Here is a 57,671-nt window from a genome sequence, read left to right as displayed (position 1 = left end):
ATCGTGGAGAACACGCTCGTGGCCTGCATCGCGTTGACCGTCAGCGCCTGCCCGAACGTCACCGCGTACCGGGTGCGGGCGTCCCAGCGGTCCACCGGGTGCACCGTGCCGCGCGACTCGCCCGGCAGGTCCAGGCCCGTGCTCTCCCCCAGCCCGAACTTCTTCAGGTAGTCGTACTGCACCTGCGGGGGGATCTTCTCCGCCACCTGCACGGTGCCCGAGTTCGACGAGTGCGCCAGGATCCCGGCCAGGGTCAGCTGCTGGACCGGGTGGTCGTGCGAGTCCCGGAACGTCTGCCCGTTCGGCGTGGTGAACCTGTCGGGCACCGTGAACTGGCTGTCCGGCTGCCAGGCGCCCGTCTCCAGCGCAGCCGCCATCGTGATCACCTTGCCCGTCGAGCCGGGCTCGAACGTGTCCTGCACCGCACGTGACCCCTTGGCCACGTTGGCGCTGGTGCGGTCGTTCGGGTCGACGTCGCCCGAGTCCGCGATGGCCATCAGCTCGCCCGTGCGCAGGTCCTCCACCACGACGATGCCGTAGGACGCCCCGGTCCGGGCCACGGCCTCGTCGATCGAGTCCTCGGCCTTCCACTGGATGTCGTGGTCGATGGTGAGCACCACGTCCCCGCCCGGCTGCGCCGGCGTCGAGTCCTCGGCCCCGCCGGGGATACGGACCCCGTCGCGCGAGCGCTCGTAGCGGTCCACTCCGGCCTTGCCCGCCAGCACGTCGTCGTAGGCGCGCTCGATGCCGCCCTGACCCACCTGGTCGGCGTCCACGAACCCCACCAGCGGGCCGGCGACCGTCCCCGACGGGTAGGTGCGCTTGGACGTCAGCTCCATCGGCACGTACGCCTGCAGCCGCAGCTCGCGGATCTTGCGCTGCGTCTCGGGCTCCACGTTGCGCGCCAGGACGACGTACCGCCGGTCCCCGTTGAGCTGCGCGGCCAGCTCGGCCTTGGTGGTGCCCAGGATCGGTGCCAGCAGCTGGGCCACGCCCAGCGCCCCGTCCTCCACCGGCTCGCCCTCGGCGTCCACCCGGCTGCCGCCGCGGAACGTCTGGATCGCCTGCTGGTCGGCGGCGACCGTGTAACGGTCCACCGAGGTGGCGAGCACCACCCCGTCGCGGTCGGTGATCTGCCCGCGGTGCGCGGGCACCACCACCGTGGCCATCCGGTTCTCGAGCGCCGTGGCCGCCAGCGCCGGTCCCTCGAAGACCTGCACCTGCACCAGCCGGGCCACGAACACGACGACGACGAGAGTCGCGATCACGAGCAGCCAGCGCTGCCGCCGCTCCGGCGACGCCGGGGGGCCGGGCGGCTGCGGCGGACCCTGGCGGCGGCGCACGACGCCCCCGCCGATCCCGCCTGAGCGGGAGACGGCCTGGCGGACGGCGCTCGTGCGCGAGCCCCCCGTGCCCGAAGCCTTCCGGCGCGAGGCCACCTTGGGGGAGGCCGTCCTGCGGGAAGCCGCCTTGCCCGAGCCCGCCCTGCCCGAGCCCGCCCTGCCCGAGCCCGCCCTGCTGGCCGTCTTGCGGGACGCTCCGTCAACCGTCGCAGACCTGCCCGCCGCCTTGCTCACCGCTGCCTTGCCGGACGTCTTCCTGCCGCTGCTCGCCCGGCCCGGCGCCGTCGTGCCGGACGCCGCCCGACCAGATGCCGTCCGACCAGATGCCGCACTGCCGGACGTCGCGGGACGGGCGGACGAGCGCCCGCCCGAGGCACGGGCCGCCCGTGCCTCGGTGGTGGGACGCCGCGAGCCCGGCTCGCGCGCCTGCTGGCGCGCGCCGGGCCCAGGGTCGGTCCGCCGCGTCGTGTCTGCCGTCGCTCCGGCGGCCGGCCGGCGTCGGCCGCCGGAGCGGGGCGCGGGCTGGCCGCCCGAGGCGGCGGAGGTGCTCACCCGACGATTCTGCGGTGCCGCCTCCCGCGCAGGACGCGAGGCGGCCGCGCGTGTCGCGGGAGCCTCGCGCCGGGTCACTCCCCCGCTCCCTGCCCCGCCGTGCCGGGTGCCGGCACCGTCGCGCCGGAGACGTCGAGCATGTCCGGGTTGTCGGCGGGGACCATGCCCATCTGGCGGGCCCTCTGGTCGAGCGTGTTCTGGGCCGCGCTGAGCTCCGCCTGCTTGGTCTGCACGTCCTGGCTCGCCTGGTTCACCTCGCGCTGCAGACGGGCCAGGTCGTAGGAGCCGCGCGCCATCGTGGTGTTGAGGACCAGGGCCGCGAGCAGCGCCGTGACGAGCACGGTCGCGCACACGATCAGGAACGGCACGCCCGAGCGCGCCTGGAGCGGCGCCCGGACGGCGTCGAACCGGCGGCCGCCGTCGGCACGGCCTCCGGGCAGGGCGGTCAGCGGTGCGCGGCGCGGCGCGGGGACGTTGCGCCGGGCGGGGGCGACCGCCGGGGCTCGCAGTGCGCTCATCGACGCTCCTCCTTGCTTCGGGTCGTACGGGTGGCGCGGGACGACGTCGTGGCGTGCGTCCGCAGGTGTTCAGGGGTGGGCCGCAGGCGGGCCGCGGCGCGCAGGCGGACCGAGGCAGCCCGGGGGTTGCGCTCGAGCTCGGCCTCGTCGGCCTCCTCGGCGCCCCGGGTGAGGGGCTCGAGGTAGGGGCGGTGCGTCTCGGGCTCGACGGGCAGGCCCGCCGGTGCCGACGACGCCGTCCCGCGCGCGATGGCTCGCTTGACGATGCGGTCCTCCAGCGAGTGGTAGGACTCGACGACGATCCGCCCACCCACGGCCAGCGCCTCGATCGCCGCGGGGACGGCCCGCTCGAGGACCTCCAGCTCGCCGTTGACCTCGATCCGCAGCGCCTGGAAGGTGCGCTTGGACGGGTTGCCGCCCGTCTTGCGCGTGGCGGCCGGGATCGCCGAGCGCACGAGGTCGGCGAGCTCGCCCGTGCGCTCCCAGGGCTTCTCCTCGCGACGCCGGACGAGGGCGCGAGCCACCCGCTGGGCGAACCGCTCCTCGCCGTACTCGCGCAGGATGCGGGTCAGCTCGCGCTCGTCGTAGGTGTTGAGGACGTCTGCCGCCGTCAGGCCGCGCGTCTGGTCCATGCGCATGTCGAGAGGCGCGTCCTGCGCGTACGCGAAGCCGCGGTCCGCCTCGTCGAGCTGCAAGGAGCTGACGCCCAGGTCCATCAGGACGCCCTGCACGGCGTCGAGACCCAGGCCGGCCACGACGTCCCCGATCTCGTCGTACACGGCGTGCACGGGGGTGAAGCGGTCGCCGAACCGTGCGAGCCGCTCCGAGGCCAGCCGCAGCGCCTGAGGGTCCCGGTCGATCCCGACGACGCGGGCGGTGGGCACCTGCTCGAGGACGGCCTCCGTGTGCCCGCCCATGCCGAGGGTGCAGTCGACCAGCACGCTGCCCGGCTCGGCGAGCGCGGGGGCGAGCAGGTCGACGCAGCGCTGGAGGAGCACGGGCAGGTGCCGGTCGGCCGCGGCGCGCGCGGGCACGGTGGGCTCGCGCGTGCCGTCCTCGTCGGGGCGGGCGTCCTCCGTCATGTGCTCCTCCTTCCTCTCTGGTCCTGCGGTCCTGGTGCTGCTGTCCGGTGCTGCGGCTGGTCGTGCCGGCTGGTCGTCGGTCTGCCGCCCGGACGCCGTGGTCCGGGTTCGGCGAGGCCCCGTCCGGCCAGGTCTCCCTCCGCGTTCTGGCGTCGGGGAAGTACGCCAGACCTTCGCGGGAGGAGGCCTCGCGGGGCGGGGCCTCGGTGCGGGTGGTCGCTGTGCGGTTGTCGTGCGGGTCAGAACTGCAGGTCGGGGAAGATCTGCTCGGCCGTCTCGGAGTACGCGGACTCCTGCTCGGCCAGGTAGGCCTCCCAGGCCGCCCTGTCCCAGACCTCGACGCGGGTGCCGGCACCGATCACGGCGACGTCCCGGTCGAGACCGGCGTACTCGCGCAGCGGGGCCGGGATGGAGACCCTGCCCTGCTTGTCCGGCACCTCGTCGCTCGCCCCCGACAGGAACACGCGCAGGTAGTCGCGCGCCTGACGGGAGGTCACGGGAGCCTGCCGGACCTGCTCGTACATGCGGGAGAACTCGTCCATCGGCAGAAGGAAGAGGCAACGCTCCTGCCCTCGCGTCATGACGAGCCCGGGTGCGAGGCGGGACCGGAACTTCGCGGGGAGGATCAGCCGGCCCTTCTCGTCGAGCTTCGGGGTGTACGTGCCCAGCAGGAGGCCCGTGCCGACGAACGGCTCGATACCTGCCACGGCCCGCACCTCCCCTCCGCGCTCCCGCACGCTCCACGCTACTCCACAACCCTCCACCCAGCGCGGTGAAACGGTGCCGTGTCCTCCACCTGTCGGGTGAATCACCGACACCGCCGCAGGTCAGCGCGCCCCCGCCCGGGTGGAGGGAGGTGGAGGGCAGACCTCCTGGGACCCGCCCCGCCCGCCGCGCCGCGCGCCGCGGTCCACTACGCTCGAACCACCCCGCCACACGAGCCAGGACACTCGTCCTCGACCGGAGGTCGCCGTGCACCCCGATCCCTCCACCGCCACGCTGACCGACCCCGGTGACGGCGCGGCCCACGACCCGCAGCACGGCCTGCCCGCCCTGCGCGCGGGCCTGGACGAGCTGGTGGAGGTCACCGGCCGGGTGCGTGCCGCGCTCGCGTCCGTGGTGACGGGGCGCCCGGCCCTCGCCGACCTCACCGTCGCCGTGCTCCTGGCCGGCGGGCACCTGCTGGTGGAGGACGTGCCCGGTGTGGGCAAGACGACGCTGGCCAAGGCGCTCGCGCGGTCCATCGACTGCCGGGTGGGCCGGATCCAGTTCACGCCGGACCTGCTGCCGAGCGACCTGACGGGCGTCAACGTCTTCAGGTCGGCCACCGACGAGTTCGAGTTCCGGCCGGGGCCCGTGTTCAACAACATCGTGATCGGCGACGAGATCAACCGCGCCTCCCCCAAGACGCAGTCGGCGCTCCTGGAGTGCATGGAGGAGGGGCAGACCACCGTCGACGGGACCACCCACCTGCTGCCGCGGCCCTTCCTGGTGGTCGCCACGCAGAACCCGGTCGAGATGGAGGGGACGTACCCGCTGCCCGAGGCGCAGCGCGACCGGTTCATGGCCCGGCTGACCGTCGGCTACCCGGACGCCGAGGCGGAGATGCTGATGCTCGACCGCCAGGAGGCGGTCTCCCCCCTGGCCCACCTCCAGCCGGTCACCACGGGTGCCACCGTGCTGCGCCTGGCCGACCTCGTCCGCCACGTGCACGCCTCGCGCGCGGTGAAGCAGTACGTGCTGGACCTGGTCGGCGCCACGCGCGGGCACCCTGCCCTGCGGCTGGGCGCCTCCCCGCGCGCCTCGCTGCAGCTGTTGAAGGCCGCCAAGGCGCTGGCCGCGTCGTCGGGCCGCGACCACGTGCTGCCCGACGACGTCCAGGCGCTGGCGGTGCCCGTCGTCGCCCACCGCCTGGTGCTGACCACCGAGTCCCGCCTGGGCGGGACGACGGGCGAGGACGTGGTGGACGAGATCCTCCGGCGGACGCCGGTGCCGGCGTCCACGACCGGCGGGTACTGACGGTGCGGGACGCGCTGCGCCGCGTCGCGCGGGTGCGTCCCACGCGGCGCGGGCTCGTCCTGGTCGTCGCGGGCGGCGTCATCCTGGCGCTCGGGATCTTGCTCGGCCTGCACGACGTGGTCGCGCTGGGCTCGGCGGCGCTGGGCGTCGTCGTCGTCTCGTGGCTCACGCTCGGCCTGCAGCGGCTCGAGCAGGGGCGCGGCGCCCTCTCCGTGGCCCGGCGCGTCCGCCCGAGCCCCGTGGTCCGCGGACAGCAGGCGCACACAGAGCTGGTCGTCTCGGCCGCCCGGCCGACCGCAGCCGCCTACGAGCGGCTGGCCCGCCTGCGCCTGTCGGAGCAGGCGGCGCACGAGCTCGCGGGCCGCGAGGGCGTGCGCGCACGCGTCCAGGCGCACCCCGACCGCATCCAGGTGCGCTACGCCGTCCACCCGTCGCGGCGCGGGCGCTGGCCGCTCGGACCGCTGCTGACCACCCGCTCGGACACTTTCGGCCTCGTGCGCACCACCCAGCCCCTGGGCGCCCCCACCACCGTCACCGTCTGGCCGCGCACCGACGAGCTGCCGGTGCGCGCGGGCCTGCTCGGCGACGTCGAGATGGCCTCCACGGGCGCCCGGATCACCTCGCCGGACGACTCCGTGCTGCGCGAGTACGTCATGGGCGACGACCTGCGCCGCGTCCACTGGCCCTCGGCCGCCCGCACCGGTCATCTCATGGTGCGCACCGACGAGGCCGCCGGGGTGCGCCCCGTCACCGTGCTGCTCGACCGGGCGCTGCTCCCCGCCCCGGGCGAGGCCCGCTCCGTGGCGACGACCACCGACGCCGACACCACCGGGGAGTGGGCGGTGGAGCACGCCGCCTCCCTGGCCTGCTCCTTCCTCGACGCCGGGCACCCCGTCCGGATCGTGCCCACCGACGACGAGCCGTTCGCCGACGGCGGCAGGTTCGTCACCGGCCCGCGCACCGGCCGCGGCGCCCTGCTCGACTCCACCGTGGAGCTGCACGGAGCCCGCACGGCGCCCGACGCCGAGCGCACCCTGGCCGCCACCGCCCGCGCGCTGCGCGTCTCACGCACGGCCGGGGAGATCGTCGTCGCGATCGTGCCCCCGCTCGGCGCCGGCACCACCCGCGAGCTGGCCGTGCTCGCCGGCGAGGCCGGCGCGTGCTGGGCCCTCGTCGTCTCCGCGGACGCCGCCAGCGCCGAGGAGACGGTCGCCGCGCTGCGCGCCGCCGGCTGGCGGACCGCGACCGCGAGCCCCGGCGTCCCCCACGCCCGCGCCTGGTCCCTCCTCGCGGAGCGCACGCCGTGATCCCCGCCACGACCTCCCCCACGCTCCGCGCGGCCGTCTCCACCGGCCTCGTGACCCTGGCCGTGCTCGCCTCCGCGCTCGGCCTGACCCGGGTCGTCCTGCCCGGCCCCTGGACCGGGGCCGCGGTCGCCGGCATCCTGCTCGTCGGCGCTGCGAGCGCCACCACCAGGGCGGTGATCGGACGCCGCCGTGCACGCCGCACCGCGGCCGGCAGCACGTCCGGACGACGCCACGGGGCTGCCGACGACGGCGGGCTCGGGTCCGTCGTCCCCACCCTGGTCGCCATCGCCGTCGCCGCATGGTTCCTCCTCGCCCGGTTCGGCGGACCGGGGAGCGGGGCGCAGTGGCTCGTGGCGCCGGGCTCCGTGTCCCGCCTGACCGCACGGCTCGGCGAGGCGGGCAGCACGGTGCGCGACGAGATCGCGCCCGTCGTCGGCACCCACTCCATGGGCCTGGTGTGCGTGGGCGGCGCCCTCGTCGTGCTGGTCGTGGCGGACGCCCTCGCCGCGGGCCTGCGCCACCCGCTGCTCGCCGCGGTGCCCGTGCTCGTGCTGTGGGCCCCACCGCTGGTCCTCGCGGGCGAGGTCCCCTGGGCCACCTTCGCCGTGACCGTCGTCGCGCTCCTCCTCGGCCTGACCCTCGAGCCGCCCGGGACCCGCCGCCGGCCGGGCGGGCGCCTCGACGCCCACGTGCGGCGCGCCGAACGGCACCGTGCCGCGGCGACCACCGCCACCGCGGCCGCGGTCACCGCTGGCGCGCTCGTCGTCGGCACCGCGGCCACCGGCCTGCCCGCCGTCCAGGGCTCGTGGACCGACGTCTTCACCACGTCGAGCCGCACCGTGCGCCTGGCCGACGACCTCGACATGTACCGCAGCCTCACGGCACGGTCCGGAGAGGTCGTGCTGCGGTACACCACCTCCACCCAGCAGGACGTCGGCCCGCTGCGGGTGCTCACGCTCTCCGGTTTCGACGGCCGCTCCTGGGGCCGCGGCCCCGCACGCGAGGGCGACGGCTTCGCAGCCGACCAGGTGCTCTTCCCCGACGACGCCCCGCTCACCGGCGAGACCACCCGTCTCGACGTCACCGTGGGCAGCATGCGGGAGCCGTACCTGCCCCTGTCGCTCGACCCCCGCACCGTCGAGACGCAGGACGGGTGGCGCTACGACCCCGCCCGTGACGAGATCGTGGGCGGCCCCGTCACCCAGGAGGGCGACACCTACTCCCTCGCCGTCCACGAGCGTGCGCTCTCCGCCGAGGCGCTCCGCGGCTCCCCCACCCCCACGGGCACGCTCGACGCCGTCTTCCTCGAGGTGCCCGACACCGCTTACGCCGCCGAGATCCGTGAGACCGCCGCCCAGATCACCGCCGGGGCCACCGACCCCTACGACCAGGCCGTGGCCCTGCAGAGCTACCTGCGCGACACCACCGAGTTCACCTACGACGTCAACGTGCCCCGGGGCAGCACCGGCGACGCCGTCTACGACTTCCTCCAGCACCGCACGGGCTACTGCGTCCAGTTCGCGACGGCGATGGTGGTCATGTCCCGCACCCTCGGGATCCCCGCCCGCCTCGGCGTCGGCTACCTGCCCGGACGCTCCGGCGCCGACGGGCAGTGGCAGGTCACCGGTCAGGACTCCCACGCCTGGCCCGAGCTGTACTTCCCCGGCTCCGGATGGGTCCGGTTCGAGCCCACCCCCGCCGTGCAGACCGGCGCCGCGCCGCCGTACACGACCGCCCCGGCGACGACGCCCGGCGCGCAGCCGACCCCCGACGCCGAGGAGCGGGAGGCTCAGCAGCCCACGGCCGCCGCGTCACCGACCGCACCGGCCCCGTCGCCGACCGCGGCCCCGCCCACCGCGCAGGCGCCCGCCGGGTCCGCCGGGTCCTGGGTCCCCGCGGCTGCGCTCAGCGCGCTGCTCCTCGCCGCCGCGGGCCTCCTGCTGTGGCGTCGACGGCGCCGGGCCCACGCCGCACCGCCCGACGCCGAGCACGCCTGGCAGCGTGTCGTGGCCGCGCTGGCCGCCCGAGGCGTCGTCCTGCCCGCCGCGGTCACCCCTCGCCGAGCGCCCGGCGAGATCGGCTCGGCCCTCTCGAGCCGGTACGGCCGAACGCTGGATCCCGACGCCACGACCGCGCTCGTACGGCTCGCGGAGGCCGTCGAGGCCCAGCGGTACGCCGCCGACGCCCCGTTCCCGGAGCCAGAAGAGCTGGCGAGCCTCGTCACAGCGGCCACGGCAGGGATCCACGCGGTCGCGAGCTCCCGCGGCGTCACCGGCAGGGACAGCGACGACGGTGCGGACGGTGACAGCACTGGTGGCACCGGCAGCACTGGGGACGCTGGTGGCACCGGCCGGTCCCGGCCCGCACCGGCTGGCGTCTGAGGCGACGGACCGCGAGAGAAACGTCGCGAGAGAAAGAGAGAGGCGAGGCGCCGCACGGAGCAGTGCCCGAGCGGTGCCTCGCCGTGACGAAGCCGTGAGCCGTGGCCCAGCGGTAGAAGAGGTGACCGAGGCCGGGGGTCAGCGACCCTGGTCGCGGCGGCGCTCCCAGCGCTCCTCGAGGCGGGCCAGGAACCCGTCGTTGCGGTTCTGGCCACCACGCGGAGCGCGCTTGTCACCACCGGCCGGAGGCCGCGGGCCGACGGTGCCGTCCTCACGGACCACTCCCTCGGGGCCCTGGCGGCGGGGCGCGAACGCGAAGGCCCACGCTACGGCGGCGAACATCACGACGAAGCCGACGACGCCCACGACGGCGTTGGTGGTCACGGCTCCCAGCACCAGCACCAGGAGGCCCACGACCAGACCGATGCCCGCGACGACGTAGCGCGCGACGGGACGGCGGCCGGTCGACTGGAGCGTGTTCGCCAGCCGGGGATCGTCGCTCGTCAGCGCGCGCTCCATCTGCTCCAGCACGCGCTGCTCGTACTCGGACAGAGGCATCGGGACCCCCGGATCGTCGGGTGGAGTTCTTCCGTGCACCAGGATATGCCCCTCGCGGGGTGCTCGGTAGTCGTGACGTCTGTGACGCTTCACGGAGCACCCACGGACGGGTCAACCGGCAGGTGCGTGCCGGGGTGCCTCGAGACGTCCTTCCTGGTCCCGCGCGTCACCGAAGACACCGCCGAACCCGAGGCCGATCGCGGACCTGCCGAACCTCTGCCGCACGGCGTCGAGGGCCAGCTCGGCCTCGCGCTGAGCCGCGGGACGCTCTGCGCTCGCCTCCTCCAGGGTGGGCTGCTCGGCCGTGCCCGCGCGCGCCTGCAGGTTCTCGACCCGGACGCCGACGAGCCGGACGGGCAGACCCTGGAGGTCCACGGCTGCGAGCAGCTCGCGGGCCACGCGGTAGATCTCCCGCGCGACGTCGGTGGAGCCGTCGAGGGTGCGGGAGCGCGTCAGGGTGCGGAAGTCGTTGGTGCGCACCTTGAGGGCCACGGTGCGCCCCACCAGCCCTTGCCCGCGCAGCCGCGCAGCCACCTTGTCGGCCAGCTCGAGCAGGCGGCGCTCGACGACCACCAGGTCACGCTGGTCGACGTCGAAGGTGGTCTCGTTGCCGATGCTCCGCTCCTCGCGGCCGGCGACGACGGGGCGGTGGTCACGGCCCCAGGCGAGGTCGTGCAGGTGCGCACCGGCCACCTGGCCCACCGCAGCCTGCAGCGTGGGCACGTCGGTGTCCGCGAGCTGCGCGACCGTGGTGATGCCCCAGCGGGCGAGCGCCTGCTCCGTCTTCTCCCCCACGCCCCACAGGGCGCCCACGGGCAGCGTGCGCAGGAACGGCACGCTGGCAGCGTCCGGCACGAGCAGCATGCCGTCAGGCTTGGCGTGGGTGGAGGCCAGCTTCGCGAGGAACTTGTTGCGGGCGATGCCGACCGAGCAGGTGACACCGTGAGCCTGCTGGACCCGCTCGCGCAGGCGCGCACCGATGACGGTGGGCGGACCGAGGCGGCGGCGGGCGCCGGAGACGTCGAGGAACGCCTCGTCGATGCTGACCTGCTCCACGATCGCGGTGATCTCGCCGATCATCCCCATGATCGACCGCGAGACCTCCTGGTACAGCCGGTGGTCAGGCGGCACGACGACGGCCTGCGGGCACAGCCGCAGGGCCGCCGTCATGGACATCGCCGAGCGGACGCCGAACGCGCGCGCCTCGTACGTCGCCGCGAGGACCACGCCCCGCTCGCGACCGCCGACGATGACGGGCAGCCCCTTCAGCTCCGGCCGGCGGGCCAGCTCGCACGAGGCGAAGAACGCGTCCATGTCCACGTGCATCACCGAGGTGCCCGACTCGTCCGACCCCCAGTCGCGCCGCGCGTCGGCCGACCGTGGCGCCCGGCTCACGACGCCGCCGAGGTGAGCCTCAGCGGGCGCGAGAACCCGGCGTCGGGATCGACGAGGATCGCCACCTCGTCGCGGAAGTCCTCCGCGCACGCGACGAGCTCGTCGGCGCGCGCGGCCTCCACCTCTTCGCCGTGACCGGCGTCGACCGCCGCCCTCAGCCGCGCCCCCGAGGCGAAGTACACCGACCAGGTCGCCAGGTCCGGCTCCACGCGGGACAGCATCTCCCAGACGGTGCGGGCGCCCGAGCGCGGTCCGGGCCTGCCCCGCAGGGCGACCACGGCGGCAGCGGCGCGCAGCGCTGCCAGGTGCCCGTGGACGAAGCGGTCTGCCGGGTCGCCGGCCCCGGCAGCCTGTGCCAGCTCGGCGTCCGCCAGGGCGAGCAGCCGCGCGACCTCTGCGGGCACGACGCGTGGGCCGGCGGACACCTCGCGCTCGGCGGCCCGCACCGCGGGCGTCCCGGGCGTGGGGACTGCCGTGCCGTGCGTCGCCCGCCGGCGTGCCGTGTGCTTGAGGGTCATCGCGCACCTCCCGTCGTGGTGGGGCCCGCGCGGGCCCGCACCCAGTCTCGAACACGTGTTCGAGACTGTCAATCGCCTGTCACGCCCCGGCCGGCCCTACCGCACGGGCACGGGACACTGGTTCCCATGGCCCGCCGCAGCGCACGCCCTCCGAGGCGACTCCCATCCTCCGCCGAGGCACCGACACTGCCCGCGGGCCCCGTGCCCGTCGACACGGGCACCGCCGAGGTCGTCCCCGACCCCGACCACTCGGGGCGGGTGACGCTGCACGTCAACGGCGTGCCGAGCTCGTACCTGGACCTGGGCGACCCCGGGTTCCTGGCGTTCGAGTACATGCAGCAGATGGACGCCGTCGTGGCGGCCACCACCGCGGGGCCGATCCACGCCCTGCACCTGGGGGCGGCCGGCTGCGCCCTGGCCCGCCGCTGGGACGCCGAGCGGCCCGGCTCTCGCCAGCTCGCCGTCGACGTGGACGCCCGCCTCACCCAGCTGGTGCGCGAGTGGTTCGCCCTCCCTCGCGCTCCTCGGCTGCGGCTGCGGGCCGACGACGCCGCCCGGGCGGTGGCGTCGTCCGCCCCCGGCCTGTACGACGTCGTGGTGCGCGACGTGTTCGCCGGCGACTCGACCCCGGAGCACCTCGTCACGCGCGCCGTGGCCGATGACGTGCTGCGCACGCTGCGGCCCGGCGGCCTGTACCTGGTCAACTGCGCCGACCGCCCGCCCCTGGGAAGGGCCCGGGCCGAGCTGGCGACGCTCGCGGCGGCCTTCGGGCCCGGCGCGGCGGGCGAGGGACGCCTCGGGCTGGTCGCGGAGCCCGCCATCCTCAAGGGGCGCCGCTACGGGAACCTGGTCCTGGCGGCCGTGCGCGCCCGTCCCGACGACGAGGACGGCGCTCCCGACCTGCGCTCGCCCGCGCTCGGACGGACCCTGCGGAGCCTGCCCGTCCCGGCGCAGGTGCTCACGGGCGCCGAGCTCGAACGGTTCGTGGGGGCCGCCCGGCCGTTGTAGGCGCACCGGACGGCTCGCCCGGGGACGGGCCCGCCGAGGACGACGCCGCAGACGACGAGGGCCGCGACCCGGGGCGTGCCCGGTGTCGCGGCCCTCGCGGTGCCGGTGCGCCCCGTCAGAGCGGGACGACCTGCTCGGCCTGCGGGCCCTTGGGGCCCTGCGTGATCTCGAACTCGACCCGCTGAGCCTCCTCGAGGCTGCGGTAGCCGTTCGTCTGGATGGCGGAGTAGTGGACGAAGACGTCCGCACCGCCCCCGTCCTGGGCGATGAAGCCGTAGCCCTTCTCCGCGTTGAACCACTTCACAGATCCCTGCGCCATGCTGATCCTTCGACCTTCTCTCCAGCCTACGGGCGACCGGCTGGTACTCCCGTACGCTGGAGTGTGGCACGTCACACCGGCGCGGTCACTGCCCAGCAGGGCCCTCCGGGCGCATCTGTCGCATACCCGCAACCGGGGCGGAGAACCGCCGTCGTCAGCGGCCGCCGGGCCTCGTCATCCCTCGTCGTCGTGCTGGGCGAGGAACCTCTCGAACTCCGCGGCGAGCTCGTCCGCCGTCGGGATGGGGGCGGCCTCGGCCAGCAGGCTGGGCCGGCCCGTCGTGCGGGCGAACCGGTCGTACTGCTCCTCGAGCGCCTGCACCACCGCGCGGACCTCCCCCGACTCGCGCACCTGCTTCTCCACCTCGAGCGTCGCGTCCGCCGCCGCGGGGGCCAGGCGGCCGGTCAGCAGGTCGAGCCCCGTGGCACGCTCTACCTGCTGGAGCGCCACCACGGCGGCGGGCGCGTAGCGCGACTGCGCGAGATAGTGCGGCACGTGCACCACGAACCCGAGCGCGTCGTGCCCCGCCTCGCCCAGGCGGTACTCCAGCAGGGCGGCCATCGAGCCGGGCACCTTCACGGTGCCGAAGAACGACGTGTAGTCCTCCGTGAGGCCGTCGCGCGTGCCGTGCGCCGTCAGCGTCAGCGGGCGGGTGTGCGGCACCCCCATCGGCACGCCGTGGAAGCCCACCGTCAACGAGACGCCGAAGCGCTCGACCAGGCCCCTGACGGCGGCGATCACGCGCTCCCACTGCAGGTCCGGCTCGGCCCCGTGCAGCAGCAGGAAGGGGGCGCCCTCGCCGTCGCGGACCAGGTCGAGCGCCAGGAAGGGCTCCTCGTACGCGGTCCAGCGGTCGGTGTCGAACGTCATCAGGGCGCGCTTGGAGCGGTAGTCCAGCAGCTGGTCGACGTCGAACGTGGCGAGCCTGGTGGACTCCAGCTCGTCGACCAGGTGCGTGGCGGCGATCTCGCCGGTCGCCCCGGCGTCCACGAAGCCGCGCAGCGCGTGCAGCATCACGGGGCCTGAGCGGCGCCCGTCCTCGGGCGCGTCCTCGTCCTGCGACCGCCCCACGGCGCCGAGCGTCGCAGCCACGGCCTCCTCGTCGACCGTCACGATGCTCTGCGGGTCCAGCACGTCCACTCCCTCCTGACACCGGCCTCCGCCGCCGTCGTCGAGCGACAACCTCACCAGGGCGAAGATCCTTCCCGGCAGACCTTCGCGCGGCGTTCGCCGACGGCGGAGCGCTACCGGGGCGGGAGCCGGACCACGGAGACGAAGAAGTCGTCGATCTTGCGCACCACCTCGATGAAGCGGTCGAAGTCGACCGGCTTGGTGACGTACGCGTTGGCGTGCAGGGCGTAGGAGGCGACGACGTCGTCGTCGGCGTCCGACGTGGTGAGCACCACGACAGGGATCCTTGCCAGCGCCGGGTCGCCCTTCACCGCTGCCAGCACCTCCCGGCCGCCCATCCGGGGCAGGTTCAGGTCGAGCAGCACCAGGTCGGGCGTGGGCGCCCCGGCGTGGTCACCTTCCTTGCGGAGGAACTCCAGGGCGGCGACGCCGTCCGGCACCACGAAGAGCCGGTCGGCCACGCCGTGGTCGGCGAACGCCTCACGCGTCATGAGCACGTCGCCCGGGTCGTCCTCGACCAGCAGCACCTGCACGACCTCGCGGCCGTCGACCCACCCCGTCACGGCATCCTCCCCGGACCCGGCACCCCGCGGGCGTCGCCGCAGGTCAGGCCTCCCCGCCACAGTAGCCCACACCCCGCTCAGCAGCCTGGCGGCGGGCCCTCCTACGAGCCCTTCTGCGGACCCTCCTGCGGGCCCTGCTGCGGGCCCTGCTGCGGGCCCTGGGCCGCATCCTGCGGCGGCGCCACGCTGACCGCCCGCGGCAGCGTCCACGCCACGGTGGTGCCGCCGTCGGGGGCGGGCTCGATCCACACCCTGCCGGAGTGGTACTCGACGATCCGCTGGACCAGCGCCAGGCCGATCCCGGTGCCCGCGTAGACCTCCTTGGCGTGGAGGCGCTGGAAGATGACGAAGACCCGCTCGGCGTACCGGGGGTCGATCCCGATGCCGTTGTCGGTGCAGGACAGCTGCCACGCCGTGCCCGTGTCCTCCACGCCCACGTGCACCCTCGGCGGCACGTCCGGCCGGCGGAACTTCACCGCGTTGCTCAGCACGTTGGTCAGCACCAGGCGCAGCAGCGTCGGGTCGCCCAGCACCACCGGCAGCGGGTCGTGGGTGATCTCCGCCCCGGTGGCGCGCAGGCTCTCCCCCAGCTCCGCCAGCGCGTCGGCGAAGACCTGCTCGAGGTCGACCTCGACCGCCTGCACGTCGACCCGGCCCACGCGCGAGAACATCAGCAGGTCCTGGATGAGCCGCTGCATGCGTCTGGCGCCGTCGACCGCGAAGTCGATGTACTGGTCGGCGCGCGCGTCGAGCCGGCCCGAGTACCGCTTGGCGAGCAGCTGGGTGAAGCTGGCGACCTTGCGCAACGGCTCCTGCAGGTCGTGGGAGGCGACGTAGGCGAACTGCTCGAGGTCGCGGTTGGACCGCGCCAGCTCGGCCGCCTGCTGCCGCAGGAGCTCGTGCGCGCGCTCGGTCTCGGCGTGAGAGGCGCGCAGCTGCTCGACCTGGCAGGCCAGCTCGGCCCGCATGTGCTCGACGTCGGCCGCGAGCGCCGCGACCTCCCCGGAGCCGACCGGGGGGATCTCGTGGTCGAGCTGCCCGTCCGCGGCGGCCCGGGAGGCGGCGGCGAGCGCGCCCAGGGGGCGGATGATCTCACGCTCGAGCGACTTCCAGACGAGCAGGCTCAGTCCCACCGAGCCGACCGTGAGCAGGATCAGCGCGGCCAGGATCAGGCGTTCCCAGGCGCGCGCCTGGGCGTAGAGCTGCTCCTGGTCGGGGGCGCCGCTGCCCGCCACGAGCGTGTCGAGGACGACGTCGGTGCGGGCGAGGGCGACGAGAGCGACGGCGAGGATGACCACCAGAACGACAGTGGCCACGACGAGGAGCCTGGCCACCCGTCCGCGCAGGGACGCGCCAGGCCGGGCGGTGCGGGGCTGGGCGGTGCGGGCCCCGACGGGCCTGCTCACCTCGCCCACTCGACGGAGTCGGCGAGGGTGGACGACCGGGTGCCGAGGATGTCGGGGCGGCCGGTCCAGCCGACCATGAGGAGCGCGGCGTCGTCGGACAGGGGGCCGCCGTGCAGCTCGCGCACACGCCGCAGCACGCGCGAGACGATGTCCGGGAACTCCCCCTCGAGCTCCTCGCGCAGGACCCGCAGCAGGCCGGGCACGCCGAGCCGCGGCACGCCGCGCGACGGCGGAGTGCCGGCTGCCTCGGGCGCCACCTCGGCCTCGACGAGGCCGTCGGTGTAGAGGACGACGGAGAAGGGACCGGAGAGCTCGACGCGCTGGGCGTGCCACTCCCCGCCCACGGGGATGCCGAGGGCCCGTCCGCGGGCCGTCGGCTCGAGGACGGTGCAGGCGACGTCGCCCACATGGCCGGTCAGCAGGAGCGGAGCCGGGTGCCCGGCGAGGTACACCTCGGCCCAGCTGCGGTCGGCGGCGACCACCACCTGGCACAGGGTCACGAAGATCTCGGGGCCGGCGCGCTCGGTGAGCAGGACGCGCTCGAGCAGCGGCAGGACGTCGTCGGGAGACGTGTCCGTCACGACCAGCGTGCGCCATGCGGTGCGCAGGGTGGCGCCGAGCGCCGCCTCGTCGGGGCCGTGGCCCGCGACGTCGCCGACCACGGACAGGATGGTGCCGTCGGCCCGCTGCACGGTGTCGAAGAAGTCGCCGCCGAGGAGCCCGTCGCGCCCGGGCAGGTAGCCGACCATGACCGAGACGTGCTCGTCGGCCACGACCGGCTTGGGCAGCAGCGCGCGCTCCAGCCGGGAGGTCTCCTCGGCGCGGATCTCGCTGCGGAACAGAGCGCGCTGCTGTGCGGCGGCCTCGCGCCGCTGCAGGGCGTAGCGCAGCGAGCGGGCCAGGAGGCTGGGGTCGGTCTCGCCCTTGACGAGGTAGTCGTCGGCACCGGCGGCCACGGCACGCACGCCCTGGTCGGTGCCCGTGTGCCCCGTCAGCACGACAAGTGCCGGGGGGTCGGGGCTGGTCGCGCCCTGCGACCGCAGACGCTCCACGGCGGTGAGCCCGACGGCGTCGGGCAGCCCGAGGTCCACCAGCAGGCAGTCGACGTCGCCCCGCCCGAGCTCGGCGACGGCCTCCTCGACCGACCGGGACCGGCGCAGCTCCACGACGACCGCGGCGTCCTCGAGCAGCTCCGTGACGAGCAGGGCGTCACCGTCGTCGTCCTCCACCAGGAGGACGACGGGCCCGCTCCCGCTCGCCGGACCCGCCACCGTCACCGCGCGACCCCGTCTCCCATGCACGGATGGTAAACCGACCTCCTGCGATGTGGCGGGCACCACACGCGGGCGGCTCAGGGCGCGGGACGCTCCCGCCGCCCCCTCCGCACTCCCCTGCCCTCCCCCGTCTCCGACCGCGCACGGCTGGCGCAGCGGGTCCGGTCCGCCGGCACAGACCGGTGCACCCGGCGCCTGCGGGAGTCGGCCATAATGGACGGCCGACCCCGGAAGGGGTACGCACGAGCGTGGGAGGTCCGGTGGCGGGCAGGCAGGACGAGCTGGCGCACGAGCAGGCCGTCGTGGACGTGCTCTACACGCGTCTGGACGAGCTGCGCGCCCGCGCGCGCGGGCGCCTGCGCGAGGTGCGGCGCGAGGGCCCCTCCGGCTCGCCGCAGAACCGCTCCGAGCGCGACGCCTTCGCCACCCTGTACGAGGACCGCGCCGCCCAGCTCGACGCCGTCGAGGACCGGCTCGCCTTCGGCCGGCTGGACCTCGACGACGGCACGGCGCGGTACGTCGGCCGCATCGGCCTGACCGACGACGAGCAGCGCTCCCTGCTGACCGACTGGCGGGCCCCGGCCGCCGAGGCGTTCTACCGGGCGACGGCCCTGCAGCCGGCCGGCGTGCGCCGCCGTCGCCACCTGGTGACCGCCGCACGGCGGGTCACGGGCCTCGAGGACGAGCTGCTGGACCTCGACCACGTGGACGCCGACACCCAGAACCTCTCGGGCGAGGGCGCGCTGCTCGCGGCGCTCGCCTCGCGCCGCACCGGCCGCATGACGGACATCGTCGCGACGATCCAGGCCGAGCAGGACCGCATCATCCGGTCCGACCTGGCTGGTGCGCTGGTGGTCCAGGGCGGCCCCGGCACCGGCAAGACGGCCGTGGCGCTGCACCGGGCGGCATACCTGCTCTACGCGCACCGCCGGCTCCTCGAACGCTCGGGCGTGCTCCTCGTGGGTCCCTCCCGCTCCTTCCTGCGGTACATCGACCAGGTGCTGCCCTCGCTCGGCGAGACGGGCGTGGTGTCCACGACCGTGGGTGAGCTCCTGCCCGGGATCAGCGCCACCGCCGTCGACGACGGCCCCGTCGCCGAGATCAAGGGCCGGCTGCTGTGGGGCGAGGCCATCCGGCGGGCGGTGCGAGCCCGCGAGCGCGTGCCCGAGCGGGACGTGCGTTTTCGCCTCGACGGCCACCAGCTCGTCATCCGCCGCCGCGACGTCCGCGACGCCATCGCCCGCGCCCGCCGCGGCCACAAGCCGCACAACGAGGCGCGGGCCGGGTTCGTCCGTGACATGCTCGCGCGCCTGGCCGACCAGTACCGCACGCTCGACGGCGGCGACCTCACCCCCGAGGACCGCGCGATCGTCCTCGAGGACCTGCGGTCCACCCGTGAGGTGCGTGTCGCGCTCAACCTCGCCTGGTTCCCCATCACGCCCGAGCGGCTGGTGGCCGACCTGTTCGCCAAGCCGCACCGGCTGGCCGAGGCCGCTCCGAGCCTGAGCGCCGCCGAGCGCGACCTGCTGCGCCGCGAGCCCGGGGCACCCTGGACCGAGTCGGACGTGCCGCTGCTGGACGAGGCCGCCGAGCTGCTGGGCGACGACGACGCCCTCGCTCGCGCCGAGGCGAGCGCCCGGGCCGCTGAGCGGGCCGAGGCCCTCGAGTACGCCCGCAGCGTCCTCGCCTCGGGTGCCGCGGCGTCGTCGATGATCCAGGTCGACGCCGAGACCTTGGCCGAGCGGTTCGCCACCACCGGACCGCGCATGACCACCGCCGAGCGCGCGGCGGCCGACCGCACCTGGACGTACGGCCACGTCGTGGTCGACGAGGCGCAGGAGCTGTCCCCCATGGCGTGGCGGATGCTCGTGCGACGCGTGCCGACCCGGTCGATGACCGTGGTCGGCGACGTCGCCCAGACGTCCTCGCAGGCCGGTGCCCGCTCGTGGTCCAGCGCCCTGACCCCCGTGCTGCGCGACGGCTGGCGCCTGGAAGAGCTGACCGTCAGCTACCGCACGCCCGCCGAGGTCGCGGACACCGCGCAGCGGATGGCGAAGGCCGCCGGGCTGCCTGTCTCGCCCCTGACCGCCGCTCGTGAGGTGCCCGGTGCGCTCGAGCTGCACCCGGTGGACGCGCAGGGCGCCGCGGCGCGCCTGCACGAGGCCGTCGTGGACCAGGTGGCGCGCCTGGCCGCAGAGTTCGTGGGGCACGACGGCGCCGGCCGGGTCGCCGTGGTCGTGGCGGAGGCAGGCCGCGGCCCCGTCCGCGACGCCGTCGAGGCGGCGCTCCCCCGCGCCCTGGGCGCCGACGAGGCGGCACGGGTCCTGGCGCAGAAGCCCGAGGACCGGCAGGTCACGGTGCTCTCGCCGCGCGAGACCAAGGGCCTGGAGTTCGACGCTGTCGTGCTGGTCGAGCCCGCCGACGTCGCGGCCGGGGCCGGCGGTCCCGCCGACCTGTACGTCGCCATGACACGCCCGACCCAGCGGCTCGTGGTGCTCCACGAGAGGGCGCTGCCCGACGGCTTCGAGGGCTGACGCTCGTCCCCGCACGGACCAGCGACCCGGAGCGGTCCCCCGGGTACGTGTGCGGGGCGCGCCGCTCCCGACGCCCCCAGGGTCCAGCAGGGAGCTCGGGGCGCGGCCGTGAGACCGGTTTGTCTGCCGGGCACGGCAGGGCGCACCATGTGGTCGTGCTGCGCGCCCTCCTCCTCGAGAACGTCCACCCCGTCGCCGCCGAGATCCTGCGTACCGCGGGCTTCGAGGTCGAGACCCGCTCCGGAGCGCTCGACGAGGCGGAGCTGATCGCCGCCCTCGACGGCGTCCAGTACCTGGGCATCCGGTCCAAGACGACGGTGACCCGTACCGTGCTCGAGTCCGTGCCGGGCCTGCAGGCCGTGGGCACGTTCTCCATCGGCACCAACCAGATCGACCTCGCGGCCGCCGCCTCGCACGGGGTCGCCGTGTTCAACGCCCCCTACTCGAACACCCGCTCGGTGGTCGAGCTCGCCCTGGCCGAGATCATCGCGCTGACCCGCCGGCTCACCGTGCGCGACAAGGCCCTGCACGACGGCGTCTGGGACAAGACCGCCGACGGCGCGCACGAGGTCCGGGGCCGTACGCTCGGCATCATCGGCTACGGGAACATCGGCTCCCAGCTGTCCGTCCTGGCCGAGAACCTCGGCATGCGCGTGGTGTTCTACGACGTCTCGGAGAAGCTCGCCCTCGGCAACGCCCGCCGGGTGGGCACGCTCGACGAGCTCCTCGAGCAGGCGGACGCCGTCACGATCCACGTGGACGGCCGCCCCGGCAACGCCGGCCTGTTCGGTGCCGACCTCTTCGCCCGGATGAAGCCCGGCGCGATCTTCCTCAACCTCTCGCGCGGCTTCGTCGTGGACGTGGAGGCTCTGCGTGCCGGCATCGAGTCCGGCCGCATCGCCGGTGCCGCCGTGGACGTGTTCCCCGAGGAGCCCAAGAAGCGCGGCGACACGTTCGAGTCACCGCTGCGCGGCCTGCCCAACGTCATCCTGACCCCTCACGTGGGTGGCTCCACCGAGGAAGCCCAGGAGGCCATCGGCCAGTTCGTGGCCGGCAAGCTGCGTGACTACGCCCGCACCGGTTCGACCATGCTCAGCGTGAACCTGCCCAACCTCCAGCTCGAGCCGACGGGCGTGGGGCGCATCATGCTGCTGCACCGCAACGTGCCGGGCGTCCTGGCCCAGATCAACCAGGTCTTCGCCGAGCACGGCGCCAACATCGAGGGGCAGATGCTGGCCACGCGCGGCGACATCGGGTATGTGGTCACGGACATCTCTGACGTGACGCAGCGAGGCGCGTCGGCCAAGCTGCAGGCGATGGACGCCACGGTGCGCCTGCGTATCCGTGACGCGTTCGAGCGGCCGGAGTTCCCTCCCGGCCCCGCCGCGGGCCGCTAGCCCGGCGCCCGCTCCGCCGGACGGCCGACGAAGGTGGGTCGTGCTCGGTGCCGGCCCGGCCGGGCTCATTCCGCGGGGCCGGAGCCGTCCGTCGGGTCCTGGCCGCGGTCCTGCTTGGCCTGAGCGCGCTCGGCGTGCTCCGCGCGCAGCGACGTGATGGCTGACTCGAAGTCCTCGAGCGAGTCGAAGGCCTGGTACACGCTGGCGAACCGCAGGTAGGCCACCTCGTCGAGCTCACGCAGCGGGCCGAGGATCGCGAGCCCGATCTCGTAGGCGTCGATCTCGGCGCTGCCCTGCTGCCGGAGCGTCTCCTCGACCTTCTGGGCCAGCAGGGCGAGGTCGTCCTCGCTCACCGGCCGGCCCTGGCACGCCTTGCGCACGCCGGAGACGATCTTGTCGCGGCTGAAGGGCTCCGTCACCCCGGAGCGCTTGACGACAGAGAGGCTCGCGGTCTCGAGCGTCGTGAACCGACGCCCGCAGCTCGGGCACTGACGCCGCCGTCGGATCGACGAGCCGTCGTCGGCGGTGCGGGAGTCGACGACGCGCGAGTCGGGGTGGCGGCAGAACGGGCAGTGCATGGCCGCGAGACTACCCGAGCCCGCCCTCCGGACCAGGGACCCGCCCGAGCGCGGCCACGCTCACTCCACCGGCAGCAGGATCGCCTGGCCCACCCGGAGCTCCGCCGAGCGCAGCTCGTTGATCTCTCGCAGCTCGGCGACGACGTCGCGCACGTCCTGGCCTGCGGCGGCGAGCTGCGTGGCGAAGCCCCACAGCGTCTCCCCCGGTGCCACCGTGTGGACACGCACCTCCAGCGGGCGCTGGGGGTCGCTCGCCGCCGCCTGCGCGCCCATGCCGACGAACGGTGCGACCAGCAGGGTCGCGAGCAGGACGAGCACGACCCGTCCCCTGCGCGTCGGCCGCAGCCCGCCGAGACCCAGGAAACCGGGGTGCTCGTCGCGCGCCGACGCTCGAGCGATCGAGGCCCGCGCCGCCGCGGCGCCCGGCTGGACGAGCGTCAGGTGGCGGTCGGGACGGACGACGGGGGTGACGGTCGTCGCGGCCATGGTGTCCTCCGGCGGTTCTCGGGTACGTGAGGTACGTGGTGCCACCCGCTCGGCGCGGGCTTCGTTCGAACAGGCGTTCGTTCGAACGTGTGTAGCATGCCACGAGCCACCGACAGAAGTCGAGCACCTCTCGAACACGTGTTTGATCACAGGCCCGACCTGGCCTAGGGTGGGCCCTACGACCAGCGCGAACGGTCCCCGGAGCGCCGTGACGGTCGCGGCACGCCACGCCAGGACGACGACGGGAGAGGTCATGACGGGTCGCACGACGAGCCCCGGCGACGACGCCACAGGGCTGGCCACGGTGAGCACGCTCCCCGGCAGCGGTGCCGCGGACCGGCTGACGGCGCGTCAGCACCGGGTGCTGGAGACGATCCGCGCCTCGGTCGAGTCGCGCGGCTACCCACCCACGATGCGGGAGATCGGCGAGGCCGTCGGGCTCGCGAGCCCCTCGTCGGTCAAGCACCAGCTCATGACCCTGGAGCGCAAGGGGTACCTGCGACGCGACCCCAACCGCCCGCGGGCCATGGAGGTCGTGGACCCCGCCGGCGAGGAGCAGGAGGCCTCAGGCGAGGGCAGCGCCCGCCCCCAGACCGAGGAGGCGCCCGCGACGTCGCGGTTCGGCGTGCCGGACACCGACGTGCTCGGCCCGGACGGGGAGCGCGTCTCGGCGCCGTCGTACGTCCCCCTGGTGGGACGCATCGCGGCCGGCGGGCCGATCCTCGCAGAGCAGCTCGTCGAGGACGTCTTCCCCCTCCCCCGCCAGCTCGTGGGCGAGGGCGACCTCTTCCTGCTCAAGGTCCAGGGCGACTCGATGGTGGATGCCGCCATCTGCGACGGCGACTGGGTCGTGGTGCGCCGTCAGCCGGTGGCGGAGAACGGCGAGGTCGTCGCCGCGATGATCGACGGCGAGGCCACGGTGAAGACGTTCAAGCGCGAGCACGGCCACCTGTGGCTGCTGCCGCAGAACCCCGCGTACGCCCCCATCCCCGGGGACGAGGCCCAGGTGCTGGGGCGCGTGGTGGCCGTGCTGCGCTCCCTGTGAGCGCCGGGCTCTGACCCTTCAGAGACCGAACTTCCGCTGCACGGCCCGCATGCTGTCCGCCGAGGCGGTCAGCCCCGCGATCTCCGCCTCGGACATCGGCACGTCGAGCACCTCGGCCACACCGCGCCGGTCCACCAGCGAGGGCACCGACAGGCAGACGTCGCTGATGCCGTGGTAGTCCTGGAGCTTCGAGGACACCGTCAGCACGCGGTGCTCGTCCTTGAGGACGGCCTCGATGATCCGCGTCGCCGCGAGGCCGACCGCGTAGTTGGTCGCCCCCTTGCCCGCGATGATCCGGTAGGCCGAGTCGACCACGTCCCTGGCGATCCGCTCCCGCGCAGCGGCGTCGAGGGGTGGGCGACCCTCCAGCGCGGGCCACTCCAGGAGCGGTACGCCACCGATCGTCGCCGAGCTCCAGAGCGCGATCTCGGAGTCGCCGTGCTCGCCGGCGATGTAGGCGTGCACGTTGCCCACGGCCACCCCGCAGTGCTGGGCGAGCGCGGCACGCAGCCGGGAGGAGTCGAGCACCGTCCCGGACCCGAAGACCCGCTCCGGCGGGAGGCCAGAGATCTTCTGGGCCGCATACGTGACGATGTCGACAGGATTGGTCACCATCATGTAGATCGCGTTCGGCGCGACCTCGAGCAGCCCCGGCAGGATCTTGCGGGTGAGACCGACCGTGGCCTCGGCGAGGTCGAGGCGGGTCTGACCCGGCTGCTGCTTGGCGCCCGCCGTGATGACCACGACGTCGGCGTCGCGGCAGACCTCGACGTCGTCGGACCCGACGATCTCGGCGGGTGGGATGAACATCGCCCCGTGCTGGAGGTCCAGCACCTCCGCCTCGACCTTCTGCCGGTTGACGTCCATGAGCGCCACGGTGCGTGCCGTGCCGCGGGTCAGCGCCGCGTAGGCGAGGGTCGACCCGACGGCGCCGGCTCCCACGATGGCGAGCTTGGTGGTGCTGCGGCGTACGGGTGCGTTCACGGGGAGACCTCCTGGGCTGCGCGCGGCGCGCTGACGTGGCGGCGGCACCGCTCGGCACCACCGCCGCCCAGGCTATCGCCGCTGCTCGCCGGCCGCGCTCAGGGTCCGACGTCGAGCCGCCGCAGCGCCGACCGGACCACGGCGGGGTCGCTCGTCGGCCAGAAGTCAGGCATCGAGCGGGTGAGGAACGTCCCGTACCGGGCCGTCGCGAGCCGCGGGTCGAGCACGGCGACCACGCCCCGGTCGCCGGCCGAGCGCACGAGCCGTCCTGCGCCCTGGGCGAGGAGCAGGGCGGCGTGCGTGGCCGAGACCTGCATGAACCCGTTGCCTCCGGCCTGCTCGACGGCGCGCGCTCTCGCCGCCTTGATGGGATCGTCGGGGCGCGGGAACGGGATGCGGTCGATGAGCACCAGCTGGCAGCTCGGGCCGGGGACGTCCACGCCCTGCCACAGCGACAGCGTGCCGAACAGGCACGTCGCCGGGTCCTCGGCGAACTGACGCACCAGGCTGGGGAGCTGGTCGTCGCCCTGCGCCAGGACCGGCACGTCGAGGCGGTCCCGCATCGCCTCTGCCGCGGCCAGCGCGGCCCGTCGGGAGGAGAACAGGCCGAGGGTGCGCCCGCCCGCGGCCTCGATCAGCTCCGCGATCTCGTCGAGCTGGGCCTCGGTGGTGGGCTCGCGCCCGGGGGCGGGCAGGTGGCGGGCGACGTAGAGGATGCCCTGGCGGGGATAGTCGAACGGGCTCCCCACGTCGAGCCCTCGCCAGTCCGCCGCCTCGGAGTCGGCGTTCCCCGAGGCACCGCTCGGCGTCGCACCGCTCGGCGCCGCGGACGCCGCCGGGGCGCCCCGGCCGAGGCCCAGCGACCCTGCGACGGTGTCGAACCGCCCGCCCAGGGTGAGCGTGGCCGACGTGAACACGCCGGTCGCCTCGGCCAGGAGGCCGGTGCGGATGAGGCCCGCGACGGCGAGCGGTGCCGCGTGCAGACGGGAGACGCCGTCACCCCACGGGGTCGAGGCGTCCGGTCGAGAGCACCACAGCACGTCGGCGCTCGTGTCCTCGGCGGCCATCCGCTCCGCCACCTCGAAGAGCTGCAGCACGGCGGACTGGGCCATCTTGGCGCCGGGGTCGGGCTGGGTGTCCTTGGTCTGCCCCGACTCCGGCTTGACCCGGGTCAGCAGCTCGCGCGCAGCGTCGCGCACGGCGCCCACCGCCGTGCGCAGGTCCTCGGGGAGGCCGAGGGGGAACCGCTCGGCGGGCACCTGCGCCAGCAGGGAGCCGAACGCCTGGGCCGCGGCGTCGAGCTGGGTGGTCTCGGTGCCGGCGTGCCGCCGGGCGAGCCGGGCGGCGTGCTCCACGCTCGTCAGGGAGAGGTCCACCGTGGCCGCGGCGGTGACGCGCTCGGCGAGCTCGTGCGCCTCGTCGACCACCACGACGTCGTGCTCGGGCAGCACGTTGGGGTTTCCGGAGACGGCGATGCCCAGCATCGCGTGGTTGGTGACGACGACGTCGGCCTCCCGCGCAGCCGCGCGGGCCTGCTCCGGGAAGCACTCGGCGAGCATGGGGCACTTCTGGCCGAGGCACTCGAGCGAGGTGACGGACACCTGCCGCCAGGCACGATCGGGCACGCCCGGCACGAGGTCGTCACGGTCGCCGGTGTCCGTCTCCTGCGCCCAGGCGTGCAGACGGCGGACATGGTCCGCGAGCGAGGCGGCGCCGTCCTCGCGGCGGGCTCGACCCTCGGCCGGGTGCTCGGCGGCGTTCTCCCCGGGCAGGTCGAAGAGGGTGGCGTCGTCGACCGGGTAGCCACCGCCCGTCTTGTGCACGCAGAGGTAGTTGTGCCAGCCCTTGAGCAGCGCGATCTTGGGCTGGCGCGGCAGGCGCGGGGCCACGGCCTCGGCCACCAGAGGCAGGTCCCGGGTGATCACCTGGCGCTGGAGGGCGAGGGTGGCCGTCGAGACGACCACGCGCTCGTCGGCCACCACGGCGTGCCGCACCGCCGGCACGAGGTATCCCAGCGACTTCCCCGTGCCCGTGCCCGCCTGGACCAGCAGGTGCCGGCCCGTGGCGACGGCGTCGGCCACCTCCTGAGCCATCCGACGCTGGCCCTCCCGGGGCGATCCGCCCAGCCGACCTACCGCGAGGTCGAGCAGCTCGTCGACCTCGGGCACGTCACCGCCCTGGGCACCGGGCCCACCTGCGGCGGCCGCAGCGCCGTCCGCCCGCAGCTCGGCCGCGCTCATCGCGCGACCGCCCTCGGGCAGCGCGGACGGCGGGGGGCACGAGGGGGCAGGATCACCCGTCGATCCTAGGCACCGGCACCGACGCCTCCTGCCACCGTGGGAGGCCACGTCGGCCGGCGGGCCTCGCAGGTGTGGCGAGAGTCTCCGACGTCGGGCATCCTGCCTGGTCGCGGCGTCGCGCGCCCGGCCCGGCCGTGCCGGGCCGGCGGGCGGCTCGCTTGACCGCGGCCCCCGACGGCGTGGAAGACTCGCCGGCTCGTGCCTCGGGCACACGTTCCACCCCTTGACCGAGACGGAGCCCCACCATGTCACCGGAGGCCTGGAAGACGATCGCGATCGTCGCCTACCTCGCACTCATGCTCGTGATCGGCTGGACGGCCTTCCGGCGCACGGACGACCTGGACGACTACATGCTGGGCGGCCGCCGCCTGAGCCCCGGCACCGCCGCGCTGAGCGCCGGTGCGTCGGACATGTCCGGCTGGCTGCTCATGGGTCTGCCCGGCGCCGTCTACGCCAGCGGGCTGGTCGAGGCGTGGATCGCCGTCGGCCTGACCGTCGGGGCCTGGGTCAACTGGAAGCTGGTGGCGCCCCGCCTGCGCGCCTACACCGAGGTGGCGCGCAACTCCATCACGATCCCGAGCTTCCTGGAGAACCGCCTGCGCGACACCTCGCGCCTCCTGCGCGTCGCCTCGGGCGTCATCGTGCTGGTCTTCTTCACCTTCTACGTGTCCTCCGGGATGGTGGCCGGCGGCACGTTCTTCGAGAGCTCCTTCGGCCTCGACTACACGACCGGCCTGTGGGTGGTGGGCGGCGTGACGCTCGCGTACACCCTGTTCGGCGGCTTCCTCGGCGCCACCTGGACGGACGTGGCGCAGGGGCTGCTCATGCTCGCCGCCCTCGTGCTCGTCCCCGTCGTCGCGTTCGTGCGCCTCGGTGGCTGGGGCCCGGTGCACGAGAGCATCCTCGCCGCGGACTCCGCCGCCGCCGAGCACCACCTGTCCTTCGTCGCCGGCGCCACGGTCACCGGGGTCGTCTCGGCCCTGGCGTGGGGTCTCGGCTACTTCGGGCAGCCGCACATCATCGTCCGGTTCATGGCGCTCCGCTCCCCGCAGGACGCCACGTCCGGCCGCCGCATCGGCATGGGCTGGATGGTGCTGACCGCGCTCGGTGCGGTGCTCACCGGCCTGCTCGGCGTGGCCTGGAGCGTCCAGGAGGGCCAGCCGCTCGACAACCCCGAGACCGTCTTCCTCTTCCTGTCCCAGGTGCTGTTCCACCCCCTGGTGGCCGGGGTCGTGCTCGCCGCCGTGCTCGCCGCCATCATGTCCACGATCTCCTCCCAGCTCGTCGTGTCGTCCTCGGCGCTGGTGGAGGACCTGGTCAAGATGACCACCCGTCGGGAGCTGAGCACCCGCGCCCAGGTGATGCTCGGCCGGGCCGGGGTGCTGCTCGTGGCCCTCGTGGCCGGCGCGATCGCCCTGGACCGCACCTCGACCATCCTCGACCTCGTGGGCTTCGCCTGGGCAGGGTTCGGGGCGGCGTTCGGCCCCGTCGTGCTGCTGAGCCTGTACTGGCGGCGCCTGACCGCGTGGGGCGCGCTGGCCGGCATGGTCGGTGGCGCCGTCGTCTCGTTCGTCTGGGGGCGCACCGGTCTGGCCGACCTGCTCTACGAGATCGTGCCCGGCTTCGCCGTCTGCCTCGTCCTCGCCGTCGTGGTCAGCCTGCTCACCCCCCAGCCCGGACCGGAGGTGGACGCGGAGTTCGACGCGACCGTCGACGCCTGCCGGCGGCCCCGCCCGGCGAGCGCAGGCGCAGAAGGCTGAGCCCGGCGAGCGCAGGCGCAGAAGGCTGAGCCCGGCGACCGCCGGGCGTGAGGGTCTGGGCGTGTCGCCGTGCGGACGCGACGAGGCCCCGCCGACCTCCAGGTCGGCGGGGCCTCGTCGTCGGTGGCGCCGCCACCGGCGCCGCCCGTGCGTCCGGGCCGTGCGTCAGGACGCCGCTGCACGCTCCAGCTCGGCCGCGAGCGCCTCGTCGACACGTCCGCGCAGCAGGGTGCCGGCCTCGAGGTGCTCCTCGTGGTCGATCTCCCCGGCCTGGTGGACGCGGTTGACGAGGTCGCCGCGCGAGTAGGGCACGACGACGTCGATCTCGACCTGCGGGCGCGGCAGCTCGGAGGCGATGAGGGCGCGCAGCTCGGCGACGCCCTCCCCGGTGTGGGCGGAGACGACGACGGTGCGCTTCTCGCGCCGCTGGATGCGGCCCACGACGGTGGGGTCGGCGACGTCGGCCTTGTTGAGCACGACGACCTCTGGGACGTCCTCGACACCGGGGATCTCGGCGAGCACCTCGCGGACGGCGGCGATCTGCCCCTCGGGGTCCGGGTGGGAGGCGTCGACCACGTGCAGGAGCAGGGCGGCGTCGCCGACCTCCTCGAGGGTGGAGCGGAACGCCTCGACGAGCTGGTGCGGCAGGTGCCGCACGAACCCGACGGTGTCGGCGAGCGTGTACAGGCGCCCGTCCTCGGTGCGTGCCCGGCGGACGGTGGGGTCGAGGGTGGCGAACAGGGCGTTCTCCACCAGCACCCCGGCGTCGGTCAGCGCGTTGAGCAGGGAGGACTTGCCGGCGTTGGTGTAGCCGGCGATCGCGACGTTGGGCACGGCGTGCCGCTTGCGCTCGAGGCGCTTGGTCACGCGGGCCGGCTCCATCGCGGCGATCTCGCGCCGCAGCTTGGCCATGCGGTTGCGGATGCGGCGGCGGTCGAGCTCGATCTTGGTCTCGCCGGGGCCGCGGGAGCCCATGCCGGCGCCGGCGGAGCCCACCTGGCCACCGGCCTGGCGGGACATCGACTCGCCCCAGCCGCGCAGGCGGGGCAGCAGGTACTCGAGCTGGGCGAGCTCGACCTGGGCCTTGCCCTCCCGTGACTTGGCGTGCTGGGCGAAGATGTCGAGGATCAGGGCGGTGCGGTCCACGACCTTGACCTTGACGATGTCCTCCAGCGCGCGGCGCTGGGAGGGGGCGAGCTCGGTGTCGGCGACGACGGTGTCGGCACCGACGGCGCGGACCAGGCCGGCGAGCTCGGCGGCCTTGCCCGAGCCGAGGTAGGTGCCGGGGTCGGGCTTCTGACGGCGCTGGAGGAGACCGTCGAGGACCTGGGACCCTGCGGTCTCGGCGAGGGCGGCGAGCTCGCGCAGCGAAACCTCGGCCTCACGGGCGGCGGCCTCGCCGCCGGAGTACATGCCGACGAGGACGACGCGCTCGAGGCGCAGCTGGCGGTACTCGACCTCGGTGACGTCCTCGAGCTCGGTCGAGAGGCCGCCGACGCGGCGCAGCGCGCTGCGCTCCTCGAGGTCGAGCTGGTCGCCGTCGTGCTCGGTGTGCACCGTGCCGCCCTCGGAGCGTGCGGTCCCCGCCCTGGCGAGGACCCGCGCCACGACGTCGTTCGCGATCGCCTGTGCGCTGCGGCCGTCGTCGCCGTGCTCCGTCGTCGGAGCCTGGGGGTCCTGCGGGGTGTGGGTCAAGGTGTGCCTTCCGGTACGGGGCCGGCGCCGCGGGCGCGGCGCACGATCTGTCCAACAAGGATCCCACGCCGGATCGTCCCGGTCCCAGCGAATTGTGTCGCCTAGGATCTCCGGGTGACGCACGACCCCGCCGACGCCCCGGTCCCGGACCACTACTTCACCGGCCGCCCTGCCTCTCCGGAGGAGCGCCGCACGATCTCGGTCCGGCTGGCGGGGCGCGACCTCGACGTGGAGGTGGCCTCGGGCGTCTTCTCCCCCGGCCGCGTGGACCTGGGCACGCAGGTGCTGCTGCGCGAGGTGCCGGCACCGCCGTCGTCGGGCCACCTGCTCGACCTGGGCTGCGGCTGGGGGCCGCTGACGCTGACCCTGGCGCTGGAGTCGCCGGGGGCGACGGTGTGGGCGGTCGACGTCAACGAGCGGGCCCTCGACCTGGTGCGGCGCAACGCCGAGCGGCTGGGCCTGGACAACGTGCGTGCGGTGCTCCCGGACGAGGTGCCCGAGGACGTGAGCCTGGCGGCGATCTGGTCGAACCCGCCGATCCGCGTGGGCAAGGACGTGCTGCACGCGATGATGCGCACGTGGCTGGCGCGTCTCGCGCCCGGACAGCCGAGCGCGGCTGCGGATGCAGACGACGCCCCTGACGGCACCGGAGCCTGGCTGGTGGTGCAGAAGAACCTCGGTGCCGACTCCCTGGCCCGCTGGATCGAGACCGAGCTCGGCGGGCCGCTGGGCGTGCGCGTCGAGCGCGCCCACAGCGCGAAGGGCTTCCGCGTCCTGCACGTGACGCGCTGACGCCGGCGCGGCCGTGCCGGCTGCTGCAGCCGGTGCTACAGCCGGGTCTCCCCCGTGAAGACGATCTCGGCCGGCCCGGCCAGCTCGACGTGACCGTCGGGCAGGGACCGGACGCGCAGGAGCCCGCCGGGGACCTCGACATACCAGGTGTCGGGGGCGGGCCGGCCGCCGGCCGAGGCCCACGTGCGCACGGCGAGCGCGGCGGCGCACGCCCCGGTGCCGCACGACTGCGTCTCTCCCACGCCTCGCTCGTGGACGCGCATGCGCGCACGGCCCACCACGGTGCCGTCGGCCTCGCGCTCCTCCCCGAGAGGGACGACGAGCTCGACGTTGGTGCCGGCCTGCGGCACGGGTGCCACCTCGGGCGCCACGCTCAGGTCGAGGGCGTCGAGCTCGTCGGCGCTCGCCAGGGCCACGACGGTGTGGGGGTTGCCGAGGTCGACGGACAGGGCGGGGCGGGGGGCGTCCCAGCCGCGCACGGCGACGGCCGCGTCGGCGCCCGCCCGCGCGGAGTCCTCGCCACCGGGCAGACGCCACGGGCCCATGTCGACGGCGTACCAGGACGCGCCGTCGGGGCCGGTCTCGCGGCGCACTCGCTTGACGCCGGCGCGCGTCCCCAGGGCGAGCTCGGCGCCGCCGTCGAGGTCGGCCAGGCCGAGGGACTCGGCGAACGCGGTGAAGACCCGCACCCCGTTGCCGCACATCTCCGACACTGACCCGTCGGCGTTGCGGTAGTCCATGAACCAGATGGCGCCGGGCTCCTCGGCGAGCACGTCGTCGGCGACGGTCTCGCCGGACCGCGCCAGGGCGGCGGTGGGTGCGAGGCGGATGACGCCGTCGGCCCCGACACCGCCACGCCGGTCGGCGAGGCGGCGCACCTGCTCGGGCGTGAGGTCGAGGTCGCCACGGGTGTCGGCGACGAGCACGAAGTCGTTGTGGGTGCCGTGGCCCTTGGCGAACCGGAGGGTGCCGGGGGCGTCGGCGGGGGCGGTGCGGTCCGTCGGTGTCGCCTGGGTCATGAGCCCAGACTACGGCGCACGGGCTCGCTGCCCGGTGCCGGCAGGGTGCCGGCGTCGGCGGCCTCGACGACGGCGAGCGCGTCGGCCAGGAGGGTCGGGGACCCTGCGTCGAGCCACCGCACGCGCGGGTCGCGGCCGAACCAGCCCATCTGCTTGCGCGCCAGCCGCCGGGTGTTGGCGGTGATGTCGGCGCGCACCGCGTCCTCGTCGCGCCCCGCGAACAGCTCGAGCACCTCGGCGTAGCCGACGGCGCGGGCGGCGGTGCGGCCGAGGCCGGGACCGTGCCCGCCCTGGGCCGGGGAGGCCAGCGCCGCGACCTCCTCGACGAGCCCCGCCCGCCACATGCGCTCGACGCGCGCCTCGACGCGGGCGTCGAGCGTGGCGCGGTCGCAGTCCAGGCCGATCTGCACGGCCGGGCGCACGTACTCCTGGCGCGGCAGGTTGGCGGTGTAGGGCGCTCCCGTGATGGCGATGACCTCCAGCGCCCGCACGATGCGGCGGGTGTTGTGCGGGCCGATGCTCGCGGCGGCCTGGGGGTCGAGGCGCTCCAGCTCGGCGTGCAGGGCTCGCCTGCCCTCGCGCTCGGCCCGCTCCTCGAGCTCGCCGCGCAACTGCGGGTCGGTGCCGGGGAAGTCCATGTGGTCGAGCAGGGCGCGCACGTACAGGCCCGATCCGCCGACGACGACGGCACGGGCCCCGCGGGCGTCGACGGCCTCCAGGTCGGCTCGTGCGGCGGCCTGGTACTGCGCCACGGAGGCGTCCTCGAGAGGGCCGAGCACGTCGAGCTGGTGGTGCACGACTCCGCGCCGCTCGGCGGGCGGCACCTTGGCGGTGCCGACGTCCATGCCGCGGTAGAGCTGGTAGGCGTCGGCGTTGACGATCTCCGCCGGCGCGCCCGGGGCCGAGAGCGCCTCGGCCAGGTCCAGGGCGAGGTCGGACTTCCCGGTGGCGGTGGGACCCACGACGGCGACGACGATCACGGAGCACACGGTACGACGGCGTGGGGCTCAGCGTGGTCGGCGCACCTGCACCCGGTACCGCCCGGGCAGGTGGTCCCCGGTCTCGGTGACCACGACCTCCTCGCACCGCCACCCGCGGGCGAGCTCCTCGAGCACCGCGTCCACGCCGGGCGCGGGCAGGTCGGCGGCGACGACGACGTCGGCAGCACCCAGCCGGTCGAGGGCCGCGGGCAGCGCAGCCCTCTGGGGCCCGGCGGCGTCCGCTGGCACCTCGACGACGTCGACGGGGTGCGCGGCGAGGTCGAGGCCGGCGTCCGCGAGCGCGAGCAGCGCCACCGAGGCTCCCGTCCCGGCGACGCCGTCCCACGCCACGTCCCGCTCCCCGGCCCGTTCCCCGGCGCCGAGGCCCGTGGCCGGCGACGCCAGGAGCGGCACACGGGCGTCGGCCACGCCGGCGCCCGCGAGCGAGGGACGCAGGCGCCCCGCCCGAGCGCGGCACCCCGCGGCCAGCACGGCGACCCCGCGCCCACGCCCGGCCGCGCCGGCCCACGGGGCCAGCGCCGCGCGGACGGCGGTGCGCGTGCCGCCCAGCACCTCGGCGCCCCCGGCCGCGCCGGGCACCAGGAGCGGGGTGGCGGGGATCACGACGACGGCTGCTGGCACGACCCGAGGCTATCGCCGCCCGGTACTGTGGCCGGGTGAGGTTCTTCGGGTCGCGCCCAGGCAACGGGTCGTCGGACAGCTCCTCCGGCAGGGGCGGCCGCTCGGGTCGGCTGCCCGGGCGTCGTGCGCCCCGCGAGACGGCGGGCGTGGACGACGGCTGGGAGGAGCAGGAGCTGCGGGACCGCATCGAGAGCCTCCTGCTGCGCGTGGCCGGCGGCCCGCGGACCGCGCCGGGCGCCCACCACCTGGACCCGGCGGAGGTGCCGGCGCCGCTGTCCCTGGAACGCGTGGTCCGGTGGCTCGAGGACTCGGACTTCGCCTACTTCACCGACTCGGACGGCGACGTCGGCGGGCTGTGGCAGGGGCGGCTCTTCTACTTCCTGGTGCTCGGTGAGCACGAGGAGGTCCTGCAGGTGCGGGGTCAGTGGCACCGCGACCTGACCATCGAGCGCCTCGAGGAGATCCTCGAGATCTGCAACGCCTGGAACGCCGAGCGCATCTGGCCCAAGACGTACGTGCGGGTCCGTGACAACGGCACCGTGGTGGTGTGCACGGACGTGACCGTGGACGTCGAGCAGGGCGTCACCGACGACCAGCTCGACCAGCTCCTGCAGTGCGGGCTCAGCACGGGGACGATGTTCTTCGACCACCTGGACGCCGAGTACCCCGACCCGTTGCGAGCCGCCCCGTGATCCGCCGGCCCGCCCAGCGCGTGCGCGACCGCCTGCGTGGTATCGCCCGGCGGCGACGCCCGCAGGCGCCGGCCGCCCCGGTCCTCGCCGGCGCCCCCCAGCGTCCCGTGCCGCTCACGGCGCAGCGCGTCGGCGACGACCTCGCCCGGCGGGGCTACCGGTTCCGCATCGACGACGACGGCGACGTCACCGGCACCTGGGACGGCAACCGGTTCTGGTTCCTGCTCCTCGGCGACCACGACGAGATCCTCCAGGTGCGCGGCCGGTGGGCCGGCGCCGTGTCCTCCCGCGCGCGCCTGGCCGTGCTCCAGGCCGTCAACGACTGGAACCGCGAGCGCATCTGGCCCAAGGTCTACGTGCGCGAGGAGGACGACGGTCTGGCGCTGTACGCCGAGGTCTCGGTGGACTTCGAGCACGGTGCGACCGACGACCAGATCGCCGCCACCGTCTCGTGCGGGCTGGTGACCGCCGCCCAGTTCTTCGCGTCCGTCGGCGTCCTCACCAGCGACCCGGAGTCCTGACGCCGCAGGCCCCCTCCCCGCGCAGAGCGGGGACGGGGCCTGCGGCGGGCCTCAGCGACGCAGTGCCGGCATGCCGAGGGAGACCGGCCCGGACGGTGCGGGGCTGCCGTGCCCGTGCCCGTGCTCGTCGCCTCCGCCCAGGCGCGCCTTCTCCCGCTGCGCCCACGCGTCGCCCGAGCGCGTGCGGCGCACCGAGTAGGTCCCGCCGGCCAGCGCGGAGTCCGCGATGAGGTGGTGCGGGGCGGCCTGCGTGATCTCGGCGGTGACCATGTCGCCCGGGCGCGGCAGCCGCGGGTCGGGCACCTCCGCCAGGCGCGGGTCGTCCAGGCTCACCGGAGCGTCCGCGACGAGCGAGGCGACGTCGTCGGGCACCGCCACGTGCACCAGGCGGTTGTCGGGCGCTCGCCCGGAGAGGCGCCGCGAGGCGCCGTCCTTCCGGCCCGACCCCTCCGCGACCAGCACCTCCAGCGTGCGGCCCACCTGGGCGGTGGCCTCCTCGGCGGAGATGCGCTCCTGCAGCGCGAGCAGCCGCTCGAACCGCTCCTGCACGACCTCCTTGGGCAGCTGCCCGTCCATCGTCGCGGCCGGGGTCCCGGGGCGCGGGGAGTACTGGAACATGAACGCGGAGCTGAAGCGCGACGCCTCGACCACCCGCATCGTGTCCTGGAAGTCCTCCTCCGTCTCGCCGGGGAACCCGACGATGATGTCCGTCGTGATCGCGGCGTCGGGCATCACGGCGCGCACACGGTCGAGGATGCCGAGGAACCGCTCCGAGCGGTAGGAGCGGCGCATGGCCCGCAGCACCCGGTCGGAGCCCGACTGCAGCGGCATGTGCAGGCTCGGCATCACGTTGGGCGTCTCGGCCATCGCGGCGATGACGTCGTCGGTGAACGCGGCAGGGTGCGGGCTCGTGAAGCGCACCCGCTCCAGCCCCTCGATGCGACCGCACGCGCGCAGCAGCTTGGCGAACGCGCCGCGGTCGCCGAACTCGACGCCGTAGCTGTTGACGTTCTGACCCAGGAGGGTCACCTCGACCGCACCGGCGGCGACCAGCGCCTCGACCTCGGCCAGGATCTCGCCCGGGCGCCGGTCGCGCTCCTTGCCGCGCAGGTGCGGCACGATGCAGAACGTGCAGGTGTTGTTGCAGCCCACGGAGATCGACACCCAGCCGGCGTAGACGCTCTCGCGACGGGTGGGCAGCGTGGAGGGGAAGACCTGCAGCGACTCCGCGATCTCCACCTGGGCGGCCTCGTTGTGCCGGGCGCGCTCCAGCAGCACGGGCAGCGCGTCCAGGTTGTGCGTGCCGAAGACGACGTCGACCCACGGCGCCTTGGCCACGATCTCGCCGCGGTCCTTCTGCGCCAGGCAGCCCCCGACGGCGATCTGCATGCCCGGACGCTGCGCCTTGAGGCTCGCGAGCTGGCCGAGGTTGCCGTAGAGGCGGGTGGCGGCGTTCTCGCGCACCGCGCAGGTGTTGATCACGACGACGTCGGCCGCGCTCGCCGCCTCGTCCTCCTTGGACGCGCGCACGTAGCCGGCCTGCTCCAGCATGCCGGCCATGTGCTCCGAGTCGTGCACGTTCATCTGGCAGCCGAGGGTGCGCACCATGTAGGTGCGGGGCTGCTCGCCGGCGTCGGCCGCAGCGGCCCCGGCGTGAGAAATGGTGGTCGTGGACATCGTCTCTAGGGTACGGTCCCCTGCTCATGGGTCTGGACGGACTGTCCGCTCGCCAGGTCATGACCGGCGCTCGGCCATATCGTTACCGGACCGTAGCCGTCTCACGGTGTCCGGTGCGCTTTCCTGAAACAAAGGACGGCGATGCTGGGCGCCGGACGTTCACCGACTGATGGGGTTCGAAGGACATGGAGAAGGACGCGCCCGCCCTCGTGGAGCTGAAGGGCGTCAACAAGCACTTCGGTGACCTGCACGTGCTGCAGGACGTCGACCTCACGGTGCGCAAGGGTGAGGTCCTCGTCGTCATCGGCCCGTCCGGGTCGGGCAAGTCGACCCTGTGCCGTGCCATCAACCGCCTGGAGACCATCGACGACGGCGAGATCGTCATCGACGGCAAGCCGCTGCCCGCCGAGGGCAGGGCGCTCGCACGCCTGCGTGCCGACGTCGGCATGGTCTTCCAGTCCTTCAACCTCTTCGCGCACAAGACCGTGCTCGACAACGTGACCCTCGGGCCCCGCAAGGTGCGCGGCGTCCCGAAGAAGGACGCCGAGGAGGAGGCGCTCGCGCTGCTCGACCGCGTGGGCGTCAAGAACCAGGCTCACAAGATGCCCGCCCAGCTCTCGGGCGGCCAGCAGCAGCGCGTCGCCATCGCCCGCGCGCTGGCCATGCACCCCAAGGTCATGCTGTTCGACGAGCCCACCTCGGCCCTCGACCCCGAGATGGTCAACGAGGTCCTCGACGCCATGGTCGCCCTCGCCAAGGAGGGCATGACCATGATCGTGGTCACCCACGAGATGGGCTTCGCCCGCAAGGCCGCGGACCGCGTCGTCTTCATGGCCGACGGCCAGATCGTGGAGCAGGCCGACCCCGACACGTTCTTCACCGCACCGAAGAGCGACCGGGCCAAGGACTTCCTCTCGAAGATCCTGGTCCACTGACGCCCCGCCCCGGCCGCCGGCCAGGGCCCCCTGTTTCCCCGTCAACGACAGATCGAAGGGCATCACTATGCGCAAGCGCACCACGGGGCTTCTCGCCCTCGCGGCCACCGCCGCTCTCACCCTGTCCGCATGCTCCGGCGCCGAGGTCGGCGGCGGCAGCGCCGGTGGCGACGACGCCACCGCGGGCACCGGCGGCGGCGACACCATCCGCATCGGCATCAAGTACGACCAGCCCGGCCTCGGCCTGCAGGACGGCAACGAGTACAAGGGCTTCGACGTCGACGTCGCCACGTACGTCGCCGAGAAGCTCGGCTACTCCGCCGACCAGATCACCTGGGTCGAGTCGCCCTCGGCGCAGCGCGAGCAGATGCTGCAGACCGGCGCGGTCGACATGATCTTCGCGACCTACTCGATCACGGACGCCCGCAAGGAGGTCATCGACTTCGCCGGCCCGTACTTCATCGCCGGGCAGGACCTCCTGGTGGCCGCCGACAACACCGACATCACGGGCCCCGAGTCGCTCGAGGGCAAGAACCTGTGCTCGGTGACCGGCTCCACCTCGGCCCAGAAGATCAAGGACGAGTACGCCGCGGGCGTGAACCTGCTCGAGCGCCCGGGCTACGCGGAGTGCGTCTCGGCCCTCGTGGCGGGCCAGGTCGACGCCGTGACCACCGACGACATCATCCTCGCCGGCCTCGCCGCCACCCCGCAGAACCAGGGCAAGCTCAAGGTCGTGGGCGCGCCCTTCTCCGAGGAGCGCTACGGCGTCGGCCTGCCGAAGGACTCCGACCGCTGCGAGGCGATCAACGAGGCGATCACCGAGATGATCGACGACGGCTCCTGGGAGGAGTTCGTCAGCAAGAACACCGAGGGCACCGGCTACAGCGCCAACGACGAGCTGAACCCGCCGACCCCTGAGGCCTGCGCCTGATACGACCACCGGGGCGGCGCCGCGACGCGGCGCCGCCCCACCCGTGCGCACCGCCGCGCACGCACCGCGGCCTGGCTGTCGCGGCCCGACTCTCGTAGACCATCCCGGCGAAAGGTGACCGGTGGACGACTACCTGTCCGGATTCACAGCACTGCTGGTCCAGTACGACGTGCTCGGCGCGTTCTGGACCAACATCCAGCTGACGTTCTGGGGCGCGCTCCTCGCGCTCGTCGTCGGCACCGTGCTGGCCGTCATGCGCATCTCGCCGCTGGTGTCGCTGGACTGGGCGGGTACGACCTACGTCAACCTCGTCCGCAACACGCCCCTGACCGTCATCATGACGTTCCTGGTGCTCGGCGTGTGGACCCAGCTCGGCGTCCAGCTGTCGAGCGACTTCAACCTGAACTTCTTCATCCTGGCGGTCATCGGGCTCGGGCTCTACCACGCCGCGTTCGTGTGCGAGGCGATCCGGTCGGGCGTCAACACGGTGCCCGTCGGGCAGGCGGAGGCCGCGCGTGCCATCGGCCTGCCGTTCACCGCCGCCGCCCGGATGATCGTGCTCCCCCAGGCGTTCCGCGGCGCGGTCGCCCCGCTCGGCAACACGCTCATCGCGCTGCTGAAGAACTCGACGGTCGCCGCCGCGGCCTCGGTGACCGGTGAGACGGCCGGGACCATGAAGACGATGATCGAGTTCCAGCCGAACTACATCTGGGAGATCTTCCTGACCTTCGCGATCGGGTACGTGATCCTGGTGATCCCCATCGGCCTGGCCACGACCTGGCTCTCCAACCGTCTGGCGGTGAAGCGATGAGCTCCTCTGTCCTCTTCGACGCCCCGGGGCCCCGCGGCCGCCGGAACATGATGGTCGGCAACGCGCTCGGCGCCGTCGTCGTGCTCGGCATCCTCGCCTGGGTGCTCCTGGTGCTCCACCAGCGGGGTCAGCTCGCGCCGGACCTGTGGCGGCCCGCCCTCGATGCCCGCGCCTGGGAGTTCTACTACCTCCCCGGCCTGCAGAACACCCTGAGGGCTGCCGCGTTCGCCACCGTCGGCGCCGTCGTCTTCGGCATCGTCTTCGGCATGGGCCGCCTCTCGGAGTTCCGTGTGGTGCGCTGGCTCTCGTCCGTGGTGGTGGAGTTCTTCCGCGCGGTGCCCGTGCTGCTCATGATGGTGTTCTTCAACGTGCTCTTCGGCATGTTCTTCCGCGGTGTGGTGGCGGACTCCGCGTTCACCGCCGTGGTCGTCGCCCTCGTGCTCTACAACGGCTCGGTCATCGCCGAGCTCGTGCGCTCGGGCGTCGGGAACCTCCCGAAGGGCCAGGGCGAGGCAGGGCTGACGATCGGGCTGACTCGCGGCCAGACGCTGCGCTCGGTCCAGCTTCCGCAGGCCCTCATCGCCATGCTGCCGGCGGTCGTATCGCAGCTCGTGGTGGTCCTCAAGGACTCCGCCCTCGGTCAGCTCATCGGCTATGCCGACCTGCTGCGCTCCGGTCAGATCCTGGCCTCCGGCGCCGGCAACCCGCTGCAGGTGCTCATCGTCGTGGCGGTGTTGTTCATCGTGCTGAACTACCTGCTGTCCTGGGTGGCGCACCTGCTCGCCGGCCGGCTCTCGAGCCGCACGTCCGGCAAGACCGAGGAGGGCCCGGGCATCGGCCCGAGCCTGGCCGTCACGCGTGGTGGCGCTCCGAGCGGCGGCGGCCACTAGGGTCGTACGGACGCTCGCAGACGCCGACGGCCGCCTCCCCCCCGTGCGCGGGGAGGCGGCCGTCGGCGTCTCAGGAGGGGTCGTCCCTCCTCCTACGACAGGTCTTCGAGGTCGTCGGTCTCCTCGCCCTCCGCGGCGAGCGCGTCCTTGACCACCGCGAAGGCGATGCCCGGCCCGTAGCCCTTGCGCGCCAGCGCCGAGGCAGCGCGCCGGACCCGCGCGTCACGTTCCAGGCCCCGTGTCCGGGCGACGAGCCGCTGCGCCAGACGCTCCGCTGCGGCGCGCTCGTCGTCGGCCCCGACCTGCTCGAGCGCATCCGCCGCGGTGTCGTCGTCGATGCCGCGACGGCGCAGCTCGACGGCGATCGCCCGCCGCGCCAGCCCACGCTCGGCGTGCCGGGTGCGCACCACCATCTGCGCGTACTCGGCGTCGTCCACGAGGCCCACCTCGTCGAACCGGTCGAGCACGGGCATCACGACGTGCTCGGGGTAGCCCTTGCGGGCGAGGGACTGCTCGAGCTCGCGCCGGCTCTTGGGCGCAGCGGTGAGGATGCGCAGCACCGTCTCGCGAGCCAGCTCGGTGGCGTCCTCGACGGTGAGCTCGCCGGCCTCCAGCCGCTCGGCGACCGAGCGACGCGGCTGCCGTGGAGCAGCACCGCGCCCTCCCCTGTCGCCACCCTCGTCACGACGGCCAGGGCGGCCGCGACGCTTCCCCACGCCGCGACCACCCTGGCCGTTCTGCTCGTCCGACCCGAAGGCGTCGGTCATCTCGTCCCCGTCGATCAGAACGGAGCCTTCTTCGAGGACTTGCCGTTGCTCGCCCCGGCGCCGGCCGCCGCGAGGGCGGGCTCGGCCTCCGGAGCGGCGTCAGCGGGGGCGTCCATCCGGGCGCCCACGCCGAGCTTCTCCTTGATGCGCTTCTCGATCTCGTTCGCGAGGTCGGGGTTGTCACGCAGGAACTTGCGGGCGTTCTCCTTGCCCTGGCCCAGCTGGTCGCCCTCGTAGGTGAACCACGAGCCGGACTTGCGGACCAGGCCGTGCTCCACGCCCATGTCGATCAGGCCACCCTCACGCGAGATGCCGACCCCGTACAGGATGTCGAACTCGGCCTGCTTGAAGGGCGGGGCCATCTTGTTCTTGACGATCTTGACGCGGGTGCGGTTGCCCACCGCGTCGGTGCCCTCCTTGAGGGTCTCGATACGACGGATGTCCATGCGCACCGAGGCGTAGAACTTCAGCGCCTTGCCACCCGTCGTCGTCTCCGGAGAGCCGAAGAACACGCCGATCTTCTCGCGCAGCTGGTTGATGAAGATGGCCGTGGTGCCCGACGAGTTGAGCGCGCCGGTGATCTTGCGCAGCGCCTGGGACATGAGGCGGGCCTGGAGGCCGACGTGGCTGTCGCCCATCTCGCCCTCGATCTCGGCCTTGGGCACGAGCGCCGCCACCGAGTCGATGACGATGATGTCGAGCGCGCCGGAACGGATCAGCATGTCCGCGATCTCGAGCGCCTGCTCACCGGTGTCCGGCTGCGAGACCAGGAGCGCGTCGGTGTCGACGCCCAGCTTCTTGGCGTACTCCGGGTCGAGCGCGTGCTCGGCGTCGATAAACGCGGCGATGCCACCGGCCCGCTGGGCGCTGGCGACCGCGTGCAGCGCGACCGTCGTCTTTCCGGAGGACTCGGGCCCGTAGACCTCGATGACGCGGCCACGGGGCAGGCCGCCGATGCCGAGGGCGACGTCGAGAGCGATCGACCCGGTCGGGATCACCTCGACCGGGGCGCGGCTCTCGTCCCCGAGCCGCATGACCGAGCCCTTGCCGAAGCTGCGGTCGATCTGGGCGAGCGCAGCCTCCAGGGCCTTGTCGCGTTCTGCCGGTGCGGGCATGTCGGTCACCTTTGCGTTCGGGGCGCGACGGGTACGCGCCGGCTTCTGTGTCTGCGAGCTCATCGGTCGAGACCGTACGCGCAGCCACCGACACGGGTGCCTTCTCCGGCCCCCGTCTGTCGACGGGGTTCCGAAACCCGTGCCTGTGCACAGACTCTAGCCGAACATCTGTTCGATCGGGCGCGACGCGCCCTGGCGTGTCACCGGCTGCGGGGCGGGGCCTGCCGGTGCTCGTCGTCGCCCCACCGCTCGGCGTCGGGCACGTCGAGGGCGTCGCACAGCGCGTGCCACACGTCGCGCGGCTGCACCCCCGCCTCCAGCGCCTGGACCGGCGTGCGGTTGCCGAGCGGTGGCAGCACCTGCTCCCGGGCGAGCGAGCGCCCATACGCGGGGCCGAACACCTCGTCGACCAGCTGCCAGAACTCCCTCAGACGCACGCCCTCAGCCTGCCACCCCCGTCAAACCAGCCGCCCCGCTCCCCCCTCCCCCCTGTGCGGCACGAACGTCGGTGCCGCGCTGCACAATGACCCGGTGACCTCTCCCCTCGCGCGCTTCGGCCCCGCCACCCGGGCGTGGTTCACCGGTGCGTTCGAGGGCCCGACGGCGGCCCAGACCGGCGCGTGGGACGCCGTCGCGGGCGGCAAGCACGCCCTCGTCGTCGCCCCGACCGGCTCGGGCAAGACGCTCGCGGCGTTCCTCTGGGCGATCGACCGGCTGCACCACGAGCCGGAGCCCGAGCGGGCCCGCCGCTGCCGGGTGCTGTACGTGTCGCCGCTCAAGGCGCTGGCCGCGGACGTGCAGCGCAACCTGCGCTCCCCGCTAGCCGGCATCCGGCAGGCTGCCGCCCGCGAGGGGATCGAGACCCCCGAGGTGACGGTGGGCATGCGCACCGGCGACACCCCGGCCAGCGAGCGCCGAAGCTTCGCCACCCGCCCGCCCGACGTGCTGGTGACCACGCCGGAGTCGCTGTTCCTCGTCCTGACGTCGCAGGCGCGCCAGGGTCTCCTCGGGGTCGAGACCGTCGTCGTGGACGAGATCCACGCCGTGGCGGGCACCAAGCGCGGCGCCCACCTGGCGCTGAGCCTCGAACGCCTCGACGCGCTCCTGGTGGCGGCCGGGGGGCGTCCCGCCCAGCGCGTGGGGCTGTCGGCCACGGTGCGCCCGGTCGAGGAGGTCGCCGCGTTCCTCGGCGGTCACCGGTCGCCCGACGACGGCGGCCGCGAGGTCGTGGTCGTGCAGCCACCGGCGAGCAAGCAGTGGGACATCGACGTCGTCGTGCCCGTGCCGGACCTGGGGGACCTCGACGCCCCGGCGCGCCAGGGGCCGGACGACGGCGGGTTCGCCGTCGCCCCCGGTGGCGGGTTCGGCGTCGGCTCCGGTGGCGGGTTCGACGAGGGCAGCGGGGACGACGGCGCGCTGCCCGGTGGGAGCACGGCCGGCAGCCCGGCCGGCGCAGGGGCGCCCGGGACGGCGGCGCCCGCGGCCTCTGGCGTACCGGGCGCCCCGGACCTGACGGGCGGCGCGACGTCGCCCCTGCGGCGGGCCTCGGTGTGGCCGCACGTCGAGGAGCGGGTGGTCGACCTGGTGGCCTCGCACACCTCGACCCTGGTGTTCACCAACTCCCGGCGGGGTGCCGAGCGCCTCACTGCCCGGATGAACGAGCTGTGGGCCCAGCGGCTGGGCGAGGCGGTCGACGACCCGGGCGGGGTGTGGCCCGCGCACCTGCCGGGGCAGTCCGGCACGTCCGCCCCCCGCGACCCCGAGGGTGCGGTGCTGGCCCGTGCCCACCACGGGTCGATGAGCCGCGCCGAGCGCACCCGCACCGAGTCGGAGCTCAAGGAAGGGCGGCTGCCCGCCGTCGTCGCCACGAGCTCGCTCGAGCTGGGCATCGACATGGGTGCCGTGGACCTGGTGGTCCAGGTGGGCGCTCCGCCCTCGGTGGCGAGCGGGCTGCAGCGCATCGGCCGCGCCGGCCACCAGGTCGGCGCGGTGTCGCACGGGGTCGTCTTCCCGACGTTCCGCGGCGACCTCGTGCCCGCCACCGTGGTGGCCCAGCGGATGCGCGCCGGCGAGATCGAGCCGCTGCACGTGCCCAGCAACCCCCTCGACGTGCTGGCGCAGCAGGTGGTCGCCGCGCTCGCCACGGACGACTGGGACGCCGACGAGCTGCTCGCGACGTTCCGCCGCGCCCACCCGTACGCGGGCCTCGGCCAGGCCACCTGGAACGCGGTGCTCGACATGCTGGCGGGCCGCTACCCCAGCGAGGACTTCGCCGAGCTGCGTGCCCGCATCGTGTGGGACCGCGCCACGGGCCGGCTCTCGGGCCGCCCGGGTGCGCTGCGCCTCGCCGCCACGAGCGGCGGCACCATCCCCGACCGGGGCCTGTACGGCGTCTACCTGGCCACGGACGAGGACCCGGGGGGCAGCGCGTCGGGTGGTGGCCAGCGCGGCGGCAAGCGCGTGGGTGAGCTCGACGAGGAGATGGTCTACGAGTCCCGGGTGGGCGACACGTTCACGCTCGGCTCCTCCACGTGGCGCATCGAGGACATCACCCCCGACCGGGTGCTCGTCTCCCCGGCCCCCGGGCTGCCGGGCCGCCTGCCGTTCTGGAAGGGCGACTCCCCCGGCCGCCCCGTGGAGCTGGGGCGTGCCGTCGGGGCGTTCGTGCGGACCACCGACGCGCTGCTGGCGCAGGACCCCGGCACGGGCAGGGCGCGGCTGCGGGAGGCGGGGCTCGACGAGTGGGCCGCCGACAACCTGGCGTCCTACCTGACGGAGCAGCGCACCGCGACAGGGCGGGTGCCCGACGACCGCACGATCGTCGTCGAGCGGTTCCGCGACGAGCTGGGCGACTGGCGGGTGGTGGTGCACTCCCCGTTCGGCGCCAAGGTGCACGCCCCCTGGGCGCTGGTGGTCGCCGCCCGCCTGCGCGAGCGGCACGGCCTGGACGTCTCGGCGATGCACTCCGACGACGGCATCGTGCTGCGCCTCCCCGACGCCGGGGGCTGGGACCTGGGGTACGAGGCTGCCCCGGACGACGGCGGTCCCGGCGGCGCGGCCGGTGCTGACACCCCGCTGGTCACGTCCGAGGACCTGCTGCTGGACCCGGACGACGTGCTGCGCGCCGTGCGCGACGAGCTCGGCTCGTCGGTGCTGTTCGCCGCCCGCTTCCGCGAGGCCGCAGCCCGTGCCCTCCTGCTGCCGCGCCGGCGGCCCGACCGGCGCCAGCCGCTGTGGCAGCAGCGGCAGCGGGCGTCGCAGCTGCTGCAGGTCGCCGCGCAGTTCCCGGACTTCCCGGTGACGCTGGAGGCCGCGCGCGAGTGCCTCCAGGACGACTTCGACGTCGCCGCGCTCGCCGGGATCATGGGCGACCTCGCCGCCGGACGCATCCGGTTGGTGGAGGTCACCACGCCCAGCCCGTCACCGTTCGCCCAGGCGCTGCTGTTCGGCTACACCGCCCAGTTCCTGTACGACGGCGACGCCCCGCTCGCCGAGCGGCGTGCGGCGGCGCTGTCCCTCGATCCCGACCTGCTGGCCGAGCTGCTGGGCGAGCAGGGTGCCACGGCGCTGGCGGACCTGCTGGACCCCGCAGCCGTCGAGCGCACCGAGTCGGAGCTGCAGGCCCTGGCGGAGGGACGCCAGGCCAGGGACGCCGAGGGGCTGTGGGACGTGCTGCGGCGCACCGGTCCGCACCCGCCGCAGGAGCTCGCGGAGCGCACGCGGCCCGAGGTCCGGGACCACGTGGCGGGCTGGCTCGTCGAGCTCGAGCGTGCCCGCCGGGTGATCCGCGTGCGCGTGGCGGGCACGGAGCAGTGGGCGGTGGCGCAGGACGCCGGGCGCCTGCGCGACGCCCTCGGTGTGGCCCTGCCGGTCGGCGTGCCCGAGGCGTACACCGAGCTGGTGCCCGACCCCCTCGGAGACCTCGTGCGCCGGCACGCCCGCACCCACGGGCCGTTCGCCGCCGCCGACGTCGCGGCCCGGTTCGGCCTCGGCGTCGCCGTCGTGCAGCACGCCCTGGCCCGGCTCGAGGCGGCTGGGACCCTGGTGCGGGGCGCCATCCGCCCCTCGTCCTTGGGTGGAACGGGCGACGAGTGGTGCGACCCCGAAGTGCTGCGCACCCTGCGTCGGCGTTCGCTGGCTGCGCTGCGCGCCGAGGTCGAGCCCGTCGAGCCCGAGGCCCTCGGGCTGTTCCTGCCGCGCTGGCACCAGGTCGGCGCCGGGGCGGGGGCGCTGCGCGGTGTCGACGGCGTGCTGCGCGCCGTGGAACAGCTTTCCGGAGCCCCCGTCCCTGCTTCGGCCCTGGAGACGCTCGTGCTGCCCGCCCGGGTGGCCGACTACTCCCCCGCCATGCTCGACGAGCTCACCACGGCCGGCGAGGTGCTGTGGTGCGGGCACGGGCGCCTTCCCGGCTCCGGCGGGGGCGACGGCCTGGTCAGCCTCCACCTGACCGACGGCGCGACGCTCACGCTGCCCGACCCCGAGCCTCTCGAGGTGGGCGGGCCGCTCGACACGGACCTGCACCGGGCGGTGCTCGAGCTCCTGGACGGCTCTGGCGGGTACTTCCTGCCCCGCCTGGCCGAGCTCGCCGGCGCCTCCCAGGCCGCGACCCTCGATGCCCTGTGGGACCTCGTGTGGGCCGGCCGGGTCACCAACGACGGGCTCGGGCCGCTGCGCGAGGCCGTGGGCACCGGTGCCGGCGGAGCCCACCGAGCCCCGCGCGCCCCCGCGCGCGCCCGCCCTGTCCGCCGGTCCCGGTTCGGGCTCGCCGGGGCGGCCCCGGCCGCCGGGACGGTGGCACGGACCGGAGGCGGACGCTGGTCGGCCCTCCCCGCGGTCGAGCAGGACCCGACCGTGCGCACCCACGCGCTCACCCAGGTGCTGCTCGACCGGCACGGCGTCCTGACGCGCGCCGCGGCACCGTCCGAGGGGGTGGCGGGCCGGTTCCGCGCCGTCTACCAGGTGCTGCGCGAGCTCGAGGAACGGGGTGCCGTGCGGCGAGGCTACTTCGTCGAAGGACTCGGGGGCTCCCAGTTCGCGCTGCCCGGTGCGGTGGACCAGCTACGCACCGACGCCGCCGACCGCACCCGCTCGCACGAGCAGGACGACACCGACGACGCCGCGCACGGGCCGGCCGGCGCCGCCCTCGACCCGTCCGTGGCCCGGGCCGGGCGCCGTCGGCTGCCGCCGGCGGTGCTGCTGGCGGCCACCGACCCCGCCAACCCGTACGGGGCGGCGCTCCCCTGGCCCCGGTCAGGCCGGGGTGCGGAGGGGGGCGTGGGCGTCGAGGGCCGTCGCGAGGCAGAGGACGCCGGCGACCACGCCCGGGGACCGGTCGACCGGGACGGCGCCGTGGCCGCGCCTGGCCGAAGCCGCACCGCCGGGGGCACGGGCGACGGGGCGAGCACGGCGGCCGGCGCGCACCGTCCTGGACGCAAGGCGGGCGCCGTCGTCGTCCTCGTCGACGGCGACCTGGTGCTCTACGTCGAGCGCGGCGGACGCTCGGTGCTGTCGTTCGGGTCGGGTCGCGCACGTGCGCTGACGTCCGCCGCCGCCCTGCTCGCCGGGGCGGCACGCGAGGGCAGGCTGGGGCGCGTGCTCGTCCAGCGCGTCGACGGCGTGCCCGCCCTGACCGCTGCCCGCGACCGCCACCCCGCTGCCGCGGCACTGCTCGAGGCCGGGTTCGCCGTCACCCCGCGCGGCCTGCGCGTCGCCGGCGGCTGAGCGGGAGGATCGGACCAGATGCCCGAGGGAGACGTGCTGCGGCTGACCGCCGAACGGCTGGGAGCCGCGCTGGTCGGTGCGCCGCTGGTGCGAGCCGAGCTGCGCTGGCCGTCGGCCGCCGGGGCAGACCTCGTCGGCCGGACCGTCGTCGAGTCGGTCTCCTACGGCAAGCACCTCCTGCTGCGGCTGGACGACGGCCGCACCTTGCACACGCACCTGCGGATGGAGGGCGACTGGCGCGTCGAGCGCACCGGGACACCCGCCGCGGCCGGGCGCTCGCCCGCCGTGCGCGCCGTGCTCGCCACCTCGGCGTGGACGTGCCTCGGGCGCAGCCTGGGCATGCTCGACCTGGTCCGCACCCGGGACGAGGCGACGCTGCTGGGGCATCTGGGTCCGGACGTGCTCGGCCCGGGCTTCGCCGAGGGCACCGCGCCGGAGGTCGACGACGCCGTCGACCGGCTCGCCGCCGAGCCCGACCGCCCGCTGTGCGTCGCACTCCTCGACCAGCGCGTGGTCGCCGGGCTCGGCACGATCTGGACGGCCGAGACCCTGTTCGCGACCCGCTGGTGGCCGTGGACGCCGGCCGGCGCCCTCGACGCGGCGCACCGGCGCGCGCTGCTGGTCGCCGGTGCGCGGCTCGTCACCCGCAGCGTCCTCGTCGCGCGCCGCTCCGGTCTGGGCGCGGTCGAGCGCCGGGTCCACGGACGTCACCACAAGCCGTGCGTGCGCTGCCGTACGCCTGTCGCCCTCGGGTCCACCCGCGGGCCCGACGAGCGGCCCGAGCAGGCTGCTCTCGAACGCGTCGTCTACTGGTGCCCGTCCTGCCAGGCGCCCCTGCCGCGGCCCTGGACGCCCTGAGGAACGGCGCTGACCGCACTGACGGCGCCGGGCGGCACCGGCGGGGCGGCCACCGGGTCTGACGGTCCCCCGCTCGCGGCCCGGCGCTACGGGGACACGGCCCTGCGGGACACGGCCCTGCGGAAGACGGCTCTGCTGGAGAAGGCAGTCCCCGGGACGACGACGGGCGCCCCACCCGAAGGTGGGACGCCCGTGACGTCAGTGTGCGGCGCTCAGCCGACCGGCTGGAGATCCGACCGCTCGACCCCGTCGCGCCAGTCGCCGCCCCGGGCCAGCAGGCCGGCGACGAAGTCGGCGGGGATGGTGTCGGGGATCGCGAGCCCCTCGGCGATCGCGATGCGGTCGCTGACCTCGCGCAGGACGAGCGACATCGGCACGTCCAGCGCCTCGCAGATCGAGGCGAGCAGCTCCGACGACGCCTCCTTCTGCCCGCGCTCCACCTCGCTGAGGTAACCCAGCGAGACCCTGGCGGCGGAGGACACCTCACGCAGGGTGCGCCCCTGACGCTGCCGCGCGTCGCGCAGCACGTCGCCGATCTCTCGTCGAAGAACGACCATCTCGCGCCCCCTTCCTGAGCCCGGCCCTTGCAGCCGGGCCTCGTGAGCCGTCACCGGCTTCCGTCCCGTCCGATCCCCCTGAGGGGAGACCGCCCTACCGTACCCTGTGCGCGTCGCGTCCTGGCGGCCCTGGCGCGCGTCGAGCCGTCCTGTGGGCCTGGTGCTGATCACGACTTCTCCAACGCCGGCGAGGAGATCCTTGTTCCCCCGGCTGCGTGCTCTGTGCCGCTGGTCGTCCCGAGCCCACTTCACGAACCTCCCACGCCCGCGCATCAGGTGCCAGCCGGGGACGGTGATCGCGACGAAGCATTCACATGTCGGCCACGCGTGGTCGCACGAGCTCCCGCGCGAGCGCGAGGACGCCGCCGACGGCCCCCTCGCGGACGGTCGCACGGTCCCCGGCGAGGTCGAGCCTGCGCACGCCCGCGCCCTCCGGGGTCCGGACGGCGACGTAGACGAGGCCCGGGGCCTTCCCGTCCTGCGGGTCGGGGCCTGCCACCCCGGTGGTCGCGAGCCCGACGTCCGCACCCGTCGCGGACCGGACCCCCTCGGCCATCGCCGCAGCGACGTCCGGGTCCACCGCACCCCGGGCGGCGAGCAGGTCCACGTCCACGCCGAGCAGGGCGGCCTTGAGGTCCGTCGCGTAGGCCACGACACCGCCTCGCAGGACCGCCGACGCTCCCGGGACGGCCACGAGACCGGCGACGACGAGGCCGCCCGTCAGCGACTCGGCTACCCCCACCGTCCACCCGCGCCGCGCGAGCGCGTCGAGCAGACCGCGCGCTCCGGCGTCGTCGGCGCTCCGCACCGCTCGGGCACCCGCGGCGTTCACGACGACGTCGGAGCCGTGCCCGCCAACCGCCTGGCCCGGAGCGCTTCACGGCGCAGCCGCCAACCCTGCACGGCGTACTCGACGCCGGTCACCACGGTGACCAGGACGGCCGCGACCAGCACCACCCACGCCACGACCTCGACGAAGCCCGGCAGGTGCGCGCGCGGGAGCACGAACAGCGTGATCGCGACCGACTGCAGCACCGTCTTGAGCTTGCCGCCTCGTGAGGCCGGCATGACCGCATACCGCAGCACCGCCATCCGCATCACCGTGATGCCGAGCTCGCGCACCAGCACGACCACGGGGACCCACCAGGGCAGCTCGCCCAGCGGCCATGCCAGGAGCACCAGCGCCGTGCCGATGAGCGCCTTGTCGGCGATGGGGTCGAGGAGCTTGCCGAGGTCGGTGACCATCCCGCGACTGCGTGCCAGGTAGCCGTCGATGCGGTCGCTCGCCGCGGCCAGCACGAAGATGCCGGTGGCGACCAGGCGCCACGTCACCGACTCCCCGCCGTCGACGAGGAGCGCCCACGCGAACAGCGGGACCAGCGCGATGCGCGCCGCGGTCACCGCGTTGGCGGCGTTCCAGGGAGAGGGGGCAGCAGGGTCGACCACGTCACCAGCCTAGAGGGTGGTGCACGCGCGAGCCGACACGAGGGTCAGCGCCAGCCGTTCTCCGGGTCCGTGTCGGCGTCGTCGTGGTATTCCTTCGCGACGGGCGGGCGATGGCCGTCGATCCCGTCGGCGTAGGGGTCGGCGCCGGCTGCCTCGCCGCCGCCCGGCTCGTCCGCCTGCCCGTCCGCCTGGTCGTAGACCGCCGGCGTCTCGCCCCGGATGATCGCCAGCGCACCGGGCAGGTCGTCAGGCTGGACCAGCACCTCGCGCGCCTTGGACCCCTCGGAGGGACCGACGATCTCGCGCGACTCGAGCAGGTCCATCAGACGGCCGGCCTTCGCGAACCCGACACGCAGCTTGCGCTGCAGCATCGACGTGGAGCCGAACTGCGTCGTGACCACCAGCTCCGCCGCCTGCAGCAGCAGGTCCAGGTCGTCCCCGATGTCGTCGTCGATCTGCTTCTTGGCCGCCGCCGGTGCCGTGACGTCCTCGCGGTACACGGGCTTGAGCTGGGCCTTGACGTGCTCGACCACCTGGTGCACCTCGGACTCGGCCACCCAGGCGCCCTGCACACGCATGGGCTTGGCCGCCCCCATGGGCAGGAAGAGCGCGTCACCCTGGCCGATGAGCTTCTCGGCGCCGGGCTGGTCGAGCACCACGCGGGAGTCGGCCAGCGACGAGGTCGCGAACGCCAGGCGCGAGGGCACGTTGGCCTTGATGAGACCGGTGACGACGTCGACCGACGGGCGCTGCGTCGCCAGCACCAGGTGGATGCCGGCCGCACGCGCGAGCTGGGTGATGCGCTGGATCGACGCCTCGACGTCGCGCGGCGCCACCATCATCAGGTCGGCGAGCTCGTCGACCACGACCAGCAGGTACGGGTAGGGGGCGATCTTGCGCTCCGAGCCCGGCAGCGGCTTGACCTTGCCGGCGCGCACGGCGGCGTTGAAGTCGTCGACGTGCTTGTACCCGAAGGCCGCCAGGTCGTCGTAGCGGGCGTCCATCTCCCGCACGACCCACTCGAGGGCCTCGGCAGCCTTCTTGGGGCTCGTGATGATGGGGGTGATCAGGTGCGGGATGCCCTCGTAGATCGTCAGCTCGACCCGCTTCGGGTCCACGAGGATGAGGCGCACCTGCTCCGGGGTGGCCCGCATCATGATCGAGACGATCATCGAGTTGATGAAGCTCGACTTGCCGGCGCCCGTGGCTCCGGCGACCAGGATGTGGGGCATCTTCGCCAGGTTGGCCACGACGTAGCCGCCCTCGACGTCCTTGCCGATGCCCACGACCATCGGGTGCTCGGTGCGGCGAGCGGCGGACGAGCGCAGCACGTCGCCCAGCACCACCGTCTCGCGATCGGCGTTGGGGATCTCGATGCCGATCGCGGACTTGCCCGGGATGGGCGACAGGATCCGTACGTCGGCGCTCGCCACGGCGTAGGCGATGTTGTTCGAGAGGTTGGTGATCTTCTCGACCTTGGTCTTCGGGCCGACCTCGACCTCGTAGCGCGTGACCGTCGGTCCCCGGGTGAAGCCCGCGACCTTGGCATCGACCTCGAACTGCTCGAAGACGCCCGTCAGCGCCTCCACGACACGGTCGTTGGCCGCGGAGCGCGTCTTGTGCGGCGCTCCCTTGACCAGGAGGTCCTCGTCGGGCATGAGGTAGACGGTGTCGCCCTCGAGCATCGGCTGCACCGGCCTGCCGACGGGGGCCGGGGGCGGCGTCGGTGCGAGGTCGCGCGAGGAGGCGGCCGGGCTCGTGGCCGGGTCGGCCCCCTCGAGCTCGGACGTGACGGTGGCGGCGGGGACGGCCTCGGTCGGCGCGGCGGTCTTGCGGCCGCCCCGAGCGGCCGCCTTCTCGGCCCTCTCCGCCTTCTCGGCTCGTTCGAGCACCGCGGCCTTCTCGAACGCCTCGTCGCCGGCGAACCCGCCCTCGGGCATCTCCACGCCCTTGGCGGCCTTCTCCGCCTGGCGCTCCGCCTTGGTCTTCCTGCGGCGCTTGCGCGGCGGCTCGGTCGTGCCGTCGTGCCGGGAGAACCCCTCGGCGAGCTCCAGGCCGTCCTCGTCGAGCCCCTCCGCACCCTCGACGCCGTGGTTGCCCGTCAGGCGGTCGTACACGCCCTGCAACCGCTCGGGGATGCGGTGCACGGGTGTGGCCGTGATGACGAGCAGCGCGAAGAAGCCCAGGAGGAGGAAGATCGGCACGGCGACCCACTCGGTGACGCCAGCGACGACCGGGGTGGCCACGAGGTAGCCGACGATGCCACCGGCGTCCTGCACCCGGTCGAAGCCGTCGCGCGGGCTCGGCAGCCCCTCGGCGACGGCGATCAGCGCGCAGACGCTCATCACCAGCAGCGTCACGCCGATCGCGACCCGTGAGTTCGCCTGACCGCGCTCGGGGTGGCGCATGATGCGAGCACCCAGCCACAGCAGGAGCACGGGCACGGCGACCCCGGCGAGCCCGACGGTGCCCGCGACGACCGCGTGGACGGCCGTGCCGAAGACTCCGGGGATGTCCCACCACTCCTTCGCCGCGACCACCATGGCCAGGGCGACGAGGAAGAAGGCGACGCCGTCACGGCGGTGCTCGGGTTCCAGGTCTCTCGCTCCTTGGAAGATCGTGCGGACGGCGGCACCCACCCCGTGGGCGGTCCCGAGCCACAGGCCGCGGAGGGCACGGACGGGCCACGGCGGCCCAGGACGGCGTGCGGGGGCGGCACCACCCTTGCGGGGCGCGGCCTTACCGCCACGCGCCGACGTCGCACGGGTCGCCCCCGACCTCGACGGCCGGGTCGCCGTGCCCTGGGCCCGGGTCGCCGCCGTCCGCGGTGCGGGCACGCGACGGGTCGGCGCAGCCGCCGGCCGGCCCGCGGCGGAGCGCGGCTTCCCGGCTGATCCCTGCGTCGCCCGAGATGAGGGGGTCCGGGTCGCCATGATGGCACCACCGTATCGACTGCTGGCGACACCGGCGGGGAGGCCGTGCGCGTGTCCTCGCCCGCGGGGGCGTCACACCTGTGACGAACGCCTCGTCCGGACGCGCGGCACCTGCGCCGGTGACGACCGGTCTGTGAGGATCGCAGCATGGCCACCGCTCCACGCCCCCTGACCGAGCTGACGGCGGGGGTCTACCTGGCGACGGCGACAACCTGGACCTCGAGCAGCGTGCTCGTGGTGGACGAGCCCGTCGCACGGGGCTCCGAGGTGCTCGTGGTCGACCCCGGCATCACCCCTGACGAGGTTGCCGGGCTGGCGGCGGCCGTGAAGGACCGCGGTTGGCGGGTGACCGCCGGGCTCGCCACCCACCCCCACTGGGACCACGTGCTGTGGTCCACGGCCCTGGGCGCGGTCCCCCGGTTCGCCGCGCCCCGCGCGGTGGCGCAGGTGGTGACCGGCGTCGAGCGCCTGTGGGCGGACGCCGAGCAGGTCGCGCCCGGTCATGAGCGTGAGCTGTTCGGCCGGCTGACGCCGGTGCCCGGGCTCCCCGCGCACCTGACAGGTCCGCAGTTCGCCGGCCTCCCGGCTCCCGCTCCCCCTGGCTGCACCGTCGTCGCGCACGACGCGCACGCCCCCGGCCACCTCGCGCTCGTGACCCGCGGCGTGCTCCTGGCCGGCGACATGCTGTCGGACGTCGAGGTCCCCTTCCTCGACGTCGGCCCGGGTGGGGACCCCGCCCACGCCCCTGCCGACCCCCTCGGCGACTACCGGGCGGCCCTCGACGCGCTCGCGGCTGCGGCGCGCGACGGCGACGTCGAGGTCCTCGTCCCGGGGCACGGGACCCCCGCTCGGGGGGCTGCCGCGATCGCCGCCCGGTTCGCGGCCGACCACGCATACCTCGACGCGCTCGAGCGTGAGGCCGCAGGTGGGGCCCAGGTCGGTGACCTGCGGCTGGCCGAGGAGTGGGTGGCCGGGGAGCATGCCCACCAGCTGGAGCTCCTGCGCTCGCGCGCCTGACGCCGGCGGGCACCGCCGTGCCCCGGGACCCCGGGACACCGGGACACCGGGACACCGGCTCAGCGCACTGACGTCCCAGGACCCGAGGTGCCTGCGGACCGCCCGATCCAGCGCGAACGCTGCATCGCACTGACGCGAGCCAGGCGCTGGGCGACTGCCACCTCACGGACGACCACCACCCATGCGAGCCCCGCCGCCACGGCCGCGAGCCCCACGCCCGTCAGGAGCATGGGCAGCATCCCCACGAGCAGCGGGTCGCCGGGCACGACGAGAGCGAGCAGGATCACCGTCCAGGTCAGCGCCGCAGAGGACATGACGAAGCAGAGCCAGCAGACCCACCACGTGACCAGGCTTCGGGTCCGTCCCTCCGGTCCCGTCAGCCCGGCAGCCTGCCGGGACGCGGCGTGGACGTCCCGCACCACCTGGTACGGGAACCAGAGCGCAGCCCCAGGCACGACCCAGGCGAGCCACACCCACGTGGGCCCCCGGGCGTGGCGGTACCCAGGTGCGAGGGTCTCCGCGGCCCTGCGTGCCTGCAGGAGCCAGGCGAGCGAGACCACATGGGCCGCCAGCATGGCGACGGAGGCCACGACATCGAGGCCGCTCTCGAGCAGCGACCTCTCGGGCGCGGGGGCCGGGGCCCACCGCGACCGCTCGGCGGCCAGCGCGACGACGGTCGAGGCGACCGTCACCGTCTGGATCAGGTGGAGGGTCCCGGCGAGCACCACCGTCACGACCGACGCGGTGGCCCGGCCGTCGCGCGCCTCGGACAGGCGCATCGAGCGACCGGGGCGTCGCAGGCCGGACGCGCGCGGCAAGCGCATGTCTGAGCGGGCAGGCCCGCCCGCCGGAGGAAGGACGACCGGGCCGGGCGTCGGCGCGGGCGGGACGAGGACGGGGGCTGTCGGGTTCGGCAAGGAGGCTCCTCGGTCGGGGTGGTCGCCTCACGCTAGGTGCGGGGCGACCACCCCGACCGAGGGCGTCCACAGCCTGTGGACAACCCTTCGGGGGGTGAGACCGTCAGGCCTCGACGACCACCGGCACGATCATCGGCCGGCGGCGCAGGCGGCGGTTGACCCACTGCCCGATGACGCGTCGCATCACCTGCTGCAGCTGGTAGGTGTCCGTGGCGCCACCGGCGATCGCGTCCTCGAGCGACTTGACGACCTCGGGGAGGATGTCGTCGAACACCGACGGGTCCTCCGCCATGCCGCGGGCCAGGATCTGCGGCCCCGCCAGCACCTTGCCCGTGGCGGAGTCCACCACGGCGAAGACGGACACGAAGCCCTCCTCGCCCAGGATGCGCCGGTCCTTGAGCTCGGCGTCGGTGATCTCGCCCACGCTGGAGCCGTCCACGTACACGTACCCGCACGGCACCGCACCGACCACCGACGCCTTGCCGTCGACCAGGTCGACCACCACGCCGTCCTCTGCCAGCACGACGCGCTCCGGCGGCACGCCGGTGCGCACTGCCAGCGCCCCGTTGGCCACGAGGTGACGCACCTCGCCGTGCACCGGCATCACGTTCTTGGGCCGCAGGATGTTGTAGCAGTACAGGAGCTCGCCGGCCGACGCGTGCCCCGAGACGTGCACCTTCGCGTTGCCCGAGTGGACGACGCGGGCGCCGAGGCGGGTCAGGCCGTTGATGACGCGGAAGACGGAGTTCTCGTTGCCCGGGATGAGCGACGACGCCAGGATCACCGTGTCGCCGTGGCCCACGCGCACCTGGTGGTCCCCGTTGGCCATACGGCTCAGGGCCGCCATCGGCTCGCCCTGCGAGCCCGTGGACATGTACACGACCTGGTCGTCGGGCAGGTCGGCGGCCTTCTTCAGGTCGATCAGCACGCCGTCGGGCACCTTGAGGTAGCCGAGGTCGGCGGCGATGGCCATGTTGCGGACCATCGAACGGCCCACGAGCGCCACCCGGCGGCCGTGGTGGTGCGCGGCGTTGAGCACCTGCTGGACGCGGTGCACGTGCGAGGAGAACGAGGCGACGATGATGCGCTTCTCCGCCTGCGCGAACACGTTGTCGAGCACGGGGCCGATCTCGACCTCGGGCGTGACGAACCCGGGCACCTCGGCGTTGGTCGAGTCGACCATGAACAGGTCGACGCCCTTCTCGCCCAGGCGGGCGAACGCGCGCAGGTCCGTGACACGGCCGTCCAGCGGGAGCTGGTCCATCTTGAAGTCGCCCGTGTGCAGCACGGTGCCCGCCGCGGTGGTGACCGCGACGGCGAGCGCGTCCGGGATGGAGTGGTTCACCGCGACGAACTCGCACTCGAACACACCGAGCTTCTCGACCTGGCCCTCCTTGACGGCCAGCGTCACCGGTGAGATCCGGTGCTCCTTGAGCTTGGCCTCGATGAACGCGAGGGTCAGCTGCGAGCCCACCAGGGGGATGTCGCGGCGCAGGCGCAGCAGGTAGGGCACCGCACCGATGTGGTCCTCGTGCCCGTGCGTCAGCACGACCGCCTCGATGTCGTCGAGGCGGTCCTTGATGTAGTCGAAGTCCGGGAGGATCAGGTCGACGCCGGGCTGGTGGTCCTCGGGGAACAGCACGCCGCAGTCGATGACGAGCAGGCGCCCGGCGTGCTCCAGCACGGCCATGTTGCGCCCGACCTCGCCGAGGCCGCCGAGGGCCACGATGCGCAGGCCGCCCTCGGGGAGGGCGGGAGGAAGGGTCAGCTCGGGGTGAGGGTGGCTCACGTGGTCTCCGAAAGGTGGGGGACGGGGAGGGTCAGGGTGCCGGCGCGAGCACGCCCGCGGCGGCGAGGCCGGCACGCACCGCGGCGGCCTCGTCGTCGGACGCGGCCACGAGCGGCAGGCGCACAGCGCGGCCGGGCACGACGCCGAGCGCCTCGACAGCGGCCTTGGCCATGACGGCCTGGAAGCCGGCGCCGTTGAGCGCGGCGACCGCCGGCAGGGTGGTGCGGAAGATCTGCAGGGCACGGGCGGTGTCGCCCGTGTCCCACGCTGCGACGACCTCGGCGAAGGCGTCGGGCACGGCGTGCGCCGCGACGGAGACGATGCCGGCACCGCCGTGCGCGAGGAAGGGCAGCAGGAGCGTGTCGTCGCCCGAGTACCAGGCCAGGCCGGTCCGCCCGGCCAGGTCCGCCGCGGCGGCGACGTCCCCGCTCGCGTCCTTGGTCGCGACGACGAGGGGGTGCTCGGCGAGACGGAGATAGGTGTCGGTGGCGATGCGCACACCGGTGCG

Annotated in this window: 49 protein-coding genes (2 of these 49 running past the window's edge); 18 read left to right on the top strand and 31 right to left on the bottom strand. The window is 74.5% G+C overall.

What is annotated here, in order from left to right; all coding sequences use genetic code 11:
* The 4 genes from DNL40_RS03550 to mraZ all read right to left on the bottom strand — a co-directional run.
* On the bottom strand, positions 1–1,343 hold the 5' portion of the coding sequence (locus DNL40_RS03550) for a peptidoglycan D,D-transpeptidase FtsI family protein (protein WP_245885604.1). It extends 448 nt beyond the left edge of the window; 1,343 of the gene's 1,791 nt are visible here — the first part of the coding sequence; the start codon lies at positions 1,341–1,343; its stop codon lies beyond the left edge, outside the window.
* 626 nt (positions 1,344–1,969) lie between these two features.
* Positions 1,970–2,413 (bottom strand): cell division protein FtsL, encoded by a 444-nt coding sequence (gene ftsL / locus DNL40_RS03545; RefSeq protein WP_111249803.1) that lies wholly within the window; start codon positions 2,411–2,413, stop codon positions 1,970–1,972.
* The gene (gene rsmH / locus DNL40_RS03540) at positions 2,410–3,495 is read right to left on the bottom strand and encodes a 16S rRNA (cytosine(1402)-N(4))-methyltransferase RsmH (RefSeq protein WP_245885603.1); all 1,086 of its coding nucleotides are present in this window, start codon (positions 3,493–3,495) and stop codon (positions 2,410–2,412) included. Before rsmH ends, ftsL begins: the two co-directional genes overlap by 4 nt.
* Positions 3,496–3,734: 239 nt before the next feature.
* Positions 3,735–4,202, bottom strand: a complete 468-nt coding sequence (mraZ, locus tag DNL40_RS03535; protein ID WP_111249925.1) for a division/cell wall cluster transcriptional repressor MraZ — start codon at positions 4,200–4,202, stop codon at positions 3,735–3,737.
* A gap of 265 nt (positions 4,203–4,467) precedes the next feature.
* On the opposite strand from mraZ, the gene DNL40_RS03530 reads away from it, so the two are divergent.
* The 3 genes from DNL40_RS03530 to DNL40_RS03520 are packed head-to-tail and all read left to right on the top strand — an operon-like array spanning position 4,468 to position 9,202.
* Positions 4,468–5,514, top strand: a complete 1,047-nt coding sequence (locus DNL40_RS03530; protein ID WP_111249802.1) for an AAA family ATPase — start codon at positions 4,468–4,470, stop codon at positions 5,512–5,514.
* 2 nt (positions 5,515–5,516) lie between these two features.
* Positions 5,517–6,821: a DUF58 domain-containing protein gene (locus DNL40_RS03525; protein WP_111249801.1), complete on the top strand. Its 1,305-nt coding sequence runs from the start codon at positions 5,517–5,519 to the stop codon at positions 6,819–6,821.
* Positions 6,818–9,202: a transglutaminase TgpA family protein gene (locus DNL40_RS03520; protein ID WP_111249800.1), complete on the top strand. Its 2,385-nt coding sequence runs from the start codon at positions 6,818–6,820 to the stop codon at positions 9,200–9,202. Before DNL40_RS03525 ends, DNL40_RS03520 begins: the two co-directional genes overlap by 4 nt.
* 138 nt (positions 9,203–9,340) lie before the next feature.
* On the opposite strand, the gene DNL40_RS03515 is transcribed toward DNL40_RS03520, so the two are convergent.
* The 3 genes from DNL40_RS03515 to DNL40_RS03505 all read right to left on the bottom strand — a co-directional run bounded on the left by DNL40_RS03515 (position 9,341) and on the right by DNL40_RS03505 (position 11,673).
* Positions 9,341–9,760 (bottom strand): DUF3040 domain-containing protein, encoded by a 420-nt coding sequence (locus DNL40_RS03515; RefSeq protein WP_111249799.1) that lies wholly within the window; start codon positions 9,758–9,760, stop codon positions 9,341–9,343.
* Between the two features lie 111 nt (positions 9,761–9,871).
* Positions 9,872–11,155 (bottom strand): DNA polymerase IV, encoded by a 1,284-nt coding sequence (locus DNL40_RS03510; protein ID WP_111249798.1) that lies wholly within the window; start codon positions 11,153–11,155, stop codon positions 9,872–9,874.
* Positions 11,152–11,673 carry an SAV_6107 family HEPN domain-containing protein gene (locus tag DNL40_RS03505; protein ID WP_111249797.1) on the bottom strand — a complete coding sequence of 174 codons (522 nt, stop codon included), beginning with the start codon at positions 11,671–11,673 and terminating at the stop codon, positions 11,152–11,154. Before DNL40_RS03505 ends, DNL40_RS03510 begins: the two co-directional genes overlap by 4 nt.
* Positions 11,674–11,874: 201 nt before the next feature.
* On the opposite strand from DNL40_RS03505, the gene DNL40_RS03500 reads away from it, so the two are divergent.
* Positions 11,875–12,681, top strand: a complete 807-nt coding sequence (locus tag DNL40_RS03500; RefSeq protein WP_245885602.1) for a spermidine synthase — start codon at positions 11,875–11,877, stop codon at positions 12,679–12,681.
* Between the two features lie 115 nt (positions 12,682–12,796).
* Here the strand turns inward: DNL40_RS03500 and DNL40_RS03495 are convergent, their stop codons facing one another.
* From DNL40_RS03495 to DNL40_RS03475, 5 genes are all read right to left on the bottom strand, one after another.
* The gene (locus DNL40_RS03495; RefSeq protein WP_111249795.1) at positions 12,797–13,000 is read right to left on the bottom strand and encodes a cold-shock protein; all 204 of its coding nucleotides are present in this window, start codon (positions 12,998–13,000) and stop codon (positions 12,797–12,799) included.
* Positions 13,001–13,174: 174 nt separating this feature from the next.
* Positions 13,175–14,134 carry a PAC2 family protein gene (locus DNL40_RS03490; protein ID WP_111249924.1) on the bottom strand — a complete coding sequence of 320 codons (960 nt, stop codon included), beginning with the start codon at positions 14,132–14,134 and terminating at the stop codon, positions 13,175–13,177.
* Between the two features lie 110 nt (positions 14,135–14,244).
* A complete protein-coding gene (locus DNL40_RS03485) occupies positions 14,245–14,694 on the bottom strand; it encodes a response regulator (RefSeq protein ID WP_245885601.1) in 450 nt (149 codons plus the stop codon).
* 101 nt (positions 14,695–14,795) lie between these two features.
* Positions 14,796–16,010, bottom strand: coding sequence for a sensor histidine kinase (locus DNL40_RS03480; RefSeq protein ID WP_245885600.1), 1,215 nt, complete (start codon positions 16,008–16,010; stop codon positions 14,796–14,798).
* 86 nt (positions 16,011–16,096) lie between these two features.
* Positions 16,097–17,377, bottom strand: coding sequence for a PP2C family protein-serine/threonine phosphatase (locus DNL40_RS03475; protein ID WP_245885599.1), 1,281 nt, complete (start codon positions 17,375–17,377; stop codon positions 16,097–16,099).
* A gap of 257 nt (positions 17,378–17,634) precedes the next feature.
* Here DNL40_RS03475 and DNL40_RS03470 point away from each other — a divergent pair, with 257 nt between their 5' ends.
* Together DNL40_RS03470 and serA are read left to right on the top strand one after the other, a co-directional pair.
* Positions 17,635–19,908, top strand: coding sequence for a HelD family protein (locus DNL40_RS03470; protein WP_111249794.1), 2,274 nt, complete (start codon positions 17,635–17,637; stop codon positions 19,906–19,908).
* A 155-nt stretch (positions 19,909–20,063) separates the two neighbouring features.
* On the top strand, positions 20,064–21,305 hold the full coding sequence (gene serA, locus DNL40_RS03465) for a phosphoglycerate dehydrogenase (protein ID WP_111249793.1): 1,242 nt from the start codon (positions 20,064–20,066) through the stop codon (positions 21,303–21,305).
* Positions 21,306–21,370: 65 nt separating this feature from the next.
* Here the strand turns inward: serA and nrdR are convergent, their stop codons facing one another.
* Both nrdR and DNL40_RS03455 read right to left on the bottom strand, forming a co-directional pair.
* Positions 21,371–21,883 (bottom strand): transcriptional regulator NrdR, encoded by a 513-nt coding sequence (nrdR, locus tag DNL40_RS03460; RefSeq protein ID WP_111249792.1) that lies wholly within the window; start codon positions 21,881–21,883, stop codon positions 21,371–21,373.
* Positions 21,884–21,943: 60 nt separating this feature from the next.
* Entirely contained in the window at positions 21,944–22,369 is a 426-nt protein-coding gene (locus tag DNL40_RS03455; protein WP_111249791.1) for a LysM peptidoglycan-binding domain-containing protein, read from the bottom strand.
* Positions 22,370–22,622: 253 nt separating this feature from the next.
* On the opposite strand from DNL40_RS03455, the gene lexA reads away from it, so the two are divergent.
* Positions 22,623–23,414 carry a transcriptional repressor LexA gene (gene lexA, locus DNL40_RS03450; RefSeq protein WP_111249790.1) on the top strand — a complete coding sequence of 264 codons (792 nt, stop codon included), beginning with the start codon at positions 22,623–22,625 and terminating at the stop codon, positions 23,412–23,414.
* Positions 23,415–23,432: 18 nt separating this feature from the next.
* Here the strand turns inward: lexA and DNL40_RS03445 are convergent, their stop codons facing one another.
* Complete coding sequence (locus DNL40_RS03445; RefSeq protein ID WP_111249789.1) at positions 23,433–24,398, bottom strand: L-lactate dehydrogenase; 966 nt, start codon at positions 24,396–24,398, stop codon at positions 23,433–23,435.
* Positions 24,399–24,496: 98 nt separating this feature from the next.
* On the bottom strand, positions 24,497–26,638 hold the full coding sequence (locus DNL40_RS03440; RefSeq protein WP_111249788.1) for an ATP-dependent DNA helicase: 2,142 nt from the start codon (positions 26,636–26,638) through the stop codon (positions 24,497–24,499).
* Positions 26,639–26,943: 305 nt separating this feature from the next.
* Here DNL40_RS03440 and putP point away from each other — a divergent pair, with 305 nt between their 5' ends.
* On the top strand, positions 26,944–28,458 hold the full coding sequence (putP, locus tag DNL40_RS03435) for a sodium/proline symporter PutP (protein ID WP_111249787.1): 1,515 nt from the start codon (positions 26,944–26,946) through the stop codon (positions 28,456–28,458).
* Positions 28,459–28,623: 165 nt separating this feature from the next.
* Here the strand turns inward: putP and hflX are convergent, their stop codons facing one another.
* Positions 28,624–30,153 (bottom strand): GTPase HflX, encoded by a 1,530-nt coding sequence (gene hflX / locus DNL40_RS03430; RefSeq protein WP_111249786.1) that lies wholly within the window; start codon positions 30,151–30,153, stop codon positions 28,624–28,626.
* Between the two features lie 114 nt (positions 30,154–30,267).
* Here hflX and DNL40_RS03425 point away from each other — a divergent pair, with 114 nt between their 5' ends.
* On the top strand, positions 30,268–30,945 hold the full coding sequence (locus tag DNL40_RS03425; protein WP_111249785.1) for a class I SAM-dependent methyltransferase: 678 nt from the start codon (positions 30,268–30,270) through the stop codon (positions 30,943–30,945).
* 35 nt (positions 30,946–30,980) lie between these two features.
* Here the strand turns inward: DNL40_RS03425 and dapF are convergent, their stop codons facing one another.
* From dapF to DNL40_RS03410, 3 genes are read right to left on the bottom strand one after another with little or no spacing between them, the layout of a single operon-like run.
* Entirely contained in the window at positions 30,981–31,964 is a 984-nt protein-coding gene (gene dapF / locus DNL40_RS03420; protein ID WP_111249784.1) for a diaminopimelate epimerase, read from the bottom strand.
* The gene (gene miaA, locus DNL40_RS03415) at positions 31,961–32,944 is read right to left on the bottom strand and encodes a tRNA (adenosine(37)-N6)-dimethylallyltransferase MiaA (RefSeq protein WP_111249920.1); all 984 of its coding nucleotides are present in this window, start codon (positions 32,942–32,944) and stop codon (positions 31,961–31,963) included. The genes dapF and miaA overlap by 4 nt, the downstream gene beginning before the upstream one ends.
* A gap of 27 nt (positions 32,945–32,971) precedes the next feature.
* Complete coding sequence (locus DNL40_RS03410; protein ID WP_111249783.1) at positions 32,972–33,586, bottom strand: hypothetical protein; 615 nt, start codon at positions 33,584–33,586, stop codon at positions 32,972–32,974.
* A 35-nt stretch (positions 33,587–33,621) separates the two neighbouring features.
* Between DNL40_RS03410 and DNL40_RS03405 the strand changes: the two genes are divergently transcribed.
* Entirely contained in the window at positions 33,622–34,278 is a 657-nt protein-coding gene (locus DNL40_RS03405; protein WP_245885598.1) for a type III secretion system chaperone family protein, read from the top strand.
* Positions 34,279–34,319: 41 nt separating this feature from the next.
* Positions 34,320–34,799, top strand: a complete 480-nt coding sequence (locus tag DNL40_RS03400; RefSeq protein WP_425450753.1) for a type III secretion system chaperone family protein — start codon at positions 34,320–34,322, stop codon at positions 34,797–34,799.
* A gap of 51 nt (positions 34,800–34,850) precedes the next feature.
* On the opposite strand, the gene miaB is transcribed toward DNL40_RS03400, so the two are convergent.
* Positions 34,851–36,476 (bottom strand): tRNA (N6-isopentenyl adenosine(37)-C2)-methylthiotransferase MiaB, encoded by a 1,626-nt coding sequence (gene miaB, locus DNL40_RS03395; RefSeq protein WP_111249782.1) that lies wholly within the window; start codon positions 36,474–36,476, stop codon positions 34,851–34,853.
* Positions 36,477–36,661: 185 nt separating this feature from the next.
* Here miaB and DNL40_RS03390 point away from each other — a divergent pair, with 185 nt between their 5' ends.
* From DNL40_RS03390 to DNL40_RS03375, 4 genes are all read left to right on the top strand, one after another.
* Positions 36,662–37,411: an amino acid ABC transporter ATP-binding protein gene (locus DNL40_RS03390; protein ID WP_111249781.1), complete on the top strand. Its 750-nt coding sequence runs from the start codon at positions 36,662–36,664 to the stop codon at positions 37,409–37,411.
* A gap of 67 nt (positions 37,412–37,478) precedes the next feature.
* Complete coding sequence (locus DNL40_RS03385; RefSeq protein ID WP_111249780.1) at positions 37,479–38,342, top strand: glutamate ABC transporter substrate-binding protein; 864 nt, start codon at positions 37,479–37,481, stop codon at positions 38,340–38,342.
* A gap of 121 nt (positions 38,343–38,463) precedes the next feature.
* On the top strand, positions 38,464–39,153 hold the full coding sequence (locus tag DNL40_RS03380; RefSeq protein ID WP_111249779.1) for an amino acid ABC transporter permease: 690 nt from the start codon (positions 38,464–38,466) through the stop codon (positions 39,151–39,153).
* Positions 39,150–40,043, top strand: coding sequence for an amino acid ABC transporter permease (locus DNL40_RS03375; protein WP_111249778.1), 894 nt, complete (start codon positions 39,150–39,152; stop codon positions 40,041–40,043). The genes DNL40_RS03380 and DNL40_RS03375 overlap by 4 nt, the downstream gene beginning before the upstream one ends.
* 92 nt (positions 40,044–40,135) lie before the next feature.
* On the opposite strand, the gene DNL40_RS03370 is transcribed toward DNL40_RS03375, so the two are convergent.
* The 3 genes from DNL40_RS03370 to DNL40_RS03360 all read right to left on the bottom strand — a co-directional run bounded on the left by DNL40_RS03370 (position 40,136) and on the right by DNL40_RS03360 (position 42,362).
* On the bottom strand, positions 40,136–40,810 hold the full coding sequence (locus DNL40_RS03370; RefSeq protein ID WP_111249777.1) for a regulatory protein RecX: 675 nt from the start codon (positions 40,808–40,810) through the stop codon (positions 40,136–40,138).
* A gap of 14 nt (positions 40,811–40,824) precedes the next feature.
* Positions 40,825–41,925 (bottom strand): recombinase RecA, encoded by a 1,101-nt coding sequence (gene recA / locus DNL40_RS03365; protein WP_111249776.1) that lies wholly within the window; start codon positions 41,923–41,925, stop codon positions 40,825–40,827.
* 200 nt (positions 41,926–42,125) lie between these two features.
* Entirely contained in the window at positions 42,126–42,362 is a 237-nt protein-coding gene (locus tag DNL40_RS03360; protein WP_111249775.1) for a DUF3046 domain-containing protein, read from the bottom strand.
* 94 nt (positions 42,363–42,456) lie between these two features.
* On the opposite strand from DNL40_RS03360, the gene DNL40_RS03355 reads away from it, so the two are divergent.
* A complete protein-coding gene (locus tag DNL40_RS03355) occupies positions 42,457–47,646 on the top strand; it encodes an Lhr family helicase (protein WP_111249774.1) in 5,190 nt (1,729 codons plus the stop codon).
* A gap of 18 nt (positions 47,647–47,664) precedes the next feature.
* Positions 47,665–48,504 (top strand): DNA-formamidopyrimidine glycosylase family protein, encoded by an 840-nt coding sequence (locus DNL40_RS03350; protein ID WP_111249773.1) that lies wholly within the window; start codon positions 47,665–47,667, stop codon positions 48,502–48,504.
* Between the two features lie 212 nt (positions 48,505–48,716).
* On the opposite strand, the gene DNL40_RS03345 is transcribed toward DNL40_RS03350, so the two are convergent.
* The 4 genes from DNL40_RS03345 to DNL40_RS03330 form a co-directional block, all read right to left on the bottom strand.
* The gene (locus DNL40_RS03345; protein WP_111249772.1) at positions 48,717–49,061 is read right to left on the bottom strand and encodes a helix-turn-helix domain-containing protein; all 345 of its coding nucleotides are present in this window, start codon (positions 49,059–49,061) and stop codon (positions 48,717–48,719) included.
* Between the two features lie 310 nt (positions 49,062–49,371).
* Positions 49,372–49,893 (bottom strand): CinA family protein, encoded by a 522-nt coding sequence (locus tag DNL40_RS03340; RefSeq protein ID WP_245885595.1) that lies wholly within the window; start codon positions 49,891–49,893, stop codon positions 49,372–49,374.
* A complete protein-coding gene (gene pgsA / locus DNL40_RS03335; RefSeq protein ID WP_111249771.1) occupies positions 49,890–50,507 on the bottom strand; it encodes a CDP-diacylglycerol--glycerol-3-phosphate 3-phosphatidyltransferase in 618 nt (205 codons plus the stop codon). Before pgsA ends, DNL40_RS03340 begins: the two co-directional genes overlap by 4 nt.
* A gap of 44 nt (positions 50,508–50,551) precedes the next feature.
* Positions 50,552–53,440, bottom strand: a complete 2,889-nt coding sequence (locus DNL40_RS03330) for an FtsK/SpoIIIE family DNA translocase (RefSeq protein WP_245885594.1) — start codon at positions 53,438–53,440, stop codon at positions 50,552–50,554.
* Positions 53,441–53,587: 147 nt separating this feature from the next.
* Here DNL40_RS03330 and DNL40_RS03325 point away from each other — a divergent pair, with 147 nt between their 5' ends.
* Positions 53,588–54,457: an MBL fold metallo-hydrolase gene (locus tag DNL40_RS03325; RefSeq protein ID WP_111249770.1), complete on the top strand. Its 870-nt coding sequence runs from the start codon at positions 53,588–53,590 to the stop codon at positions 54,455–54,457.
* A gap of 59 nt (positions 54,458–54,516) precedes the next feature.
* Here the strand turns inward: DNL40_RS03325 and DNL40_RS03320 are convergent, their stop codons facing one another.
* The 3 genes from DNL40_RS03320 to dapA all read right to left on the bottom strand — a co-directional run.
* Entirely contained in the window at positions 54,517–55,236 is a 720-nt protein-coding gene (locus tag DNL40_RS03320; protein ID WP_179950908.1) for a DUF4328 domain-containing protein, read from the bottom strand.
* Between the two features lie 241 nt (positions 55,237–55,477).
* Entirely contained in the window at positions 55,478–57,163 is a 1,686-nt protein-coding gene (locus DNL40_RS03315) for a ribonuclease J (RefSeq protein WP_111249768.1), read from the bottom strand.
* Between the two features lie 31 nt (positions 57,164–57,194).
* On the bottom strand, positions 57,195–57,671 hold the 3' portion of the coding sequence (dapA, locus tag DNL40_RS03310) for a 4-hydroxy-tetrahydrodipicolinate synthase (RefSeq protein WP_111249767.1). 438 nt of this gene lie beyond the right edge of the window; 477 of the gene's 915 nt are visible here — the last part of the coding sequence; its start codon lies beyond the right edge, outside the window — the gene reads right to left on this strand; the stop codon is at positions 57,195–57,197.

The organism is Xylanimonas oleitrophica (assembly GCF_003244315.1).
GTDB lineage: Bacteria > Actinomycetota > Actinomycetes > Actinomycetales > Cellulomonadaceae > Xylanimonas_A > Xylanimonas_A oleitrophica.
This window is presented reverse-complemented; position numbering and strand designations above follow the sequence as displayed.

Bases quoted from the DNA above. Each gene is read 5' to 3' on its own strand.
- DNL40_RS03495 (WP_111249795.1), bottom strand. From the start codon at position 13,000: ATGGCGCAGGGATCTGTGAAGTGGTTCAACGCGGAGAAGGGCTACGGC.
- rsmH (WP_245885603.1), bottom strand. From the start codon at position 3,495: ATGACGGAGGACGCCCGCCCCGACGAGGACGGCACGCGCGAGCCCACC.
- DNL40_RS03385 (WP_111249780.1), top strand. From the start codon at position 37,479: ATGCGCAAGCGCACCACGGGGCTTCTCGCCCTCGCGGCCACCGCCGCT.
- ftsL (WP_111249803.1), bottom strand. From the start codon at position 2,413: ATGAGCGCACTGCGAGCCCCGGCGGTCGCCCCCGCCCGGCGCAACGTC.
- DNL40_RS03440 (WP_111249788.1), bottom strand. From the start codon at position 26,638: ATGAGCGCGGCCGAGCTGCGGGCGGACGGCGCTGCGGCCGCCGCAGGT.
- miaB (WP_111249782.1), bottom strand. From the start codon at position 36,476: ATGTCCACGACCACCATTTCTCACGCCGGGGCCGCTGCGGCCGACGCC.
- recA (WP_111249776.1), bottom strand. From the start codon at position 41,925: ATGCCCGCACCGGCAGAACGCGACAAGGCCCTGGAGGCTGCGCTCGCC.
- DNL40_RS03330 (WP_245885594.1), bottom strand. From the start codon at position 53,440: ATGGCGACCCGGACCCCCTCATCTCGGGCGACGCAGGGATCAGCCGGG.
- DNL40_RS03375 (WP_111249778.1), top strand. From the start codon at position 39,150: ATGAGCTCCTCTGTCCTCTTCGACGCCCCGGGGCCCCGCGGCCGCCGG.
- DNL40_RS03390 (WP_111249781.1), top strand. From the start codon at position 36,662: ATGGAGAAGGACGCGCCCGCCCTCGTGGAGCTGAAGGGCGTCAACAAG.
- putP (WP_111249787.1), top strand. From the start codon at position 26,944: ATGTCACCGGAGGCCTGGAAGACGATCGCGATCGTCGCCTACCTCGCA.
- DNL40_RS03455 (WP_111249791.1), bottom strand. From the start codon at position 22,369: ATGGCCGCGACGACCGTCACCCCCGTCGTCCGTCCCGACCGCCACCTG.
- DNL40_RS03345 (WP_111249772.1), bottom strand. From the start codon at position 49,061: ATGGTCGTTCTTCGACGAGAGATCGGCGACGTGCTGCGCGACGCGCGG.
- DNL40_RS03505 (WP_111249797.1), bottom strand. From the start codon at position 11,673: ATGACCCTCAAGCACACGGCACGCCGGCGGGCGACGCACGGCACGGCA.
- DNL40_RS03515 (WP_111249799.1), bottom strand. From the start codon at position 9,760: ATGCCTCTGTCCGAGTACGAGCAGCGCGTGCTGGAGCAGATGGAGCGC.
- nrdR (WP_111249792.1), bottom strand. From the start codon at position 21,883: ATGCACTGCCCGTTCTGCCGCCACCCCGACTCGCGCGTCGTCGACTCC.
- lexA (WP_111249790.1), top strand. From the start codon at position 22,623: ATGACGGGTCGCACGACGAGCCCCGGCGACGACGCCACAGGGCTGGCC.
- DNL40_RS03350 (WP_111249773.1), top strand. From the start codon at position 47,665: ATGCCCGAGGGAGACGTGCTGCGGCTGACCGCCGAACGGCTGGGAGCC.
- DNL40_RS03320 (WP_179950908.1), bottom strand. From the start codon at position 55,236: ATGCGCCTGTCCGAGGCGCGCGACGGCCGGGCCACCGCGTCGGTCGTG.
- DNL40_RS03370 (WP_111249777.1), bottom strand. From the start codon at position 40,810: ATGACCGACGCCTTCGGGTCGGACGAGCAGAACGGCCAGGGTGGTCGC.
- DNL40_RS03325 (WP_111249770.1), top strand. From the start codon at position 53,588: ATGGCCACCGCTCCACGCCCCCTGACCGAGCTGACGGCGGGGGTCTAC.
- dapF (WP_111249784.1), bottom strand. From the start codon at position 31,964: ATGACCCAGGCGACACCGACGGACCGCACCGCCCCCGCCGACGCCCCC.